Consider the following 57,671-nt stretch of genomic DNA (forward strand, 5'->3'; position numbering starts at 1 on the left):
CCTCACGCAGCGTGGCGCGCCAGAATCCGGCTCGCTGCTGGACTCCGCGCGACCTGCAACATCCCTTCCCGGCAACCAGCGCGCTCGTCGCGACCGCGATCTCCATCAACCACTTCGCTCAGCAACACTCGCGCTGTACCACGTCGAGCATACGGCCCGAGACTCCGGGACGCTCGGCTCTCCGGAACACCTCCACGCTCGCCGTACCACCAGCGCACGTGTCCTCGTGCAACTGGCGACATGGGTCGATGAGCAGCTTCCGCTCCATCCTCCCAAGAGCCCCCTCGGCGTGGCCCTTCGCTACACGAAGGGACAATGGAGTGCACTGACTCGCTTTCTGGAGGACCCCTCGCTGCCCCTCGACAACAACGCCGCCGAGCGGGCTCTGCGGGTCATGGCCCTGGGCAGGAAGAACTATCTCTTCGTCGGCAATGACAAGGCCGGTCAGACGCTCGCGGGGCTCGCCTCGCTGGTGGCGACCTGCGAGGCCAACGGCGTCAATCCCGAGGCGTACCTCGCCGACGTGCTGATGCGGCTTGGCAGTCACCCCGCGGCTCGTCTGGACGAACTGTTACCTCACCGCTGGCGACCGGCCTCCGCCTCCGCACTCGACTCCTCCTGAATCCACCCAAGCCTCGGTGACCAGCCACTCCGATGCGCGGCTACCTCGCTGCGCGAACGGATAGGTCCCCACGCTACACGCCGGTCGTCGGTCGGTTACCTTCGAGCAGCAGGCATCACCCGAGAAGTGGGCCAAATCGGATGGCACGACCTACGCCATACCTACGGCAGCCACCTCGCCATGAGAGGGGTGCCGCTGAAGGCGAGTCAGGAGCTGATGGGGCACGCGACCATCGAAATGACGATGCGCTTGCCCACCTGAGCCCCGATGCCAGGAGAGATGCGGTCAATCTGCTGGACCGGCCCATTGCGCTGGCGTGCGACATACCTGCAACACAGGGGGATGTCCTCGGTAACCACCTGTAAAGACTGAGCAAAGAAGTGCACGAGCCGGGAATCGAACCCGGACGACCCTTGCGGGTCAGCGGATTTTAAGTCCGCTGCGTCTGCCTGTTCCGCCACTCGTGCGCCAGCAATTCCAGCACTTTACCGCACGCCTCTCCTCTTTGCACCCGAGTGAAGGCGTCCAAGACCGCTTGCTACCCAAATTCCCTGACGAGGTGAAGCAGATCGTTTCCGAGTGGGCCGAAACCCAGGCTGGCGGTAGGCCATACCATGAGTGCGCGTATCGCTTCGTCAGCTCAATGAAGGTGTGTCGAAAGACATGCCATCCATTGCGGATATGCGGTTCCGTGCGACTGCTCACCGCTGTGAGGCAGCCAGCCCCCAGCAGGTGTGCGCGAGAGCGCCCACACGAAGGTGGCCTCCAGGCTCGAGGACACGCATCACGTCACGAACCCTGGGTCAGGACCGCCCGCCTTCCTTCTGCTTCTCACGCAGCTCTCGAAGCTCATGCATGACGCGTCTGCGATGGAAGACCTTGAGCTCCAGCAGACCTATCAACCAACTCGAGAGGGCGATGGATGGCGCGACGAGGGCGGCGAGCCGGGGGCTGCCCAGCGCGGCCTCACAGCCCACCGCCGCGGCAATCCAGATGGATGCGGCCGTCGTGATTCCAAAGATGGAGCTTCCCTTCTTGAGGACACTCGCCGCTCCCACGAACCCGATACCCGACGCCACGCCCTGGATGATGCGCAGCGTCTCGGCGGGCTCCGCCCCCACCAGGTTCGCCCCGGAGGTACAGAAGAGCGCGGCGCCGAGCGTCACCAGGTAGTGGGCCCGAACCCCGCCCGGTCGCTTGCGGTAGGGCAGGCCCAGGATGATGCCCGCGCCTCCCGCCACGAGCAGTCGGATGAGCAGCTCTCCATTTCCAAGCTCCGCTGCCATGTCAGGCTCCTTCTCCGCGAGCGCACGCCCAGGAGGGTCTCTCCCGCGGAGTGCTCGCCAGGAGCATTCCGCTCAGAAACCGATGGCCGGGAGCGGCGGCCAGGGCCCGCCCGCGAGCGCCCGCTCCAGGGCTTCCGTGTGCTCGCGAAGGGCTGAAGCTGATGCCGTGCCTGGCTGGGTCTGCTCCGAGACTGTCCGGATGGAGTGCAGCAGCTCGCGAGCCACGCGCCGGTCCTCCGCGGCTGTCGCGCGCTGTCCCACGGCTGCTGTCATTCGCAGGAGCCGGAGCACCACGGCGGGCTCGGTGGCGCCATAGCGGAGGATCTGGTCTGTCGCCAGCGTGAGGTAGTCGCCCAGCGAGGCCCCTCGCAGGAACACGCGCGGAGTTCCCGCGTCATCCGCCAGGACGCGAGGACCCAGTCTCATCGTGCTCAGCCCGCACAGCATGAAGGTCAGCTGGTCCACGGCCTCGACGGCCGTGTACGGGTCATTGATTCCCGGCGACAGCGCCTTGATGGCCACATCCACCAACTGACGCACGCCCAGGGCAATGTCCCGGTCCTCGTCCCGCCAACGGTCCATGCGGATGGCGCGGAGAATGAGCTCCTCGGCGGCCTCGCGCTGAGCGGATGGTCCAGAAGCTTCCGGCTCGGCCCAGCCCACCTCTTCTCCCTGAAGCACCGGCTCGCCAATGGCTCTCTCCAGGTGGATGGCGAGTCGCTTCTCCGTCGCCACGGACAGGAGCGCCCTCGCATCGATGGTGGCGATGAAGCCATCACTCCGGACGAGGATCGGCCACGCTTCCGCCAGGCGAGCACGCGCTGGCGGCGGCGCCTCCATGTCTTCCGAGCGGAATCTTTCGAGCATTCGCGCGACGCCCAGCGTGTCATGACGTACTCGCCTCACCAGGTTCTCCACGCGCATGAGCTGAAGCGTATTGAGCACCTGGAAGACGAGCGCGCCCTCGCAGGCGATGAGCAAAAGCATGGCCAGTGCGAGCGCCGGGCGCGGTAGGCTCTCGGAGCCGGAGACAAACCCAAACTCATGTGTCGCCACCAGACAGAAGACGCTCGTGGCGACGAAGACCGGGATGACCACGCGGATGCCCGCGCTATGCAGATACAGCCGCAGCAGGCGCGGCGAATACTGGCTCGCGGCGCTCTGCACCACGAGCATGGTCAGCGACAGAACGATGCTCAAGGAGGTCAGCGCGATACCCAGCGTGGCCGAGAGCATGCCCCGTGCCTCGCCGGCCGTCGCCTGCCAGGCCGCGCCACTCAGGCCCCTGACCACGGTGTGCGGCGCATCCACGAGGAAGACGCCCAGGCAGGCGCCTGCCACCGCCGCCGAGACGGGTGGAATCCACAGTTGATGGCGCATCCACCAGCGGATGGCCGGCTCCTCACGCGGGCCCGTCCGTCTGCCCCCGCCAGGTCGTGCCTCCGCTCGGGTCAGCGCTCGAACGCCCGCCATGTGTCCTTCCCCCTTGGGCCGGCGGTCCTGCCTGTGCTTCACCCCTCGGGCGCCAGCTCCCGCGGGTTGTCACGGCGGACGAGTGAGTGCTCCATCCTCTGGATGCCGCCAGGACGAAACCTCCCTTGACGAAGCTGGGGCCTTCCGCGCGAAGGAGCAATGACTGCCCGACCCGGACAGCAGGCGTTCGCACCGTCAGCCGTGTCATGTCCGCGCGGGTCCAGCGCGGCCTCGTCCGCCGCATGCGCCAGCGCGTTTGCCTTGGATGAACGAGGTGGACGGGAGCCGCTGTAGGTGCTGCTGCCCGTCCCGCCAGGTCCGCCACAGAAGGGCGAAGAAACGCGCGAGTGCCGTGGTGCGCGCTACGTCACTTCACGCGTGAGCCTGGAGTCCCACGGGCACCAGTGGCTGCCCGGCAGGAACGCGCCTCCCGCTTCATCCAGGTGGTCCTCCGCGTACAGCATGTTCGCGTCACAGACCTCGATGGCCATCGTGAAGAACGCGATGGTGGACGGGTCCAGATGGAACGAGAACTTCGGATTGTACGGCTGCGTCCTCTTGATGATTCGCCCATGCACGTGGATTTCGTTCGTCTCCTCGCCAGAGAGAATCCGCCGTGCATGGGTGTTCGTCTTGTCATCCGTCAGCTCGATGATGAACTCAGCTACAGGCGAGCCTGGCTGGGTGAATGCGAAGCGGACCGCGTTTGCCATTGTGGACTCCGGGGTTGGGAGTTGTGGCTTCTGGCGTTCGAATGGTGTGTCGTGGAAATGAATGACCCACTTGGGGTGGTCATCACCCAGGGGCGGCTCAGCCGGACCCCGTTGTGAAACCCACCTCCCAGCAGTCATGTGGGTCTGTCTTGAAGTCGTGGTGGCGCAGATGTGTAGGTCTGACGTGTATCATTCACACTCCGGCCTCTCGCTGACTCGTTGCGACTGGGGCAGACGCCTTGAGATACAGCCGCCTCATTGGGAGGCGTCGATGCCATTCAGACCGAATCTCGGAAACAGCCTGAGCAGACTTGGACAAGGGATGAAGCCCTTGTTGAAGCCGCCTGACCTGAAGCACCTCAAGACGAACGTGGGCCCACCGCCCGGGCAAAACAAGCCCGCCCCCAACGCGCGCCTGGAAGCATTCGCCCCGACGTCCAGGCCGCCATCCACCAGGCCCCTCACCACGGATACCAGGCCGAAGCCCACCACCTCCACGAAGCCTGACCCCAGGCCCGGACCGACAGCTTCACCTCTGCCCCGAAACCCAGCAATTCCCCTCCCATCAACCCCAGTGTCTCGGTCCCGACAAGAAGTCGCTCGTCGCGGACACGCCGTTTGGCCCGGTGACGTTGACGCCATTTCCGAACAATGACCGGGGATTCAAGGTCTCCACGCGCGCCGAGAACTTCAACAAGGTCCCGGTGGGGGACAAGTACACGGACCTGGTCCATGCGCTGCGTGAGAGCAAGGCCAGCGACGCGGCCATCGCCAAGGAGCTTCTGGACGGTATCGAGGGCAGCGCCCTTCCTCCGCCAGGAAGGCGGGCCATCTCCGAGGGCGCACCGACGAATGCCGCGGCCAAGCTCCTGGCCATCACCCACATCTCCGAGCCTCAGCGGTTCAACGGGGCCGACAAGGTGGCGCGCGGCGCACTCCATGCGGTGATGGATGGCTCGATGACGCTGGACCAGGCCTTCGGGAAGGAACGACCCGGCTTCCCCATGGCCGATAAAGCCGACTACATGCGCCGCGTCGTCAACCTCGAGAACAAGAATCTCCGAAATCGCCCGGAGCTGCCTCACGGGTTCGAGGACCTCGGCGGTGACATGACCGATAGCAGCGATGATGAAGCGTAGTCCGCTCACCATCGCGGGATGAGGCTCTGCGCTACCGGGCCTTCTTCTTCCCTCGGGGTGCCACCTCGTCGTGATACCCCGCGACGAGCATGCCGAGCGTCTTGGCCAGATGGACCACGGAATCCAACGGCACCCGGGTGTCCTTCATCCGGTTGTGCGCCGGGTCCAGGAACGCTCCCTGCGTCCCCGAGAAGTCCGTCCGCGTGAGCGTGCAGCCCCGGAAGGTGCTTCCAGTCAGTTCCGTTCCGGTGAAGTCCGAGTCGGTCAGGTCCAGGTCGAAGAAGTTCACCTCGCGCGCCACGCAGCGCAGGAACTCCATCTTCCTCAAGCTGAGTCCGACGAACGAGCAGTAGGACAGCCCTGAGTCCGCGAAGGAGAACTCCGGGTTCGACCCGATGTTGCTCCAGTCGATGCCAATCAACTTGCAACTCTCGAATCGCACGTCCCGCAGCGCGACCCGGCCGAGCTGCGCTCGGGTGATGTTGCTGCCACGGACGATGCATGCCTCCAGGATGGTGTCCTTCCAGCGGCTCTCTTGGAGCTGACAGTTCTCGAAGGTGCAGCGATAGAACTCCTTGTCGGCCAGGTCGGCGTTCTGGAGGTCGAGGCTCGTGAAGGTCTCGTTCTCGAAGTACGCCTCTCGCAGCAGGCGCTGCGTTCCCTCGGCTCCGGCTCCATCGTTCTCGCTCACGAAGCCAGTATCTCCATTTCCCCAAGGTCCATCGGCTGCGATGAAGGGAGGCGCCGTCGCGTCGCTTCTGGCGGCAATCAGGACTCTGAAGTTGCATCGCGGGGCCCAGGTGTGGGCAACGCGGGCCGCTTCGATGTGGCACGGAGGACGACACTCTTCTCGACATCGGGGTTGTCGGCGCCCCCGCTCTTGGGGAAGTCTCCTCTCCATGGAGAAACTCATCCCCGGCCTGCATCACTTCCAGACGGAGGTTTTTCGCTCCAAGCAGGAGCTCTACTCCCGACTCGCGGAGGCGCAGAGCCCCGAGGTGCTCTTCATCACCTGCTCGGATTCGCGCGTCCTCCCCAACGAGCTGACCAGCGCGGGGCCCGGCGAGCTGTTCATCATCCGCAACGCCGGCAACATCGTCCCTCCACACGGCACCCCCAACAACGGCGAGGGGGCCACCATCGAATACGCCGTGGCTGCGCTGGAAGTGCGCCACATCATCGTCTGCGGCCACACCCGCTGCGGCGCCATGCAGGGCCTCCTCCATCCCGAGCAGCTGTCCCGCCTCCCGGAGATGCGCGACTGGCTTCGCCACGCGGAGAACACCCGCCGCATCGTCCAGGAGAGCTACGGCCACCTGACGGGCCCCGCGCTCCAGGACGCCGCGGTGATGGAGAACGTCCTCGTGCAGGTCGAGCACCTGCGCTCGCTTCCCGTCGTCGCGGAGGGGCTCGCACGCCGCAAGCTCAACCTCTACGCGTGGGTGTACCAGCTCGAGGACGGCTCGGTGCACGCCTATGACCCGGACCTGGGACAGTACGCTCCCGTGGTCGCCGTGGACGGTGACTCCGCTCGTGCCCGCGGTCGCTTCGGCCTCCGTCAGGTGTTCTGAGCATGCGCTGGGCCGCGATGGCGGGTCTTTGCCTGACGCTGACGGCATCGGCGTCCGGACCCAATCCTCCGCGCCTGGAGGCTGTCGCCGCCACGGCTCGGCGGGAGGCCCTTGGTCGCGCGCTGTTCTTCGACTTGTCCTTGAGCGCCGATGGTCGGGTCGGCTGCATGACCTGCCACCTGCCGGAGCGCGTCTTCTCCGACAGGGATGCTCGCTCACTGGGCGCGCATCTCCGCGTGGGCACCCGGAATGCGCCCAGCCTGCTCGACGTGGCCGAGGCTCGGACGTTGTTCTGGGACGGTCGGCGCACCTCCCTGGAGGCGCTCATCCTCGACCCGCTCCTGCATCCCCAGGAGCACGCGCTGCCGTCCGCCGAGGAGCTGGTGGTTCGCGTGCGCAATCGCCATGCGGCGGCCCATGCGCTGGCCTTTCCCGACGAAGAGGTCTCCGCGCGGACCATCACCGGATCCATCGCCGCCTATGTGCGGACGCTCAAGTCCGGCGAGTCTGCGTTTGCTCGCTTCCATTTCGGCAAGGACTCCACCGCGCTCGACGAGGCCCAGCGCCGGGGACACACGCTCTTCATTGGCCGCGCCGGCTGCGCTCGCTGTCACACCGCGGGGCCCAAGGCGGCCCCCTTCACGGATGGGGCATTCCACGCGGGTGTGTTGCCGAAAAAGCTCCGCTCCAGGTTGCCCACCGTGGCCCGCGAGGTGGCGAAGCTGTCCGAGGCCGAGCGCTTCTCCGCCGTGGCCTCACGAGAGGAGGTGGCCGCGCTGGGGCGCTTCGTCGTGAGCCTGCGTCCGGAGGACATCGGGCGCTTCCGCACTCCCAGCCTGCGCAATGCGGCCCTCACGGCGCCCTACATGCACGATGGCAGTGTCCCCACATTGAGCGAAGCCGTGGCGCACGAACTGAACTCCCGCGTGAGCCGGCGGACTCCGTTCACCCCTCGAGATCATGCCGACCTGGTGGCCTTCGTCGAGGCGCTCACCAGCGCCTCGTTCTCCGAGCTGGGGCACACTGAAGTGATTCCGAACCTCAGCAGCGTGAGCCAGTAAGGACCTCCATGCCACGGCCTGAAGAGACCACGTTCCTGAATGTCGACCTGGACCTCAAGAGTTCGTTCGGCATGTCCAAGTTGCTGAGCGCGTTGGGCGACTCGGTTGCCCCGCTTCACGCAGAGGACGGGTTCGCGTGCCTGGAACTCGACGAGCAACCCGAGTCGCCCGAGGAGGCGGTGACGCGTCTGGCGACACTCATCACCCGCCTCCCCATGGATGCGCGCGAGGAGTGGGACCGGTGCTCGGAGCGGACGCTGGACATCGGCATCCAATCCGGTGCCACGCCGCATCAGGTGTGCTACCGGCTCCCCGTGGCGGCACTCGCACTGGCGGCGAGCATCAACGCGGAGGTCGTCATCACGGTCTACGCGTGCCCCGCGCCGTCGCCCTGACCTCCGTCACCCCGTGAGCGCCGCGCGCCGTCGGTGACGCAGGGCCACGATGACCATGCTGGCGAACGTCACCACCAGCACGGCGAGTTCCTCCAGGCTGTCGAGCGGAGCCTCGTTCTCGTTGATGAGCGCCAGACTCAACAGGCACAGCACCAGGTGGACGCTGAAGACCGGCAGTGACGCGCTCCCCAGGAGCACCAGCATCCTCGGCTTCAGCCAGTGATAGATGTGCGGTGAGCCCCGGTCCGCGAGCACCGCCAGCGCCAGGAAGTTCACCAGCCGCAGCGGCGCCAACGTCCACTTGTCCAGGAGCACCGGCTCGCTCGCGAGCCACACGAAGGGCTCCACCTCATACCGCGCCAGGAGGAACAGCACGCCCAACACCCACGCGCTCCCCAGTATCACGGAGGACGCGCGCTCCTCGGGCAGCTTCACACGGGTCCGCTGACTCCCAGTCCACACACCCAGTACCCAGAGGAACTGCCAGGCGAACAAGTCGAACGCACCGGACTGGTCGATTCTGACCGGCAGCCAGGTGAGGTCTCCCAACCACGTGTACAGGGCTCTCTTCAATCCGAGCTGCGCCCAGAACCACACCAGTCCACTCAGGCACAACACCTTCGTCCAGCCCGCCGTCCTCGCCGCGAGCAGGACGAACGGTGTCAGGAACAACAGCACGACATACAGCGGCAGGATGTCGAGCAACGGCGGGCAGTACAGCAGCAAGAGGCTGCTCAACAGCGCGGTGAGCGGCTCCTGATGGTAGAAGTCGAGCAGGTTGCGGATGGCGGGCCGGTTCGCCAGCCAGCCCACCGTGCCGATGACCGTGAAGGCGAAGAGCAACAGCCCGACATGGTGCGCGTAGACCTTCAGCGCCCGCCTTCGCAGGCTCGCCCACAGGCTCAATGGCGTTTCCCACGTCTTCCCATGCGAGACGCCCACCAGGAACGCCGACAGGAACACGAAGCCCTCGGCCGCCGAGACGAACCCGAACGGCTGGCTGCTGTACGCGTGCAGCCGGGTGGGCAGGTGCGTCAGCGTCATCAAGACGAGGAGCAACCCCCGCAGGGCATCCAGCTCGGGTCGGCGTGGCATGAAGACGTGGGGCGTCCGGGCGCGGAGGGCGGGCGCCCTCGGCCCGTCACGGCGCGCCCAGCTCCTGCTCCAGGTGCGCTCGCAGCGCGGCAGGCCGCCGCATCGCGGTGTCTCGCATGGCCTGGATGGCCTCCCTCCAGCGCTCCATCGAGGACGGGTTGCGCCACCGGCCGATGTGCTCGGGCATCTCGGGCGCGAGCCGCGCCTCCGCCGCGTCGAGCCACGCCACGACGCGCTCCGGTGCGAAGGTGTTCTCCAGGTGCCAGTGGAAGCGGGCGATGAACAGACCCTTGAAGTCCGGGGACTTCAACAGGCTTCGCAGCAACACCTCGAGGGGCTCACCGATGCCGTCGCCACGCAGGAGCCTGCCCAGTGAGTTGACGTCGGGCCCCTTCATGAAGGTCGCGTCCAGGTCATACAGCAACCAGCGCCAACGCCCATCACCCGGGCCCGGTGTGCCGTCGCCCGTGCGGTTGCGCCAGAACTTGATGTTGTTGTTCGGCCAGTCCTCGTTGTCGAAGTAGAGCTGCGCGATGTGGTAGTCGATGAAGTCCTCCACATCCATCCGCTCCAGCACGTGCGCGTAATGCTCGGGCACGGACAGGTCGTGCTCCCGCACATACGTCAGCAGCTCCTCGTACGGCAGGATGTCCTCCAACTCCCCCGTGTCGAGGCCGCCGGCATTCTCCAGGATGACGATGTCCTTGCGCTTCAGCCCGTGGTGGGCCGCCAGGTAGTACTCGTCGTACCGCTCGCGCAGTTCGTGCAATCCCCAGTACTCGCCATTGAGGAACACCACCGCGGGCCGACAGGCCTGGAGCGCCAGCGACGTGTCGCGCAAGAGTCCCTGGAGGACGCAGTCCCTCAACTTGGAGACCTGCTGGTCCTGTCCCGAGGTGCGCACCAGCAGGCGCTTGAACTCGCGCAACGAATGGCCCGGGAAGAGGTCGGCCTGGAACAGCTCCGGGCCATAATCTTCCTTCGCATACAATCGCAGACTCTTCTGCGGCAGCGCCGCGCTCCCCGAGCCGTGGATGCGCACCCCCGCGTTCTGCGCAAGCACGGGCGCGCCGGATGTCTCGAACCACTCGACATGGACCGGGCGCTCCCAATCCTTGCCATCCTGCATGTAATTGCCCGTCCCATAGCCCTCCGACCAGTCCGGAGTCTCTTCATGGACGCGGCCCGGCACATAGATGCCCTGGACGGAGTCGAAGAAGTTCGCCGCGTCCGTCACCAGGGACAGCACGGGCAGGGTGTAGGGCCGCTGGCCAATGAGATACGTCCGCGCCTGTCCCGCCCCCACGGGCAGCTCACCCTCGAACCGCTGGACGCGCACCACCGTGCCGAGTGTCACGGGAGACGTGGGAGGCTGCCAACGCCAGGACTCGGGCGCGTCCTCCGGATTGGTCCGGATGAGGCTCAGCGGGGCCGGCTGTCCGGCCCGGTTCAACAGCGCCAGCGGCGCGGTGTAGACAGGAGAGGAGGGGCCCGGAGTCGAGCCGTCCAGGGTGTAGCGCGTCGTCGTCTCAGGCGACGTGGGCAGCGTGAGGAGCGCCTCGGAGGCATACAGTCCCTCCGGCGCCGCGAAGCTCAACCGCTGGAAGTCGAGCCGGGTGCGATTCTCCGTCCCGGTGTCGTGATAGGCGATGATTTCCAGGGCCTGGCTCTCGTGAGTCGGCTGCCAGGGAATGCTCCACCGCCCATCGGGCTCCAGCACCGCCTCGCCGATGAGCACCGTGCCCTCATAGACAACCACCCGGACGATGCCCGCATCGACCCGGAAGCCACCACGCAGGACGTGTTGCTCATTGTCCATGGCGTCGATGGTGAGGTCCGCATCGGGCTTCTGCTCCACCCGCTCGCCGGCGTCCTCACTCGGAGTGTCCCGACACGCTCCCAACGACAGCAGGAGCAGGGCGAGCGCCCCGGGAAGCGTCAGCCTCCCTGGCGAGCCGTGGCCGCGCGGGCGCGCCAGGACCTGGCGCCCCGGAACTTCGGGAGCTGACGACGGAGTCATGTGGGGGGCACGCTGCTGGGGACCTGGGGGGTGACAAGAACCACGGGTCCAACAGCAATACTCGTGCCTCAAACTATCTCCCTGAATTCATGGAGTAGTGTCGGGAGGGCGTGGCAGTGTGCCACGCTGGGGATGGCGGATTGCCATGGCGGCTGCTCACTCGAGCGAGGGTGGGACTTGCGATGACGGAGCCAAGACCCCGGCACTGTGCGACGTGTGGGCGTGCCCTGAACCCCCGCGAGGTCTACTACCGCTTCAACCTGGTGCTGGAGGGCGAGCAGGACGTGCTCGACTCCGGTGACGAGGCTGAAGACGGGGACAGGGACGCACTCGCGGAGCTGGTCCAGCGGTTGGAGGATGGGCCAGAGGACGCCAGCGAGTTGGAAGACCAGGTCCACTGGGAACGTGCGGGCGTGGTGTGTTCGGCCTGTCGCATCGTGGTGGTGCGCATGCTCGACGAAGGCGCGGGGACGCCGCGGCCCCACTGACGTCCCGGGCACCGGGAGGCGTCTTCGCCACCTCAGATTTCTGAGCAGGTGGGGAGAAAACGGCGTGCGCTTGTCAGCGTTTCAGACGTCTCTCCGAGTGACGCGCTCCTGGCCCCTGCATTGCTTTTGGCACCGGGTTCACTCGATGGGAGCCTTTCATGGACTCGAATCAACTGCGGCAGCTCTTCGCGAAGGCCCTGCGAGCGTCGCTGGCCTCTCCATTGTTGTTGGCCGGCTGCGGTGGCCTGGACCTGAAGGGCTACTCGCCTCCCGTGTGTGAGGATGGTTGGAAGCTCGCGATGAGCGGCCTGTCCCCCGCGACGCAGCCGGACCTGGTGCAGCTCCGTCGGAGCCAGGACACCGGGGACCAGCGCGACCCGCGCTTCCATGAGGTGCTGTCGTCTTCGGGCACGGCTTGCGCGACGGCGTCCCAGCCCGCGACGTGTCAGGCGGAGCTCGACGCCCTGGCCCCCGAGGGCGGCTTTCGTTCCTCCTGTGACTTGTTCTGCGAGTCGTATTACCTGGCGACCACGGAGGGCGACACCGTGGCGGCGAAGGCCTCGCTGGAGGCACTCCTGAGCTTCCTGGGTGCCATCGACACGCCCCAGGAGGCCCTGCTGCGGGTCTTCGCGGACGGCTACACCGTGAGCTGCTCCCAGTTGGAGCGCGGCGCGGTGAAGGCGAACGGGGACGGCACCTTCAACGTCGTCGCGAGCAAGGGCTTCGCCTGCGGAGAGGGGACGAAGGAGACGCAATACCTCTTCCAGGTGTCGGCTACGGGCGAGGTGGTCGAGAAGGACAGTGAGGTCCTGAAGCGCGGCGACAAGGGCTGCTCCGTGGGGCGTCGGCCGGCGGGACTCCAGTCGGATGGCGTCGTCGAGTGCGCGGATACCGTGGGGCGGCACCTGGCGCTCGTCGCCCACCTGGAGGCGGTCTCCATCCAGGCGTTCCTTCGGCTGCGCGCGGAGCTGGCGCTTCATGGCGCTGACGTCGAGCTCCAGGATGCGGCGCTGCGCGGCGCGATGGACGAGGTGATGCACACGGAGGTGTCCGGGCGTCTGGCCCGGAAGTACGGCGCGACGCCGGAGCGGCCCCAGGTGGCTTCGCTTCCGCCCCGGCCGCTCGCGGAGGTGGTGTTGGACAACGCCGTGGAGGGGTGCGTGCGCGAGACGTATGGCGCGCTGGTGGCCCACCACCAGTCCCTGCACGCGGAGGACTCAGAGGTGCGCGAGGTGATGGCGCGCATCGCCGAGGACGAGACGCGGCACGCGGACCTGTCGTGGGCCGTCGACCGCTGGGCGAGCGCGCGGCTTGCCGAGAGCGAGCGGACGGCGGTGCGCGAGGCCCGGCTGCGGGCCGTGGAGACCCTGCGCGCGGAGGTGGCCGAGCCGACTGATGCCGCGCTCATCCGCGAGCTCGGTCTTCCCACGCCGGAGGTCGCCATGGCGATGGTGGACACGCTCTCGCGCGAGCTCTGGAACTGAGCCGGGAGTCATTCGCGTCAGGACGTGGGCGGGGTGCTCGCGAGCACCTCGCGAAGGCGCTCCTCCAGGAAGCGCCGCTCGGGCTCGGTGCGCACCAGCGCGAGGGCCCTGCGGTACGCCGCCTCTGCTTCGCGCCAGCGCCCCAGGCGGCGAAGCAGCTCCGCGCGGGCCGCCGGCAGCAGGTGATACGCGGTCAGCCTGCCAGAGGACTCCAGGTCGTCGACCAGCGCGAGTCCCTGCTCCGGGCCGCGCGCCATCGCCACCGCCGCCGCGCGATTGAGCTCCACCACCGGGCCCGGGGCCAGCTCGGTGAGCCGTCCATAGAGGGCGGCGATCTGCTCCCAGTCGGTCTCCGCCGCGTGCTTCGCCTGGGCATGGAGCGCCGCGATGGCCGCCTGGACGGTGTAGGGCCCGTGCGCGCCCAGCGCCAGCGCCGCGTCGAACTGCTCCAGGCCCTCCTTCATCTCCGAGGCATCCCACAAGCTCCGGTCCTGCCGGTCCAACAACACCAGCCCCCCGTCGTCGGCCACGCGCGCGCGGCGACGTGAGTGGTGAAGCAGCAGCAACGCCAGCAACGAGGCCACCTCGGGATGGCGCGGCAGCAGCGAGCGCGTCAGCCTCGCCAGCCGCAGTGCCTCCGCGCACAAATCCATGCGCAAGAGCTCCATGCCCTCCGTCGCGGAATGGCCCTCCGAGAAGAGCAGGTAGATGGCGTGCAGCACGCCCCGGGTGCGCTCGGCCAGCGCGTCCGGCTCCGGGATGACGTAGGGGATGCGCGCGTCGCGAATCTTGCGCTGCGCCCGCACCAACCGCTGCGCCATCGTCGCGGCGGGCACCAGGAACGCGCGCGCCACCTCCTCCGTCGTCAGGCCGCACAGCGTGCGCAGTGCCAGGGCCACCTGGATGTCCTCCGCCAGCGCCGGGTGACAGCAGGTGAAGAGCAGCCGGAGTGAGTCATCCGGATGCGCCTGCCAGTCCCTGCCGTCGAGCGTCGGGGCGAGCTCCTGCTCCACCCTCGCGATGACCTCCAGCGCGTCCACGCGTGCGCCGAGCCGGGCGCTTCTGCGCACCCGGTCCACCGCCTTGTTCTTCGCCGCGCGCAACAGCCACGCGCGCGGCTCCGTCGGAACACCCTCGCGCGGCCACTGGAGGAGCGCCGCCTCGAAGGCCTCCTGCACCACCTCCTCGGCCGAGCCGAAGTCTCCGCCCATGACGCGGATGACCGTGGCGACGATGCGGCCATAGTCGTCGCGCCAGGTCCGCTCGAGCAGGGACGGCAGGTCCGTCATGAAGGCTCCACCCAGGCCCCGACCTCCACGCCCGGGGCCCGGGCTTCGGGCCTCAGCCCATGGTGCCGGAGAAATCCACCACCGGGCGGATTTCCACGCAGCCCAGCCGCACGCTCGGAATGCGCGAGGCCAGCGCGATGGCTTCGTCGAGGTCCTTGGCCTCCACCAGGAAGAAGCCTCCGAGTTGCTCCCGCGTCTCCGCGAAGGGGCCGTCCGTCGTCAGCCGCTTGCCATCGCGCACGCGCACCGTCGTCGCCGTCTGCGTCGGCTGCAGCGCCTCACCCGAGACGAAGTTGCCGCTCTTCTGGATGGAGTCCGTGTAGGCGGAGTACTCACCCATGAGCTGCTCGGTCTCCGCCTTGGGCATCGTCTCCCAGGCCTTCTCGTTCTCGTAGATCATCAGCAGGTACTTCATGGGGTGGGTCCTCTCGATATGGGGGAGCGCAGTCTCCCGCCGAGGAGTCGATTGGGGATTCGGGAAATCGACAGCGGTTTTCGGGAGGATTTTCCGGACCGCGTCAGGAGGGCGTCCCCAAGGGGGAGAAGTGGCTGAAGGGGCCATGGCCGCGCCCCAGGGCGAGCGGGTGCTCCAGGGCGGAGGTGACGTGGGCCTTGGCGCGCCGGGTGGCCTCCCAGGGGCTCTGTCCCAGGGCGAGCCAGGCGGCGATGGCGGCGGACAGCGTGCAGCCGGTGCCGTGGGTGTTGTGCGTCTTCACCGCGCGCAGGAACAGCGTCTCCAGCCGCTCGCCGTCGAACCAGACGTCCAGCCCGCGAAGCTCGCCGGCCATGCCCCCGCCCTTGACGAGCACCGCGCGCGGGCCGAGTTGATGGATGCGCCGCGCGGCCTCCTCCATGTCCTCCAGCGTGTTCAGCTCCATCCCCGCGAGCAGCTCCGCTTCGTGCCGGTTGGGAGTGACGACGTCGGCGAGCGGGAGCAGGTGTTCCTTCAGGGCCCCGACGGCCGAGTCGTCGATGAGGCGCGCTCCGGCGCGGGACACCATGACGGGGTCCACCACCAGCGGGCCCAGCTTCAGGGCCTTCAGCCGCCACGCGACGACGGAGATGATGTCGGCGTTGACGAGCATGCCCGTCTTCACCGCGCCCACGCCCAGGTCCTCGGCGACGGCGTCCAACTGCGCGGCCACGGCGGCGGCGGGGAGGACGTCCACGCGGGTGACGCCCCGGGTGTTCTGCGCGGTGATGGCCGTGAGCGCGGTGGTGCCGTGCACGCGGTGGAAAGAGAAGGTGTTCAGGTCCGCCTGGATGCCGGCGCCACCACCGCTGTCGGAGCCGGCGATGGTGAGCGCCGTCGGCACGGGCTTGGGAGTCTCCATGGGCCGCATGCTGCGGCACCCGGAGCGTGGGAGCCACCCCAAATTCCGGGGGCGGGCCCGCCTCGTCGCGAGCCCGCACCCGGAGTCACCCCGACGTCAGATGGCGCTGCCCAGCGTCAGGAAGACGACCTCCGCCGCGCGCACCTGTCCCAGGCCGGTGAAGCTCGCCGTGTCGATGAGCAGCGTCCACTCGCCCAACAGGCTCCGGTCATGGAAGGAGTTGGTGGCTGGCGTGGAGCCACCCAGGGCGATGCTGCACGCGTCCACGAACGAGGCCGCCTGGAAGGGCGTGGCGCAGGCCGCGTTGGCGACGTCGCACGCCGGCAGGCCGGACCCGCAGGCGGAGAAGGACACGTAGTGGAGCACCTGCCGGGTCCCTCCAGAGGTGTAGTTGTCCCTGCTGAGCAGCTCGAACTCGGCGAAGTGGTTGCCGAGCTTGAAGCCATCCATCGTGTCGCGCACCAGCACGGCCGGCACGGTGGCCGTCGTGCCGCTGGTCGTCACCACGTTGACGCGCACGTTGCGCACGCGGTGGCCCTTGCGCAGGGCCAGGAGCGGTGAGGCCGCCAGGTCCGTCGCCGTCACCTGGAAGCGCGCGCCCCGGTACGTCGTCGCCCCGTTGACCAGCTCGCCCAGGGGCTTGAGTCGCTCCAACTCGTTGGCCGACAGCGCATGGAAGTCGCTCGCGGGCAGGCGTCGGTAGTACTGCGCCGGGCTCTGCACGGTGTGCGAGGCCAGGCTGTCCAGGCCCTCCACCAGCCGCGTCTTCATGTCCGGGTAGTTGCCCAGGTGGAAGTCGATGTTGTCGCGGAACGAGGCGGGAATGGCGCTGCCACCGGTGCTCGGGTCGAAGGGCAGGTACTGGTACTCCGCCACGCGGATGAGCTCCCAGTAGCGCATCGTGAGCTGGTCCAACGTGCGCAGCGCCCGTGCGTACACCTGCTGGCCGATGAGGAGCTGGTCGAACTTCCGCAGCTCCGTGCCGCTGCCGAAGTTGAGGATGTCGTTGAGCGCGTCGCGCGCCGCCACCGCGTTGCGCTGGCGCAGGAGCACCGTGTCGCGCTCCATCAGCGCCAGCTTGTAGTCCGCCTGGGCCTTGACGAGCTGGGCCTGGAGGTCCAGCAGGTCCAGGGTGATCTCCACCTGGGACTGGGCCAGAATCTCCTTCTTCACCTCGTCCGAGATGACACTGCGCGCCGGGCTCTTCTGGCTGCCGGAGACGACGTCCCAGAGCTGCGTGCCACCCGTCGTCAGCGTGTCCTTGAAGGGCTTCGTCTTCGCCGCCTCGGTGGCGCTGGTCTTCAGCGCCTCCCACACCAGGGATTGCACGGACGTGCTCGCGCTGCTCGTCGGCCCGGCGCCGGGCACGGGCGTGGCGCTGGTCTCCGACTTGAAGCTCTTCTTCACCTCACTCCACAGGCTCTCCGCGCTCTTCCCCGCCAGGGCGGTGGCGAACTGCCCCCCGTACGCGGCGGCCACCTTGCCGATGAGGTCCAGGACGAAGTCTCCGAAGTTCTTGTTGTTGGAGTTGTAGTGGTTGGTGATGCGGGTGTCCGTCGCCTGGATGCTCTCGGTGAGCTGGGTGATGGCGGCCTTGCGGTTGTTCATGGACGTCTGCAGGGCGGTCAGCGCCGCGTTCGCCGCGGTGATGCGCTGGTTGGCCACGGCCTCCTCTGCCTCCAGCGCGACGACGTCGGCGTTCATCGCGGCCTGGTTCTGCGTCATCCAGGCGGACAGCTGCATGCCATTGGAGAGCGCGAGCCACTGGTTCACCGAGCTGTCCAGCACGTCGTAGAGCGAGTCGAACTCCGCGCGGAGCTGCTCGTAGCGCAGGTGCGAGTTGAAGGGGGTCTCCCTGGCCAGGCCGTAGAAGTTGCGCTGGCCCTGGATGTAGCTCAGGCGGGTGACGTCGTGGGCCATCAGCGGGCACAGCGCGCCGTACAGGTACGCGGAGGAGAAGGGCGCCTGCGCGCCGAGCGGCTCGTCACACACCAGGCCCGCCTGGGCGAGGATGCCACCCATCTCCATGACGTTCTGCATGTAGATGAAGGCGGCCTTCCGCAGCTCACCGCGCTTGAAGTACGTGTTGCCGTTCGCCTGGGCCACGCGCCATGACTGGGGCGCGAGCAGCGCGCGGAGCATGTCCACGTCCCGGCGCGCCGAGCGGAGGATGCGCTGCGTGCCAGCGGTACCGGTGGCGCCAGCCGTGCCGGCGGTGGACTTGGTGCCGATGAAGCAGGTGCGCTGCTCCTCCCGGGGGGTGCAGAGGTAGGTCTCCCAGTGCTCACACGTGCCAGGAGGGGACTCCAGCACCGTCACCGTCACCGTCTTGGATGCGCGGTTGCCGCCCAGGCCCTTCTTGCCGCCCACGGGGGCCGCGGTGACGAGCTCCGCGCGCGTGTCCACGTAGCGTCCGTTGTAGGACTCGGACAGGGACACGGAATGCCACGTCTGCACCTTGTTCCTGCACGCCAGGTCGCCGATGAAGGGGCTGTTGCGGCAGGTGGTGTCGGCGCAGTCCTTGAACCCGTCGTTGTCGTTGTCCAGGCCGTCCGTGCACTGCGCATAGGTGTTCTCCTGCGCGCCGCAGACATTCCCCGTCAGGGGGCTGTTGCCGCACTGGAAGTCAGCGCAGTCCTTGAACCCGTCGCTGTCATTGTCCAGGCCGTCGCTGCACGTGGCCGCGGTGGCTTCCTGGAGGAAGGGATAGTCGTCGGGCTCGCACACCTTCACGTACGGGTTGTTCGCGCAGTTGGAGTCCTGGCAGTCCGTCTTGCCATCGCCATCGTTGTCGATGCCGTCCGAGCAGGCCTGCGGGGTGCGCTCGGTGCCACACGCGGAGAGCACGCGAGGGTTGAAGCGGCACTCGTAGTCGTCGCAGTCCTTGTGGCCGTCCAAATCGTTGTCGATGCCGTCCGCGCAGGCCGCGTCGCTCGCCTCCTCCAGGCCGTTGGTGAGGACCAGCGCCGGGCCCAGGTTGCAGTATGGGTTGCCGAAGCAGCCCGGGTCCGAGCAGTCGCCCAGGCCGTCATTGTCGTTGTCGATGAGGTCCCGACACTCCTCGTCGCCGCCTTCACCCGCCTCCCCGCACGTCGTCGAGTAGTTCTGGCAGGAGAAGTCGGCGCAGTCGGTGTACCCGTCGCCGTCGTTGTCCTTGTCATCGTCGCAGGCGTCCTCGGAGAACTCGCTGTTGGACGGGCGCGACTGCTGACAGAAGCCGCGCAGGCGGCACTTGGTGTCGGCACAGTCCACCGCGCCATCCCCGTCGTTGTCCTTGGCGTCGCTGCACGCCTCGGCGGAGGACTCCTTCTGGATGGGGCTCCACGTCGCGTCCGAGCACACGGTGACGTGGGGGTTCTTCGAGCAGGCGTAGTCCTGGCAGTCGGCGTAGCCGTTGTTGTCGTTGTCGATGCCGTCGCTGCACTGGGCGTTGTCCGCCTCCGTCAGCAGGTCGCACAGGGCGATGGCGGGGTTCCACCGGCAGCGCAGACTCTGGCATTGCAGGTCCTCGTCCATGAAGCACTGCTCGGGCGTCACGGGCGAGGCCTTGTTCGGTTCGTTGACCAGGCCGGGACCGCGCAGGGACGTGTAGCGGATGACGACGTCGCCCGAGCGTCCACCGTTGCCGCCGTTGCTGCCATTCTGGGGCGCCTTGATGACGGTGCCGGTGCAGTTGAGCTTGGGGTCGGGGCCGTTGTTGCCGGTGATGGTGTGGTTGATGGCGGTCGACGTGCCATCCGCGCCCAGCCAGCCGTCCTCGCCGCGCTCGGCCGTGGTGTTGACGCGCACGCCGTTGAGCTCGTTGGTGTAGAGCACGAAGCTGCCGCCGTTCTGTCCGCCGCGCCCGGGCGGCAACACCGCGTCGTCCGGATTCGGGTCGGCCTGGGCGGTGCGCACGCCGGGGACGGTGCGCAGGGGGAAGCCTCGGGACGTGTACGAACCGGAGGCGATGACGAGCGTCGCGCCGCCCGTGTCCACCGGGCCCGCCAGCTCCACGCTGGGGGCGACGATGACGATGGCCGCGTACTTGCGCTGCGTCGGGTCCTGCTCGGAGACCTCATACAGGTTGGCGCAGGCGTGGCTGAAGCTGCACGCGTTGCCAGGCAGTGTCTGCCAGGTGACGACCGGGTTCTGCAGGGCTTGGACGCCGTCCGCGTTGGGCAGCAGGGCCTGGTTGCCCTTGAGGAACACCGGATAGTCGCGGGCATACGACGTCAGCACGCGCACCTTCTCGGTGGGCTGGTGGCGGCCGGTGAGCACGCCCCGCAAGTCGTCGAAGCGGGGGCTGGGGAGCACCGCGAGCAATTCGCCCACCGTGGTGTCCATCGTCGCCGGGCCCGCGGGCAGGCCGCGCAGCTCCGAGAACTCCATGGGCGAGGAGAACGCCAGCGGCTGCGAGGTGGTGCCCGTCTCCAGCTCCTCCGCCGGAGGCCCGTCCTCTCCTGGCGGCAGATTGTCTCCACAGGCACTCAACACCAGCGCACAGGCCATTCCCCAGACTCGCCGCCGGCTTTGGCGGATGCTTCCCAAGAAGTTCATCGTGGTTGCTCCTTTGCTGGCGAGGTGAACGGCGACCCCCGGATTCCTTCTCTGGGAATTCATGGGACGCCGGAAATGGGAGCTGAAACGAGTTACCATCCCCGCCCCATGGCCCCTCGCCTTCGCCCCACTCGCGGCGTCCTGCTGTTGTTGTGTGCGTTCGTGCTGTTCCCGGCCCTGGCCGCCGAGGCCCGGACCGCCCTCTCGAGGGTGGACGGGCAATGGCAGCTCCAGGTGGAGGGGCGCCCCTATGTCGCCAAGGGCGTGACCTTCAGCGGCAGTGGCGGCTCGGCGGCGTATGAGCAGGACTGCGCGCGGCTGGCGGCCCTGGGTGTCAACACGCTGCGCACGTGGGGCGTGGGCGCGGAGACGACGCTGCTCCTGGACGCCGCGCACAAGCATGGCCTCAAGGTGCTCGTCGGGCTGTGGATGCGGCATGGCCAACCCGGCGCGGAGGATGACGACTCGTTCGACTACCTCACGGACGTGGCGGGCATGAAGAAGCAGCGCGCGGACACGCTGGAGAGCGTGAAGCGCCTCAAGGACCACCCGGCGGTGCTGGCCTGGGGCCTGGGCAACGAGGTCATCCTCAACAGCCCCAATGACGCGGCGAAGGAGGCCTACGCGCGCTTCCTGGAGAGCGTGGTCCAGGACATCAAGAAGGCGGATGCAAATCACCCGGTCATCTCCGTGGACGCTTGGGTGCTCGCGGTGAAGTGGTGGGAGAAGTTCGTCCCGTCGCTCGACGGGTATGGCCTCAATGTCTATGGCCGGGGCGTGCACGTGCTGCCGGACGCGCTGAAGAAGGAGGGCGGCACCAAGCCCTGGCTCATCACCGAGTTCGGCGCGCAGGGCGAGTGGGAGGCGCCCAAGGACGCGAACGGCATCGCCCGGGAGCCGGATGACCAGGAGAAGTACGCCGTCATCGTCGACGCGTGGAACAACGCGCTGGCGCCCCACGTGAAGGCGGGCAACTGCCTGGGCCTGTTCGTCTTCAACTACAGCGCGACGTTCGACCACACCAGCCTCTGGCTCGGCATGATGTCGGGCAAGTCGACGCGGCCCGCGTGGCACGCGGTGCGTGAGGCGTACACGGGCCAGAAGCCGGCGACGCCCCTGCCCGAGCTGAAGGGCCTCACCGTGGACGCCGTGAAGAAAGAGCCCACGGGGACCTGGGCCGACGTGCGTCTGGACGTGAAGAAGGCCGACGACGCGCCGCTGGAGGTCTCCTTCGCCTACAACTTCCGGGGCGCGGCCACCCGGTATGAGCGCGGCGAGGTCATCCGTCTGCGCGCCAGTCCCGGCGCGACGCCGGACTCGTGGCGCGTGAAGGTTCCCGCCACGGTGAAGGGCCCCATCAAGCTGTATGCGCTGGCCAAGGACGCCTCCGGCAACCTGCTGATGGCGACCAGCTCCCTGGTGCCGCCGAGCGCTCCGTGAGCCGTCTCCAGCCGCTGAAACACACTCCGGGAGTTGTCGACTGGACTCCTGGTTTGTGTTGTTGGTCGGTAATTACCGCTTTTTAAGATATCAAGAGGAAGACTCGGAGTCCGCGTAGTAGGGTCGGCGCGGCATGAGTCCCGAATCGTCTTCGCGTCCTACACCCCCGGACGGGCCCTCGCGCTTCAACCGTCGTCGAGCCATCGCCCTGCTGGGCGGTGGGCTCCTGTTGCTGACCGTGGTGGGGCTGGTGGCCTCTCGAGGGGGCGACGGGGGTGCCCACGTCGCGCCGGGGGAGCCTCGTTCCGCCTCCGGTGGTTCCGCTTCCGCTCGCGCGCAGGGACGGGCCGGCGCTGCTCCGGCCGCTGAAGCAGGGGAGGCCGTGGCGGGGGCGCCCCGGTACGACGCCACCACGTGTTGGCGCGACCTGGAGCGCTTCAACGAGGGCGTGAGTATCGACACGTTCCGTGAGTGGGCCGCGCCGCTGCTGGCTTCCAGGGACCCGCTGGTCCGCATGTATTTGAAGGAGCGGCTGACGGAGCTCATCGGCAACGACGCGGGCCGGGCGAGCCAGGTGCTGGAGTGGACGCGCGACGCGGGGCCGAAGGAGTTCAAGGTCTTCGCGATGGCGCTGAAGGACTCGGAGGCCGTCCACCTGCCAGAGGTCTCCCGGAAGATGCTGGAGCTGGGGATGGACGTGGCGCTGGAGCCGGAGCGGCGCGCCGGGGTGCTGTCCTCACTGGACACCCAGAAGCAGTTGTCGCCCGACGCGCTCGGGAAGCTGGCGGACTTCGCCAAGGACCCGGCCTCGGGTGAAGCGGGCTGGGCCGCGGCGCGAACCATCGCCCGGGTGATGAAGAACGACCATGAGCGGTCGGCGAACGCGGCGCCCTACCTGGACAAGCTCTTGAGCATCGGCACGCAGTCGCTCGACGAGCACGTGCGGTACATGGCGCTGTCGACGCCCATGGAGACCGCGCCCGTGTTGGACGCGAGTGCCACCGACGGCTTCGCGAAGGTCCTCACCACCGAGGGCAGCCCCGACGGACGCGGCGCCGCCGCGCACAACCTGTCGCTGTCCGCGGACCGGGCGAAGGTGCTGGAGACCTTCGCGCGCGCCTTCGAGCCGGAGCAGGACGTGTGCGTGCGCTGGTCGCTGTTCCGCTTCTCCGCGCGCGCCGCGGGCAAGGACGCGCTGCCTGTCATGGCGAACATGGCGCTCGTCGACCCGCGCTTCCAACCGACGTACCAGGACTTCGAGCGCATCTACGCCAGTGGTGTCCTGGACTTCGAGCGTGTGTGGCTCGCGCTCGCGGACCAGGACCCCTACGGCTGCCTCCACCGCGACTGAGCTCTCCATGACGCGCACCTTCCTGCTGGCCCGGGCCCTGTGCCTGCTGACGTTGTCATCTCTCGCGCACGCGACGGAGACGCCGCCGCCTCCCCCCGCGCTCCAACCCGAGACGTGCTCCGTCGAGGGCTTGATGGACTCCATCCGGCGCGGGCTCCAGTCGAAGTCTCCGGCCTACCGCCGCTATCTGCGAGAGCTGTTGAAGGAGTCCGCTGTCACGCTGCCGGAGGAGCAGCTCCGCGCGGCCTTCGAGCGCGAGACGGAGCCCGTCATGGTGGAGCACCTGGCGGCGGCGCTGGTCGCGAAGACGGAGCGGGGTGAGAGCCCGGCCACGCTCCAGCTCGTGGGGAAGCGTGCCTCCACGGACGCGGACCCGGCCGTGCGCGCGGCCTCGACGCGGGCTCTGCGCCGCACGAGCGCGGAGGAGCACACGGGCGATTTGTACTCGCGGCTGGTGCGCGACGCCTCACCCGAGGTGCGGATGGAGGCAGCCACCAACCTCATCGAGGACAACCAGTTCGTCTACGCCGGACTGCACGGGCCCGTGTCGGACATGGCGGTGGCGGCGGCCGTGGCGTCGAGTGATTCGAAGGTGACGGCGCGAATCCTGGACAACATCTCCACGGCGGCCATCAGCAAGGAGTCGGCGGAGCAGCTCCACACGCTCCTGGGCGGAGATGATGCCCAGGTGCGCGCGGCGGCGGCGAAGGCGCTGGGCGGCGTGCCCGCGCCGGAGATGTCCCGCGCGCGGCAGACGCTGGTGGCGCTGTATCGCGGCGAGTCGGACGTGGGCGTGCGCACGGCCATCCTCCAGAGCCTCGCGCGGCTGGGCTTCGCCAGCGCGGTGCCGGAGCTGACGGCCTTGAGGAATGTCGACCCGCGCCTCGCGCCGGAGGTCGACGCGTGGGTTCGGGCATTGAGTACAGGTCTTCAGGAGTGGAGCCTGATCCTGAGGGAGAAGCAGCGGTTGCAGCAGGCTCGATGAGCAGCAGTCCTTCTGGGGGCCGCACAGTCGGCCCGAAAGGAACAACGATGCGTAGCTCCAAGTCGCGCCTCGCGGCGCTGACGGCCCTGGTAGCACTCCCCACCGCGGCGCTCGCGTACACCGCCGTCGCGCCGTACCCCAGCACCGTGACGGCCACCACCTACTACTCCAGCGGCACGTACCACGGCGCCGTGGACGTCGCGAACTCGCGCTGCAACTACTGGGGCGCCGAGACGGGCGTCTCCGCCAGCGTCCGTTGGAACGTGACGGTCCGCACCTCCGGCGTCGTCTGCAACGGCAATGGCAGCGGCAACCAGAACGAGGCGAAGCTCGACCTCGGCAGCGGCTGGTCCTTCCGTCAGTGGCATTGGATCAAGACCAGCGATTCGTATGACCGCACGTGCAATCGCTGCCAGGTCGGCAACCTGGGTGGCACGGGCAACGCCACCGGTCCCCACTCCCACTTCCAGAAGGACCAGTACGGGACGAAGAACACGTCCTGGTACTCGTCCTACACCTCGAAGGGCGAGGCCTTGGACCGTGCCGAGCTGATGGGCTACATCTGACGGCCCACGGGCTGGCGTCACGCTGCTTGAGCAGGCGTCGTCGGCCCGCACCGGCCAGGGAGGCAGGGGCCCTGTGTCCCGCCTCCCTGGCTCGGTGACTCGAAGGCCCTGCGTCAACTTGACGCGCTCGCGACGAGGGGACTCCCGGGGTAAGAAGAGGCGTGTTCCGCCCGCTCACCGACTCGCAGGCGGCCCCGCGCGGCCAGCGCTCCGCCTTCCATCGCTCCACCCAGGACGTGGTGGACCTCTTGTCGTCCAGCGCGATTGCCCTCGGCTGGCTGGTGCGCCTGCGCTGGCACGCCGTCGGGGGCTCGGCGCTGACGGTATTCGTCGCCGTGCGCGGGCTGGGGTTCGACCTCCCCGTATTGCCGTTGCTCGCGGTGGTGGCGACGACAGGGGTGTCCAACCTGCTCCTCACCCTGTGGCTCCGCCGCGCGCCGGTGGTGAAGGCCCATCACCTGGGCGGGGTGCTCGCGTTCGACACGATGCTGCTGACGGCGCTGCTCGCGCTGTCCGGAGGGCCCGACAACCCGTTCGCGATGCTGTACCTGGTGCACGTGACGCTGGCGGCGCTGGTGCTGGGGCCTCGCTGGACGGTGGGCCTGTCGCTGCTGTCCATCCTGGGGCCCGCGCTCCTGCTCCACGTCCATGTCCCGCTGCGGGAGCTGGCGCACGTGTCGGGCTCGGCGCCGAGTGGCTCGCGACATGTGCTGGGCATGTGGGTGGCCTTCATGCTGACGGTGATGCTCATCGCGCTGATGGTGGCGCGGGTGTCCGCGGCGCTGAGGGACAGGCAGGAGGCCCTGGTGCGCGCCCAGTTGCTCGCGGCGCGCGCTGAGAAGCTGGCGTCGTTGAGCACGCTGGCTGCGGGCGCGGCGCACGAGCTGGGAACGCCGCTGGGGACCATCGCGATTGCAGCCAATGAATTGGAGGCCCTCATCCTGGAGGAGCCGCACGAGGCGCTCGAGGATGCGCGCCTCATCCGGGACCAGGTGGAGCGGTGTCGGGACATCCTGGAGCGGATGAGCGCGCGGGCGGGGCAGACCTACGGCGAGGTGCCGGAGCAGACGACGACGGGGGTGGTGCTGGAGCGGCTTCGCGAGCAGTTGTCGACGGGGGAGCTGGCGCGCCTGCGCTTCGAGGAGAGCCCGGACCTGTCGCTCTGCTTCCCCATGCGTGGGTTGGTCCAGGTGCTGGCGAACCTGGTGCGCAACGGCCTGCATGCGAGCGACGCGTCCCAGGCTCCCGTCACGGTGCGAGTGAGTGGCGACGCGGGGCGGACGACCTTCGTGGTGGAGGACCAGGGCACGGGCATCCCTCGCGAGGTGCTGGAGCGCCTGGGGGAGCCGTTCTTCACCACCAAGCCCCCAGGGCAGGGGATGGGGCTGGGCTTGTTCCTGGGGCAGACCTTCGCCGAGCTGTGCGGCGGGCGACTGGAGCTGTCGTCGGAAGAAGGCAGGGGCACGCGCGCCACGCTGGAGCTGCCGTGTCGGAGGGAGCCCATCCATGTCGCCGCCTGAGGTGTCGCCGGTGGTGCTCGTCATCGACGACGACGAGCCCTATCGCGAGCGACTGGTGAAGGCCTTCGGCCGCAAGGGCTTCGCGGCGCATGGCGCGGGCAGCGCGAAGGAGGCGCTGGAGCGCGCGCGGGTGTTGCGCCCGGGGTATGCGGTCATCGACCTGCGCCTGCCGGACGGCTCGGGGTTGGACCTGGTCCGCGAGCTGAAGGCGTTGGATTCGCGCACGACGATGGTGGTCCTCACCGGTTACGGAAGCATCGCCACCGCGGTGGAGGCCGTGCGCCGGGGCGCCACGCACTACCTCGCCAAGCCGGTGGACGTGGACGACATCCTGCTGGCCTTCGCGGGCGCCACGCTGCCGGCGGGCGAGGCCGTGGCGCTGGAGCATCAGGTGCCATCCCTGGCGCGCGCGGAGTGGGAGCACATCCAGCGCGTCCTCGCGGACTGCGGCGGCAACATCTCCCAGGCCGCCCGCCTGCTGCGAATCCAACGCAGGAGCCTCCAGCGAAAGCTGTCCAAGCACCCCGTGCGGCAGTGATTGACGTGGGGTGCGTCACCAAGACGCACGAGGCGGCGCTCGCGGTCCATTAGGGTGACAGACGTCCGAAGCGCTGGAGAGGTGAGTGCGATGGCGTATCCGGTGGTGCTCTTCCTCCATTCGTGGCTGCGCTGGGCGGTGGTGGTGCTCGTCCTGCTCGCGCTGGGAAGGGCGCTTCGCGGCTGGCTCGGTGGAAGGGGCTGGACTCCCGCGGACCGTCGGCTCCAGGTGCTCGTGGTCTCCGCCTTCGACTCCCAGATGTTGCTGGGGCTGATTCTCTACTTCGGCCTGAGTCCCTTCACGCCTCCCGCGCTGGAGGGCGGCCTGCGCGCGAGCCTGGGCGTCCCCGCGCTGCGCTTCTTCAGTGTCGAGCATCCGACGTTGATGCTGCTGGCGCTCACCGCCGTGCACGTGTCGTCCGCGCTGAGTCAGCGCGCGGAGGCGCCCGTGGCCCGTCACCGCCTGTGGGCCCTGGGCCTGCTGCTCGCGACGCTGCTCGTCTCCTTCGCGATTCCCTGGGCCGGACTGTCCCACGGCCGTCCCCTGTTCCGAGGCTTCTGAGGTCCGCGTCCATGTACGACTTCCTCTGGCTGCTGATGATGGTTCCCACCGCCTCCAGCAAGCCGCGCGCGGCGAGGACTCCCGTGCCCCCTCTGTCGGAAGTGCCCCGGCAGGGCCCGCGTCGCGAGCCGCCCGCGCCTCCCGTGCGTCGCTCGCGGCGCATGCGAGTGCCCGCTCGGCGCCCGCGAGACTCCGCTCCTCGGTGAAGCGCGAAACAGGGGCGTGACTCCCACCTTCCGTCCGGTGGTGCGCGGCCCTGGAACATTCAGCTTGTGGTGATGGCCGACATGCCGGAACCTCGCCGCGATGATGCGTGCTCTTCCGGTCATGGCGTCCGTCGTCTTGCTCGCGGGTGCCGGAGGGTGTCGGCGCCAGCCCGACTCCGATGCGACGCGATGGGAGTCGTTACCTCCGGTGGACGCGCGGGACTTGCGTCCGCTCGACGTGTTCCAGCGCATCGAGGACCCGGCGCAGCGCTCACGCGCGCTGTTCCTGGAGACCAGTCGCGTCTATCTCCATCCGCGCTGCTCGAACTGTCACCCGGACGGCGACAGCCCCTATCAGGACTCGGGCGAGACGCTCCACAACCCTCCGGTGACGCGAGGCCCCGAGGACAAGGGCGTCGTGGGCATGGAGTGCGCGGGGTGTCACCAGGAGAAGAACCTGGAGCTGGCGCGGGTACCGGGAGCGCCCAACTGGCACGTGGCCCCGCGCTCCATGTCGTGGGTGGGCAAGAGCCCCCGGGAGCTGTGCGAGCAGCTCAAGGACTCCAAGCGGAACGGAGGCAAGACGTTGGAGCAACTGGTCGAGCACAACGCGCATGACGAGCTGGTGGCGTGGGGCTGGGCGCCGGGTTCGGGCAGGCAGCCGGCGCCGGGGACGCAGGCGCAGTTCGGAGCGCTCGTCGCGGCCTGGGTCGCCACGGGTGCGCAGTGTCCCAGCGAGGAGGCGCGGCCATGAGCATCCGAGTGCGAGTCAACGGCGTCGAGCAGGAGCTGGACGTCGACCCCGAGATGCCGTTGTTGTGGGCGCTGCGAGACGTGCTCGGCCTCACCGGGACGAAGTACGGCTGCGGTCAGGCGCTGTGCGGCGCGTGCAGCGTGCACCTGGATGGGCAGGTGGTGCGCGCGTGCGTGACGCCCATCCGTCGCGCGGACGGGCGCGAGGTCACCACCATCGAGGGGCTGTCGCCCGATGGGGGCCATCCGCTCCAGCGCGCCTGGGTGGAGCTGGGCGTGCCGCAGTGTGGGTTCTGCCAGTCCGGGCAGCTCATGTGCGCGGCGGCGCTGCTGGCGAAGAAGCCACAGCCCACGGACGCGGACATCGACCAGTCGCTCGCGGGCAACCTCTGCCGTTGTGGGACGTACACGCGCATCCGCGCGGCCGTGAAGAAGGCCGCGGGCGTGCCTGACTCGAAGTAGCGAGGATGCGATGAGCCAGCAGCCCGTGGTGTTCACCCGGCGTTCCTTTCTCGAAGGGCTCAACCTCTCCGTGGGCGGCCTGGCCCTGGGGCTGGTGCCCACGGTGTCGGCCGAGGCCGCGGCGCCGGGCGTGAAGTCGGCGCCGGAGCTGCGGCCCAACGTCTTCGTGCACGTGGCGGCGGATGGGCTTGTCACCATCGTCTGTCACCGCTCGGAGATGGGGCAGGGCATCCGCAGCTCCATGCCCGTGGTCGTCGCTGATGAGCTGGGCGCGGACATGGCGCGCGTGAAGGTCGTCCAGGCGGTGGGAGACGCCGTCTACGGGGACCAGAACACCGACGGCTCCAGCAGCATCCGAGGCGTCTTCCAGGACCTGCGCCGCACGGGCGCCACGGCGCGCACCATGCTGGTGGCCGCGGCGGCGAAGCGCTGGAAGGTGAAGCCAGAGGCGTGCGAAGCGCGTGAGCACGCCGTGTACCTCCGGGACGGGCAGCGCTCGCTCGGCTTCGGTGAGCTGGTGGCGGACGCGGTGAAGCTGCCCGTTCCCAAGGCGGAGGCCGTCCAGCTCCGGCCGCTCTCGGAGCTTCGGCGCGTGGGCTCGGAGCTGCCGCTGTTGGATGGGCCGGCGTACGTCACGGGCAAGGCCGTGTTCGGCGCGGACGTGAAGCTGCCGGGGATGCTCATCGCCGTGGTGGCGCGTCCGCCCGTGGTCGGCGGGAAGGTGGCGCGCTTCGATGCGACGCGCGCGCTCGCGATTCCGGGAGTGAAGCAGGTGCTGGAGCTGCCCCCGCCCCATCGTCCCTACCTGTTCCAGGGCTGGGGTGGCGTGGCGGTGCTGGCGGAGAACACCTGGGCGGCGATGCGTGGGCGCCAGGCGCTGGACATCACCTGGGAGAACGGGCCCAACGAGTCCTACGACTCGGAGAAGTACCGCGTGGCGCTGTTGGAGTCAGTGCGAGCGCCGGGCAAGCCGGCCCGGTCCGTGGGTGACGTGGACAAGGCGCTGGCGAGCGCGGCGCGCGTGGTGGAGGCGGAGTACTACGCGCCGCACCTGTCCCATGCGCCCATGGAGCCTCCCGTGGCCCTGGCGCGCGTGGCGGGGGGCGTGTGTGAGGTGTGGGCGGCCACGCAGCACCCGCAGGCGGCGCGCACGGAGGCGGCGAAGACGGCGGGGCTTCCGGAGGACAAGGTGACAGTGAATGTCACGCTCCTCGGTGGTGGCTTCGGGCGCAAGTCGAAGGCGGACTTCGTCGCGGAGGCGGTGTTCCTCGCGAAGACGGCGGGGGTGCCGGTGCGCGTGCAGTGGACGCGCGAGGACGACATCCGTCACGACTACTACCATTCGGCCAGTGCGCAGAAGCTCAGCGCGGGGCTGGATGCGCAAGGCAAGCCGACGGCGTGGCTGCACCGCACGTCCTTTCCCGCCATCCGGTCCACGTTCTCCGAGGACGTGACGGGGCCGGTGGCGAGAGATTTGAATCAAGGCGTGCTGGACCTGGCGCTCGACATCCCCAATGTCCGGGCGGAGATGGGTGAGGCGCTCGCGAAGGTGCGCATCGGCTGGCTGCGGTCCGTGAACAACATCTTCCATGCGTACGCGGTGGGCTCGTTCATGGACGAGCTGGCGCATGCGCGTGGAGTGGACCCGCGTGACAACCTGTTGGAAGTGATTGGCCCCGCGCGGAAGGTGTCCGTGGCGGAGCTGGGGGTCACGACGCTGCCGAACTATGGCGCGCCGGTGGAGGCGCACCCGGTGGATGCGGGGCGGCTGCGCCGGGTCATCGAGCGTGTCACGGAGATGTCGGGCTGGAACGAGCGTGCGAAGAACGGGCGCACGCTGGGCCTGGCGGCGCACCGCAGCTTCCTCAGTTACGTGGGAGTGGTGGTGTCGATGACGAAGGACGCGGTGGGCAAGGCGCGGGTGGACGAGGCATGGGTGGTGGTGGATGCGGGGCTCGTCGTCAATCCGGACCGGGTCCGCTCGCAGATGGAGGGCTCGGTCATCTTCGGGATGAGCCTGGCGATGTATGGCTCCATCACGATGAAGGAAGGCGCGACGGAGCAGTCGAACTTCCGGGACTACCGGCTGGTGCGCATCGCCGATGCGCCTCGGGCCATCCATGTCGACATCGTGCGCAGCGAAGAGGCGCCCGGTGGAGTAGGGGAGCCTGGTGTGCCGCCCGTGGCGCCCGCCATCGTCAATGCCATCTTCGCGCTCACGGGGATTCGGGTCCGCGAGCTGCCCATCATCCGGACGGTGCCTGTGTAGAGTTGGGGTGATGCTGGCCGCGCTATGGGTTTGGGCGCGCGGCTGGCCGCGTCAATGCGTGGACTTGGGGTGGGGATGCTGGCCCCTCCGTGAAGGTGCCGTCCGAGCCGAGTGTCTTCACGGTGCGTGTGGTTTGATAGGCATCGAAGTGGCGTTCACGCTTTGAAGTCTGTCTCTCCGCGCAGGACGAGGAACTGAGAGTCCATGAAGAAGACAAGCAGACTGACGCTGTCCATGTTGGGGGCGGGGATGGTGGTTGTCGCCCTGGGGGGCGTGGGCTGGCATCGCGCGGAGGCCGCTGAGTCGACCTTCGTCGATTCCACGCTGGCACCCGCGCCGTTCTCGTGTCCCACCGTGCGCACCACCAGTGACCGTGTGGATGGGACCACGGACTACAAGGTGAAGATTCTCTACGTGGTGCCCTCGGATGGCGTGGACCGTGCGCTCGACACGACTGGGGCCCTCTGTCGCTCGGCGAGAGATTTGATGTACGCGGCGAGGCCCGGAACGTCGGATCCGGGCTGGGATATCTATTCGGGAGCGGTGGTGCTCGACTCAGGCCGAGACCAGTACTGCGGCCACTCGGGAAGTCAGCTCGACCTGGACCAGAGTGCCTTCCTGTCGCCACTCCCTCCCGGCGCGCTGGCTCCACCGGGGTGGTGAGCCGGCTTCGCTAGGGTCGGTGTTCGATGTGCAGGGGGCCCTGGAAGGACGCAGGCGGAGTCAACTCCTGCTCGAGCGCGAGAGGGAAGGCTCCGGATTCTCGGACCGGAGGGAAGCCCTGGAACCCATTGCATGAGCCATCCTCCTGCCAGGCGGAGCGGAACTCGTGCCTGGCCCACGGCGCATCATCCGAGCGGACCCGGTACTTGCCCAGCACGAGAAATGGAATGCGCGGGATGATGGGGAGCGCCATGAACGGCGCTCCCGTGCAATCCGCCGTCTCGAAATAGACACTGCTCGTCAGGTCGGTACGCGTGGTGAATACCCCCGGGTGGGAGAGTTCGTGGGTGGGCTTGCCCGTCTCCAGGTTGAACCTCCATGTATTCCCTTGCGAATCGACGATGTACGGCGCGCAGACAGGGAAGGCCACGGCCCCCGCCGCATCCACGAAGTACAAATCGCCACACCTGTCGATATCCGCCGGGTCACCCTGTTCCGCCGGGGGCCCTTCTGTTCCGGGATCACACCCCGCTACCGCGAACATCACCGCGCACAACCCTCCGCGCATCATCACGGTTCCACGCATGCTGGATTCTCGAGGACAACCATCGGTGTTGAACTCACGGGCACCGGTTCGCTCTTCATGGAGCAACGCGGAGACGCCGTGCCGGCCGACGTGTCTCGAATGCAATCACCGTGCTGACACGTACCGTGGATGAGGGGCCACGGGCGGGGACGCCGCGAGGTCTCTTTTTGTGCGCCACGGGATGCACGGTGTGCAGCCGCCTGCTCGACTCCCGCGCCCGTCCGCTCGTCAGTGAATGGACGGCGGCGTCACCGGCTCTGGCCCCGTGAGAGGCAATTCGACGACGAACGTGGCGCCGTGCCCGCGCTGGCTCTCCGCGCGGATGGTGCCCTGGTGGGCCTCGACGACCCTGCGACTGATGAAGAGGCCCAATCCCAGCCCTCCATAGTTTCGCGAGGACACCGCCCGGCCGAACTTCTCGAAGATGCGGCCCAGGTCCTCGTGGGCGATGCCGATGCCCTCGTCCCGCACGGTCAGCCGCCCGCGGCCGTCCCGCTCCTCCACCCGGATGCGCACGGGCTTCCCAGGTCCATACTTGATGGCATTGGACACCAACCCCCTCACCACCTGCTCCAGCCTTCGCGCATCCCACCAGCCCATCACCGGCACCGAGGCCTGGACCTCCAGCACACAGTCCGCCTGCGCCGCCTGCGAGCGAAGCTGGTCCGCCACCTCGCGAGCCACGGCCGCCAGGTCCACCCGCCCCAACTGGAGGGGCAGGGGCGCGCCCGTGAGCTGCGTGACGTCCAGCAGGTCATTGATGAGCGCGGCGAGCTTGCGCACCTGCAGCGACGTGCTCTCCGAAGCACGCAGCACGCTCTCCCGCAGGTGCTCGTCCGACGTGGGCGCCGCGGCCTCTCTCGCGAGTCCCTGGAGCTTGATTTGGAGCGGCGTGAGCGGCGTCTTCAGCTCATGCGACGCCACCGTGAGGAACTCGTCGCGCAGCCGCACCGCCTCCTGGAGCCGCACTTCGATATCCTTCAACTGCGTCACGTCCTGGAGCGCCAGCACCACGGTGGCCGGATGTCCATGCATCGCGGGCAGTTGCTCCGAGTCCACCAGGAACTCGCGCACCACCCCCGGGTCCATCCGCAACGTCAGCGGCGTCCGCCGCAACGTCTCTCCCCGCGCGGCTCGTGCCCCCGGAGTCTCCTCGTTGGGAATCGCGACCCCTTGAGGGTCGATGACGTGGAAGAAGCTGTCGTATCGCTCCACCGGGACTCCCAGCGGGAATTGCCCGCCGAAGAGCTGCTGCGACGCCTGGTTGGCGAAGAGCACCTTGCCACTGTGCGGCTCCATCAACATCAGGGCGATGGGGCTCAAGTCCAGCACCGACTCCAACCACTTCTGCTGGCTTCCCAGGTGCGCGGCCAGCTCCTCCGCCTGGTGCCGGGCCAGGACCTGCTGTGTCACATCCAGCGCGAAGGACATCACCGAGTCCACCTGCCCACGCGCGTCGCGCAGGGGTTGGTAGATGATGTTGAAATAGCGCTGCTCCAGGGGCTCACCCTGGATGCCCAGGAGCAGCGGCATCTCCGTGAGCCGCCGAGGCTTGCCTGTCTGATAGACCTCGTCGAGCGCCTCGGAATAGACCCGCCCCTTCTCGTTCCCCACCGAGAGCGCGCGCAGTGACAGACCCACCAAATCCCTGTCGTGGGACATCCGCTTGTAGACGGGATTGACGATGCTGAAGACCTGCTCGGGCCCGGACAGGATGGCGATGGAGGCCGGGGCATTCATCAGGATGTCGTAGAGCCGCGCCCGCTGCGCCTCCACCTCCGCCTCCGTCCGCTTCCTGTCCGTGATGTCATTGACCAGCACGACACATCCCTGGATGCGGCCCTGGGCGTCCGTGCTCGGGACATAGGTGGACTGGACATGGAGCCGGCGGCCGTCATTCAGGGCGAGCGCCGTCTCATAGCTGACGCGCTCTCCCGCCAGCGCCTTGCGCACCCAGTCCTTGAAGAGCGGATAGAGCATCTCCCCGCCGACCTCCCGGACGGTCCGGCCCACCACGTCACTCGGGCGCTGGCCGAACCAGGTCTCGAAGGCGCGGTTGCAGAAGAGATAGCGCTCCTCCGGGTCCAGGTAGGCCACCAGCGCGGGGAGTGCGTCGGTGATGGTGCGCAACTGGTGCTCCTGCTGACGCGCCTGCTCCCGGCTCTGCTCCAGGGCCTCCTGCGCCTGCGCCTGCTCCGTCACGTCCCGCTGCGTCCCCCAGACTCGAAGGAGCCAACCGTCCTCCACCACGCCAAAGAGGTTGGCCAGCCGCACCCTCGCGGCGCCGTCAGGGTCCACCAGCCGCGTCTCCAAATCCTGCACTCGGAAGCCGGCCCTGACGAAGCCTCGGATGGAAGTCCCGTCGATGTCGCCGATTCGCGTGACGAGCTGGCGCAGGGTGCACCCCACCATGTGGCGGGCGGACTCGAAGCCGCTCATCCGGGCCATGACGTCATTGGCCTCCGCGATGTGCCCCGTGTCGGCCATGGCCTGGACGATTTCGTCCTCCGTCGCGCGCAGGTCGAGCGGTGGGTCCATCTCCAGACGCCAGATGCCCTCCGTGCTCTGGGCGACGAAGGTCCGGTAGCGCTCGTCGCTCGCGGCGAGTGCCCTCGTCGTGTGGCGCAGCTCCTGCTCCGCCTGCTTGCGCTCGCTGACGTCCTCCGCGGTGGACATCCACTCGCGCACCAGTCCGTCCTCCTCGAACACCGGCACGCCGCGCACGATGACGTCGCGCCAGGTGCCGTCGTGGAACTGCAACCGAAGCTCCCCCCGGTACGGCTCCCGCGTCTCCAGCGCGGAGGCCCACTCCTTCAAGAAGCGTCCCCGGTCCGTGGGGTGGATGGCATCCAGCCAGCCCAGGCCCAGGTGGGCTCCGAGCGACTGGCCCGTGAAGGTCATCCAGCGGGACGCGGGCTCGGTGATTCCGCCCCGCGCATCGGTGGTCCACACCGTCTGCGCGGTGGCCTCCACGAGCGAGCGGTAGCGCTGCTCGTTCAGCCGGATGGCCTGGTTCGCGCGCTTCTGGTCCGTCGTCTCCACCACCGTGATGCCCACGCCCTGCAGCGCGCCGCCCGCATCCCGCACGGGGTAGTAATTGATGAGGAAGTCGCGCAGGACGCCGGCCTGCTTGGCGGTGGTGCCGACAATCTCCAGGTTGCGCACCGGCTGCCCGCGGTCGATGACCTGTCGGTAGTGCGGCTCGATGATGGGCCACAGGTCCGGCACGACGTCGCGGACCTTGCGGCCCAGGTGGGCCTCGCGTGGCAGGCCGTTCATCTCCGCGAGCGCGTCGTTGATGTGGATGAAGCGCAGCTCCAGGTCCACGAAGGCCAGGCCCACGGGCGCCCCCGCGACCATCGTCTCCAGGAAGAAGCGCGACTGCTCCGGGGAGATGCCCTCGATGGATTCTCTCTCCGTCTCGCTGGCGCCTGGTCCCCGCACGGTGCCCCCGGCCGTTCTCACCCTCGACGAGCCGACAGGGTGGGGGTGCCTGCTCGCTGTTCCGGGAGCACGGCATCCACACATGAGGCTGTGCATCCACGGGACGCCAGGGGAGCCGCGCGTCCGCCAGGAATCGAGCAGGCGGAAGGCTGGCCCCGCCCCGAAAGCGAGGCGGAAGCGAAGGGCTGGCGCTCGACGGGCCGCCAGCCCGGGCGCTTCAGATTTCGTGGGCCGTCTGCTCGTACACGAGCACCTTGTACGACTGGGGCAGGAGGACGACGTACAGCCAGCGCCAGTTGTCTCCGTTGGGGCCCGTGGAGAACGTGCGGTAGTAGCGCTTCACCTGCACCGTCTCCGTGCCGTTGCTGTACGTCTCCAGCATGACGGGCAGCAGCGGCTTGAACTGCAGGAACATGGCGTTGCTCATCTCCGTCAGCGTCAACACCACCGGCGCCGGGTCGCCGCGGTAGCCGCTGTAGCGGCTCTGGGCGAGCACCGCCGCGGCGGCCTGGTTGAGCGTGGCCTCACCCGCGTACGGCCACTGGTAGTCGAGCCGACGCACGTACGACACCATGTCCTCGCGCACGGTGTTGGCCGTGTCGAGCGCGTACTGGAGCCGCTCGGTGAGCGGCTGCTCCACGTACGTGAGCGTGGCGCCCGCGGGCGCCGGCTGCGGGTTGGGCAGGCAGGTGCCGCCGATGCACGTCGCCTGGAGCCGGAACTGCTTGTCCACCGCGTTCACGAAGCCCACCACCACCAGGTACTCGCCCGTCTTCGGAATCGTCACCAGGCCCAGCTTGCTCAGCGTGCCGTAGCCGGCGTCGTCATCCTGCGCGTGCAGGGTGGAGCCGTAGCTGCCGTTGGCGTCCTTCGGGCCGTAGAGGAACAGCCCGGTGTCCAGGTACATGGAGCTGCCCAGGTGCGTCACCTCCAACGCCAGCTGCGCGCCCGCGTTCGCCTGGAGCGTGTAGCCGAAGTATCCCGGGAAGGTGGTCGGATAGCCCGCCACCGCGCCGCCAATGGTCAGCGGTCCCTTGAGCGTGGTGCTGTCCGCGATGTTGCCGCTGGGAGGAATCGGCGGCGCGGAGATGAGCGCCTGGGCGCCTTCCTCCAGCGTCCCGTCTTCGAGCATGGCCTCGGGCGCGCCACCACAGGCGCTCAGGAAAGCCACCGGCAACATCCACAGCCAGGCTTGCTTCAGGTTTCGGCGCATCGTCTCGGCCCCGTGTCAGTGAGGACGGAGGCGCGGGTTGCTTCGCTCTTCCGGCGACCGCCCTGGGTGTTCGCGCCCGTCTGCCACCCTTGAAACTGAAACTCAAGCAATCAAAGTGAAACGAAGTTTGTGCTGGTAGTCGGATGTGCCGAGAAAGCCTTGGCACTCCGCGCCTTGAATGAAACCCGTGAGGCTGGGAAAGCTGGGGGCATGACGCCATTCCCCAGGTCGTGGAGTTGGAGCGCCGCATTGCTGTCGCTGGTCCTCGTGTCACCCGCGCGAGGGGAGGCCCCGGAGCCCGGGGTGCGCGAGCGCGAGGCGATGGTGTTGACGGGGGCCGTGCTGGGGCCCACGCCGATGGTGGAGGACCTGCGCTCGCTGGTGGACGAGGTGGGTGGGCGCGCGACGGGCTCGGAGTCCAACCGTCGCGCGGTGAAGTGGGCGCTGGAGCGTTTCCGCGCGGCGGGTGTGCCCGCGACGGCGGAGTCCTTCCGGATGCCCGCGCTGTGGTTGGAGCAGTCCGCGAGCGCGACGGTGCAGGGACAGGGCGTGGGCTTCGCGCCCCGCGTGGCGGCGATGCCCTTCTCCGCCGCGACGCCGAAGGGCGGCCTCACCGCGCCGCTGCTGGATGTCGGCCGGGGCACCGAGGCGGACTTCACGCGCGTGGGCTCGAAGGCGAAGGGCGCGTTCGTCCTGGTGGAGACGGAGGAGCTGCGGGACGTGGACGGCCTCTTCCGCGAGTACGCGGAGGCGGTGGGAGTCGAGGCGCGCGCGGCGAGCGCTGGCGCGGTGGGCGTCGTCTACATGGGCAGTCGCCCGGGCAATCAGCTCTACCGTCACAACGTGTCGACGGGGCCGAAGAACACCCGGCCCATGCTGGTGATGGAGCGCGATGGCGCCAGTCGCGCGCAGCGACTGTTGCGAGCGGGCACCGCGCTCACGCTGAAGGCCGCGCTGGAGCTGAAGACAGGCGGGCCCTACGAGGCGCAGAACGTCATCGGGGAGCTGCGCGGCACCACGCGGCCGGAGGAGGTCGTCGTGCTGGGTGCGCACCTGGACAGTTGGGATTTGGGCGGCGGCGCGCTCGACAACGGGGCCAACGTGGCGATGCTCATCGACCTGGCGCGGCAGATGAAGCGGCTGGGGCTCAAGCCCGCGCGCACCCTCCGCTTCGCCCTGTGGAATGGCGAGGAGCAGGGCATGTACGGCTCGGCGGGTTACGTGCGCTCGCACGTGGCGGAGCTGGATGGGCATGCCATGGCGCTGTCCGTGGACATCGGCTGTGGTCGCATCAACGGCTTCTTCACCAATGGCCGGCCGCCGCTGGTGCCACTGGTGGAGCGCGCGCTCGTCCCGGTGGCGGGCCTGGGGCCCTTCACGCAGGTGGACGTGCCGGTGGTGGGCACCGACAACCTGGACTTCATGCTGAGCGGCGTGGCCAACCTCATCGCCAACCAGGAGTCCGCCACTTACGGGCCCAACTACCACGCGCGCTCGGACGAGTTCGCCCAGTGCGACACGCGCACGCTGCGCGCCAATGCCGCGGTGGTGGGCGCGCTGGCATGGGGCTTCGCCAACATGGACGAGCGACTGGCGCGACAGGGCCGAGCGGAGGTGGAGGCGCTCATGAAGGCCACCGACCTGACCGAGCAGATGAAGTCCTTCAACGTCTGGGACGAGTGGGCGGCGGGAACCCGCGGCCGCCCCGCCGAGCGTCAGGTGTCCCCCACGCCGCGCTGAGCGTGGACGACAGGCTCAGCGGAGCTTGTGCTTCGCGAGCCAATCGTTGATGAGGGGGAGCGTCTTCTCCGAGGGGTCGTCCTTCATGGCCATGTTCCGCGCCTCGGCGACGAGCTTCAGGGCGCGAGCGCGGTCCTTGCCGGACTCCCACAGCGCCTGGGCGAGCAGGAACTTCACCTCGGTGCGCTGGCCGGGCCCCGGCGTCGCCTTGTCCCAGCCGGCGACGACCCGCTCCAGGGGCACGAGCGCCTCCGCGGGCCGGTCCAGCTTGAGGAAGGCGGTGCCCAGGTCCCGCAGGCTGAGGGTCCACTGCCCGGAGCTGTCATCCGGTTGCAGGAGCATGATGTCCACGGCCCGCTGGCAATAGTGCGCCATGTCCGCGTAGCGCTCCTTGAGGAGCATGATCTTCCCGACGAGGCGCAGCGGGCTCACCAGCGACGGGTCCATCGGGCCGCGCGACTTGTCGCGAAGGGCGATGGTCCGCAGGAAGTGCTCCAGGGACGGGTCGAAGAGGCTCTTGTGGAAGTAGAGGACGCCCAGGTTGGCGTGGATGACGGACGCGCCATAGCTCTCCGCCCCGTCCGTCTTCGCGACGATGCTCAAGGCGCGCTCGTAGAGGGGGAGGGCCTCGTCCATGCGCGATTGGACGACGAACGTGGAGGCCAGGTCGTTGAGCGCGTCGTAGACGCGAGGGTGGTCCGGGCCGAGCGTGCGCTCGAAGACGCCGAGGGCCTCGCGGGCAATCAACTCCGCCAGCTTCAGGTCATCCTGATCTCGGAGCACGGGGACCACGGCCAGTCGCACCCGGGCGACCTCGGGGTGCTCGTCGCCCAGGGCCTGCCGGGTGATGGTGGCGGCGCGCTCCAGGTGGGCCCGGGCCTCGGCGAGTCGGGGGTGGACCCACTGCGTGGCCCCCAGCTCCAGGAGCACATCCGCCACCTCCAGGCTGTCCGGACCGAAGGTGCTCTCCGCGATGAGCAGGGCCTGCTCCTGCAACGCCACCGCCTCCTCGAAGCGTCGCTGCTTGCGCAGGACGGTTCCGGAGTAGGTGAGGAGGTTGACGCGGGTCAGCTCGTTGCCACCGCCCAGTCGTTCGATGGCGGCGGCGGCGCGGTCCTTCCAGCGTGAGGCCAGCTCGTACTCGTCCAGACCGATGCAGGACACGCGGACCAGCAGCGTCCAGGCGCGCGCGGCCACGGCGTCCTGGCGCGTGGCCTCCGCCGCGTTCAGCGCCTCGAAGAGCGACGCCTCCGCGCCCCGCCAGTCTCCGGCCCCTTCGCGCAGCTCACCGAGCAGCAGGGAGATTTCAGCGCTGTCGTGACGGTTCGCCGCCCGCTTCGCCGCGAGCGCCGTCGGCTCCACCAGCGCGACACCTTCCGCGTAGCGCCCGGTGGCCAGGAGCGCTCGGCCTCGTGCGAGCGTCGCGCGCAGCGCCGCGTGGCGCTCGCGTGCTTCAGGGCCCTCGGGCAGCGTGGCCCCGCCGGGAGCCAGCGCCTCCGAGCAGCCGGACAATGGTGGCAGGCCCTTCACCGCGCGATGCGACTCGTCCACCGTCCTGGCGTCCGCCTGGGACAGCAGGCGCGTGAGGGCGGAGACATCCGCCAGCCGGTTGTCGAGGCAGCGCATGCGCCACGCCATCACCTCTTCGGGCTGCTCGCCCCGGACGCGGGTGGCCTCGCAGGCGGTGGTGCGCGTCGTCGTCCAGGCGGCGGTGTACGCGTCCAGCTCCCGGCGCACGCGCTCCCAGGCGGCGGAGGCATAGGGGCGGCCGGTGGCGGTGAACGCGGCCTGGATGGCGGCGGCCTGCTCGGCGCCCCAGACGGTGGTCATCTCGTGCGGTGCGCTCGCGCAGGCGCGGGCGCCGCTGGTGTGCACCGCGTGGGTGACTCCCACCGCGGCGGCCAGCACCGCCACCGCGCCGGTGAGCTGGAGCCCTCGCTTCCATCGCGCGGCCGGGTCCTTCTGGAGCGCGTCGAGCAGGGCCAAGAGGTGGGGGAAGCGGTCCTCCGCGCGCCGGGAGAGTCCGCGCAGCAGCACGCGGCGCAGCCACGGAGGAACACGCGTGCCGGCGGGTGGAGGACGCATCTGTCCCGAGGACACCTGCGCGGCCAGCTCCGCCAGGGTGGTGCCCTCGAAGGGGCGCGCGCCATAGAGGGCTTCGTGGAGGGCCACGCAGAAGGAGAACTGGTCTCCGGAGGCGCCGGCGCGAGTCTCTCCGAGCAACTGCTCCGGTGCCATGTAGGCCGGCGTGCCGCCCGTCAGTGAGCGCTCCACCACCTGGGTGTCCGTGCGCGCGGGCAGCGAGCTCTCGCGCGTGGTGGAGGTGCCCAGGCGCGCGAGTCCGAAGTCGGTGACGTGGACGTTGTCGTCGCCGCCGATGAGGAGGTTGGCGGGCTTGAAGTCGCCGTGCACCACGCCCGCGGCGTGTGCGGCCGCGAGGCCTCGGCCCGCGTCCAGGAAGAGGTCCAACACCTGGCGCCAGGGGCGGGGCGCGGCCTGGAGCCACTCGCCCAGCGTCTGGGCCTCCACCCGCTCCATGGCGAGGAACACGTGCTGGCCGAAGGTGCCCACGTCATAGACGGCCACCACGTTCGGGTGGGAGACACGGGCCATGGCCTGCGCCTCGCGCAGCAGGTGGGCGCGCTCCTTCTCCACGTCCAGGCCCAGGGCGCCGGTGCGCAGCAGCTTGAGCGCGACGCGGCGGTCCAGCTCCGGGTCATAGGCGCCGTACACGACGCCCATCGCCCCGGCGCCCAGCAGCTCCAGGACGAGATAGCGCCCCACCGCCGTGCCCTTCTCCAACGCCGAGTCGTCACGGCGGAGGGTGGCCGGCGGCTGGGGCTCGGTGGGCGTCGCGGTGCTGGTGATGTCCGGAGACTGCGCGCGCAGTCCCTCGGCGACGAGCGTGCGACAGGCGGCGCACGTGTCGAGGTGGGAGTCGACCTCGGCGGTCTCCTCGGGCGACAGCTCGCCCAACAGCAGCTTCATGAAGACGGTCTCGTCGACGCAGCGCATGAAGGGGAGGGGTCCGGCACCAGGTGGGGAGTGGGCGTCGGCGACGATAGCAGAGTGTCTCCGGGCGACAGGAGATGCGTGTCACGCTGGAGCCTCGTCACCTCCCGGTGACAGCGCGGCGCGGCCCATCGCGGAGGGCGAACGGGCAGGCGGGCACGGGCTCCACGACGTGAGCAGCCGTACTGCTTCCGAGCGCCGGTCGCGGATCCGCCTCCTCCCTTCGACGAATTGGCGAGCCGACGCGTGCGTTCGCTGTCCCGTCATGGCAGCGTCATCGGCGGGAGGGTTCCCCATGCGAGTCGCCATCCTGGATGACTACCTGGACGTCGCGAGAATCTCCGCGGATTGGTCGCTTCTTCCCTCCAGCTTCGAGCCGCGCTTCTTCCAGGCGCTGCTCGCCGGAGAGGACGCCGTTGCGCAGTCGCTCCAGGAGTTCGAGGTCATCGTCGCGATGCGCGAGCGCACGGCCTTCCCCGCGTCGCTCCTCGTGCGGCTGCCTCGACTGCGCCTGCTGGTGACGACGGGCATGCGCAACGCGGCCATCGACCTGGACGCCTGCCGACGCCAGGGCATCATCGTGTGTGGCACGGGTGCGGTGGGTGCCCCCGCCGCCGAGCTGACGTGGGCGTTGATTCTCGCGCTGCTCAAGCGCATCCCCGCCGAGGACCAGTCGCTGCGCTCCGGGGGCTGGCAGACGGGGCTGACGGAGACGGTGTCCGGCAAGCGCCTGGGCGTCGTGGGGCTCGGCAAGCTGGGGACGCAGGTGGCGAAGGTGGGACTCGCCTTCGGCATGGATGTGGTGGCCTGGAGTCCTCGCCTGACCGCCGAGCGTGCCGAGGCCGCCGGAGTACACCTCGTCGACAAGGCCACGCTCTTCGCCTCGTCGGATGTCGTCACACTGCACCTCGTGTTGGGAGAGCGGACACAGGGCGTGGTGGGCGCGTCGGAGCTGGGGGCGATGAAGCGCTCGGCCTACCTCGTCAACACCTCGCGCGGCGGGCTCCTGGACGAGGAGGTCCTGGTCTCCGCCCTCCGCGAGCGACGCATCGCCGGCGCGGGGTTGGATGTCTTCTCCGTCGAGCCGCTGCCGCGCGAGCACCCGTTGAGGTCCCTCCCCAACACGGTGCTCACGCCGCATCTCGGTTACGTCACGCGGGAGAACCAAACCGTCTATTACCGCGACGCGGTGGAGGACATCCTGGCGTGGAGCCAGGGCCGTCCCGTGAGACTGCTTGGTGCGTGAATCACGTCCGGGCCTCCAGCTCCAGCTGCCCCTGTGTGCCCACGCGCAACATCACCTGGCGGTGCGGAGTCCCCGCATGCGTCGCGAGCCACTGCGCCAGCGGGACGATGGCGTGCTGCTCCACCGCGCGCTTCAGCGGGCGCGCACCGTAGCGCGCGTCGAAGCCGGCCTTCGCGAGGAAGTCCACCACGTCCTCGCCGAAGCTCACCTTCACCCCGCGCCGTGAGAGCCCCTCGCGGCCCAGCGCCGCTTCCAGGGTGCGTCGCGCGAGCGTCCTGATGACGTCCGGCGCGAGGGCGCGGTAGGGCACCACCTGGTCCAGCCGGTTGAGCAGCTCCGGCCGGAAGAAGGCCGTGGCCGCGCCCAGGTAGTGCGCTTCCATGTCCCGAGGCGTGTCCCCGCCAAAGCCCAGCGAGCGTGACGCGGACTCCGCGCCCAGGTTGCTGGTGAGCAGCACCACCGTGTTCCGGAAGCTGACGGTGCGGCCCGTGCCGTCCGTCAGCCGTCCTTCACCGAGGACCTGGAGCAGCAGGTCATGCACGCCCGCGTCCGCCTTCTCCACCTCGTCCAGCAGCACCACGCCGAAGGGCTGCTCCCGCACGCGTCGCGCGAGCCCACCCTGCTGACCACCTCCTTCGCCCACCAGCCGCCCAGCGCTGCCGGGCGCGGCGTACTCCGCCATGTCGAAGCGGGCCAGACGGGCGACGTCGCCGAAGAGGTACTCCGCCAGCGCGAGCGCCGACTCCGTCTTGCCCACGCCCGTGGGCCCCAGGAGCAGGAATGCCCCCAGTGGCCGTGAAGGGTCCGCGAGTCCCGTCTTCAGGGTGACGACGAGGTTGCGCAAGAGCAGCGTGGCCTCGTCCTGGCCGACGATGCGCTCCCGGAAGCGGCGCAGCAGCGCGTCCGGGTCCAGGCGAATCGAGGAGTCCACCAGCTCCCTCGGGTAGCCGGTGCGCGTGCAGAACGCGGAGGTCACCGCGCCCGCGTCCACTTCCGTCCCCGTCTCGGCCTGCGCCGTCGCGGCGCGGAGCAGCGACACCGCGCCACCCGGAGGAGGGCCTTCACCGAAGCGCTCCGTCAGCTCCGCCGCGCGCTCCAGGGAGGCGGGGGTGAAGCGCACCTTGCGAGCCTTCGCGACGCGCTGGGAGGCCTGCTGCACCGCGGACCGCGCCTTCTCGGGCACCAGCGGCTCCACGACGACATGCCGCAGTGCCTGGAGGAAGGCGCCATGGGTTCGCTCCGCGCGAGCGACGTCCTCTGGCGTGGCCTCCAGCACCAGCGCGACTTCGCCCCCTTCCAGCGCGGGCAGCAGGTGCCGCGCGACGTCCAGGCCCGTGTCGCCGCCGCCCAGGGAGAGCAGCTCGGAGAGGCTGTCCAGGTGGAGCACCGCGCGCCGCACCCGCAGCTCGTTCACCATCAACTGCACGCGCTTCTGCCACTGCCCCAGATAGCGCATGCCGGCCATGATGCGGCCGCCCGAGGTGCTGAAGACCTCCAGCCCCTGGAGCGAACTCCCCGACGCGGAGGACTCCGCCCGGTGCACCAGCTCGTGCACCAGAGACGTCTTGCCCACGGAGGGCGGACCCACGAGCAGCACGCTCGCGCGCGCCCGCGCCGTGACGGCCTCCGCCAGCAGGCCGACCTCCGCGTCACGCTCCCATGCACGCTCCAAGAGTCCCGCACGGGCCTCTTCGTTGAGGCAGCGACTCGCCTCGGCGAGACCGGGAGGAGGGGGAGGGCGGCGCACCGGCCCTCGGGGCTCCTCGATGACACGCGCGCGGGTCGCCTCACGGGACTTCATCGTCACGGAGAGGGTCTCGACGGTCTCCTCGCCCAGGTAGGCCAGCGAGTGCAGGCGCTCCAGCGGCGCCATGTAGAGCTCGTGGCGGACCAGTTCCTCCACGTAGGCCTCCAGGTCCGTGAGGTCCTGCAGCGAGCCCTCCACGTCCACGCGAGGAATCCAGACGTGCACGGGCCCCTTCGCCGCGCCCTTCTTGCTGGTCCGCTCCGTCTTCCCACGTCCCCCGCGCGTCACCACGGTGAGCTTGAGGGGCACGGGCAACAGCCGCCCGTGCTGCACCGCGCGCACGGTGAGGTTCATCTTCTTCGTGCGCAGGTCCGGCCAGTGCGTCTGTGCATCCTTCAGCTCTCCTCGCTTGAGCAGCCGTCCCAGGACCTCCGCCACGTCCAGTCGCGCGGTCGTCAGGTCCTTGGCGAACGAGGCCAGATGCGGGTGGGTCAACACGTGCGCGGCCACTCCCACGCCAGGGTAGTTCCGCACGAACAGATGGAAGTTCTTGTCCATGTCAGTTCCCTCCTCGCGCCGGTTCGCGCAGCACCCGCGCCGCCCAGGCCACGGACTCGGAAGGGGGCCTCCCGCTCGCCAGATGAAGGATGTTCTCCAGCCCGCCCTCCACGACGACGTGGCCCTGGGGCGACTCGGGCGCCTGGCCCGCGCGACGCGCCTCCCGCTCCGCCAGCTTCACCGCGTCGCGCGTCGCCACCGTGCGGGACACGTCCGTCATCAAGTCCGGTGCCTCCGCGAGCAACTCCACGCGGACCAACGCGGGCCGCGTGTCCAGGTGCACCAGCGCGTAGCCCTCCAGCCGCGCGAGCACCTCCGACAAGCCGAACGCCGAGAGGCTCACCACCTGTCGTCGCACCCGCACTCCCGCGGGGCGCGTCGTGCCCGGCGCGGCCCACGCGATGCCGCCGTCCGGCTCCACGCGCTCCTCGTGGATGGCCACGCGTCCCAGTCCCTGGGGAATCGCCTTCACCACGGCCTCCAATGCGGCGACAGGCGAGTCCGCGAGCCCTTCCACCAGCAGCGCGCGCACCTCCATCCCGCGGTCCCGGGTGGCGAGCTGATGCGCGAGCCACTCCACCTCGTCGCGCAGGCTCACCACCTTGGGACGACAGCGACGCAGTCGTTCCTCGGGGGACACCGGCAACGGCGCCGAGCCATAGACGGTCCGGGGGCGCAGTCCGCCCCGTCCCCGGTTGCGCCTCCAGTTGTCCTGGTACCCGACGCGCTCCTCCTTGCCCGCGGGCTCCTCCGTCTCCATGAAGTCGCGGTCCGCCAGCTCGTTCTCGCGGATGTCCAGGGCCTCCGCCGCCAGGCGCTCCAATCGCTCGCGAAGCTCCACCGCCTCGGGGCCACCGCGCGGAGTCTCGCCTTCGGAGGGGCGCGGCTCGGCCGCCGCCAGTGCCTCCAGCCGCGCGGTCACCTCCTCCAGCATCCGAGCCACGCCGGGGAGTGTCCACGCGGTGGGGTCCTGTTCACGCGTCCACGCGGGCTCTCGCATGAGCAGCTCCACCGACAGCCCCATGTCCTCGCCCCGGCGGAACAGCTCCACGCGGGCCAGGTCCTCGCCGCCGCGCCGCACCAGGTGATGGGCCAGGGGCACGGTGAGGCGTCGCTCCAGCGCGCGCTTCAGGGGACGTGCGCCGTAGCGCGGGTCGTACGCCTGCTCCACCAGCAGGTCGAGCAACGCGGACTCCACCTCCACCAGCACGTTGCCCCGGCGGATGCCCCGCCGCGACAGGAGCGACTCCAGGGCGTGCTCCACGACGACGCGCAGCGCGGCGGGCGTGAGCGAGCGGAAGGGCACCACGCGGTCCAGGCGGTTGAAGAACTCCGGACGGAAGAAGGCCCGCACCGAGGAGAGGTAGTGCGCCTCCGCGCCTTCGGGAGCGCGGTGGAAGCCCGTGCGGGCGGCGGCCTCGCGCACGCCCAGGTTGGACGTGAGCACCACCACCGCCTGCCGCGCGTCCACGGTGCGGCCCGCGCCGTCCGTCAGTCGCCCCTCGCCGAGGAACTGGAGGAGCGCGTCGAAGATGCGCGGGTGCGCCTTCTCCACCTCGTCGAACAGCACCACGCAGAACGGCTGGGTGCGCAGCGCCGTCGTCAGCTCGCCATCCGGCGCGCCGGGCAGACCCAAGAGGCGGGTGATGCTGGAGGCGGAGACGAACTCCGACATGTCGAAGCGGACCATCCGCTCCTCGCTGCCGAAGAGGGTGCGCGCCAGCGCCTTGGCCGTCTCCGTCTTGCCCACGCCGGTGGGCCCCACGAAGAGGTAGGTGGCCAGCGGTTTGTCCGGAGGCTGCAGCGAGCGCTGGAGCGTGAGGATGGCGTCCACCACGGCGGCGACGGCCTCCGGCTGTCCGGCCACCTGCGCGGTCAGCTCGCGCTCCAGCACCTCCCGGGGCTTCGGCGGCGCGCTGCCCAGCACGAAGTCCGGCAGGCCCGTCTGCGCGCGCATCGCGGCGGTGACGTCCTCCTCCGTGAAGCGGCGCACGTTCTGGTCCACCGTGCCCGGCCTCGCGAGCACCCGGCGCAAGAGCCGCACCGCCTTGCCCGGGAAGGACTCGTGCGCGACGAAGCGCTCCTGAAGGTCCAGCAGGGTCTCCAGCGCCAGGGGGGACAGGCGCACCGCGGGCCCGCCTTCGCCCGAGCCCTCCAGCTCCCGCAGCGTCCCCAGCAGGGCCGGCAGCGTCGTGCGCGGCTCCAGCGCGGGTACGTGCACCACGCGGAACAGCGAGGCGAGCGTGGGCGCCTCCTCGCGCACCCGCTCGAAGCGCTCGGGCGTGGACTCGGCCAGCACGGTCAGCTCGCCGCGCGCCATGTGGGGCTCCAGGAACTGCGCGACGTTGGTGCGCTCGCTGGAGGTGCGGCCCGCGTAGACGAGCGAGGCCAGGTCGTCCACGTAGAGCAGGTCGCCCACCTCCACCAGCTCCTTCACCACGCCCCGCGCGCGAGCCTCCCACTGGCCCACGTACATCATCCCCGCGATGAACTGATTGCCGTCCACGCGCCACACGTCCCGGCGCTGTCCCGCGGCGTCCTGGCGCGCGGTGAGCCGGCGCACCACCTCGTGCACCAGCGCCGTCTTGCCGGAGCCGGGAGGGCCCACCAGGACGATGGCCGCGCCCTCGCGGCCTTCCAGTGCGTCCACCACCTCGCGCACCAGCGCCTCGCGGCCGTAGCAGTGCTCCAGTCCGTCATCTCGCGCGGCGTGGCTCAGGTTGCGCGCCACCTCCCGCAGCTCGGTGAGCGTGAGGCGTCGGCGGTTGCGGCGGGCCTCGCGCTGCTCCGGCGTCTCCGGCGGGGGGCTCTTCGTCTCCTTCCCCGTGGTGCGGCGGCGCCTGGGTGGCTTGGGCGGCTTGGGCGGCGTCCGGGGGAGGATGGAGGGCGGATAGGCATCCACCTCCAGCAGCTCCAGTCGCTCGCGGCCCTGCGCCCAGAAGCCCTCCAGGTTCGTCAGCCCGTGCTCCAGGCACCACGCTCCCAGCCTGCGCCCGAGCGCGAGGGGCAGGGCCTCCGTGTCGGGAATCGCGAAGCGGGCCTCCGCGAGCCGCGTGGGCGTCACCACCCAGAAGTCATCCCGAGGCCACTTCTCCAGCAGCACGGCCATGCGGCCCTTGAGCACGACGCGCAGGCCCTTCTCGCGGTCTCTCACGTCGATGTCTACCTTCACGTGCTTGAGCGCCAGGTGGGGCGGCAGCTGGTAGCTGGCCACGCGCGACGGGTGCTCCTTCTCGAAGCGCTCCATGACGGCGAGCGCCAGGTCGTCCCTCAATGAGGACAGGCTGGGACCCACGCGGTGGATTCGAGGCCAGAAGGCGGGGACCCACGCCTCGACGAGACGGCCGCCCAGGGGCGCGACGACCAGGGGGAGTTTGAGTTCCATGGTCAGTCCTCCTCCGTCTCGCCGAACACACGCCAGTTCATCCAGGGCTCCAACAAGGAATCCAACTCCAGGCCTCCGCCGCCGTAGCGCACGCGGGTTCCGGTGCGCATGTCCTCCACCGAGCCGCCCGCGGTGTCCGTCGAGCCCGGACGGATTCGCCGGACCTCGGTCTTCGGCAGCTGCGCCTCCAGCTTCTCCCACTCGGGCAGCACGTCCCGGCTGCGAGGATTGGCGGTGAAGAGCGCGCGCACCAGCGCCGCCTGACTGCCCTCCACGAAGCGGTGTACGCCGTGCTCGGCGGAGAGCAGCAACGGGCGCGTCTCGCCGGAGATCTGAATGGCATATGCCAAGGGCGTGGGCTGGAGGTCCAGCAGCTCATCCACCCTCGGGTAGACCCAATCCGGCGGAGGGGGAATGCGTGGCGCCTTCGCTCCGTCCGCGGGCTTGGGCGTCCAGAGCAGGGCGCGCTGGAAGGCGAGCGAGTAGCGGTTGCACCAGCGCTCATAGATTTTCGCCAGGAAACAGAGCTGCGGCCACGCGCCACGGCCAGGCACCAGTATCAGGGTGGCGCCTCGCGAGTAGTGGTAGAGGCTGGAGTAGAGCCGCTCCCTCAAGGGCTGGAACGTGGAACGCAGCGTGGCCACGTCGCGCGCGAGCGACTCCGCCTGACCCACCGCGCGTGACAGGTGGGCCTCGAAGAGCAGGTCTTCGATGGCCTCCGTCTGCTGCGAGCACTCACGGAAGGCCTTGTCCAGCTCGCGGGCGTCTCCGGCCTTCCTCGCGGCCTCCTTCGCCAGCGAGCGCTCCTCCCAGTACGAGGCCTGTCGGGACACCTTGTCGAAGACCGCCAGCTCCCGCCGCAACGCAATCATGGGAGGCGAGCGGCTCCAGCGCTGCACCTCCGCGCGCAGCGTGGCGGCGTCCTCCAGGACCTGTTCGATGGCCTGCCGTCCCACGCCCTCCGCCGCGCCGCCCACCGCCTCCGCGCGCAACGCAAGCCCGCCGTCTCCAGCCTCCGCGTGCAGCACGACGGGCCCCGTCTTTGGATGTGCCGCGAGCCATGCCGCCACCGGCACCACCAGCTCCCTCTCCAGCGCGCGCTTCAGGGGCCGCGCGCCGTAGCGCGGGTCGAAGCCGCGCGCCGACAGCCAGTCCAGCGCGGACTCGGAGACGACGAGGCTGGCGTCATGGCGAGACAGCCCGGCTCGCTTCCGGATGGCGTCCACCTCGCGCACCACCAGCTTGCGCAGCAGCTCCTCGGAGAGCGGCGAGAAGACGACGGTGTCGTCGAGGCGATTGAACAGCTCCGGACGGAAGAATCTCTGCACCTCCGCCAGGTAGTGCGTGCGCAGCGCGGCGACGTCGGGCACGCCGCCCAGCGAGTCGAAGCCCACGCGCGCGCGCCACGTGTCCGCGCCCAGGTTGCTGGTGAGCACGAGCACGGCGTTGCGGAAGTCGGTGAAGCGGCCGGACGCGTCGGTGAGGCGCCCCTCGCCGAGCACGCCCAGGAGCGCGTCGTGCACGGCGGGGTGGGCCTTCTCGATTTCGTCCAGCAGCACCACGCAGAAGGGCTGGCGGCGCACGGCCGCGGAGAGGTAGCCCGGCGTCGCGCCGTCGCCCAAGAGGCGCAGCAGCGCGTCCGGCCCCGCGTACTCGCCCATGTCCAGGCGCACCATGCGCTCGCGCGAGCCGAAGAGCAGCTCCGCCAGGGCCTTGGACAGCTCCGTCTTGCCCACGCCGGTGGGGCCCACGAAGAGCAGCACACCCAGCGGCCTGCGCGTGTCGGCGAGCCCCGCCTTGAGGACGGACACCACGGAGGAGACGCGCTCCACCGCGGCCTGCTGTCCCAGCACGCGCGTGGTGAGGAACGCACGGACCTGGGCCGGCTCCAGTGGCATGTCGTCGCGCAGCAGCGCCTCGGGGATGCCGGACTCGGACGCGAACTGGCGCACGGCGTCCAGCCGGATGACCCGGGGCTGGGCCGCGTGGGCGCACGTCGCAATCAGCCTGCGGAGGAAGGCCACCGCGTTTCCCACCTGCGCGCCATAGGGCAGGAAGCGACGACACAGGAAGCGGCACTCCTCCAGCGCCTCGGGCAGCACCTCCAGGGGCGTGGTGCTCGGAGTGTCCTGGGCCACGCGCGTCAGGATGCGGGCGAGCGCCTCCGGTGTCGGCTCCTCCACGCGGACGACGGAGAACAAGCGGGCGAAGCTGGCGTTGCGGCGCTCCACCTGGGCCCAGGCCTCGGGAGTGGCCTCGGCCACCACGGACACCTCGCGGGTGACGAGCAGCGGCAGGAGGAGCTGGGCCACGTTCTGGTCGCTGTGCGCGCTCTTGCCCGCGTCGAGCAGGTCGATGGCGTGGCCCAGCGAGAGGATGGCGCGGGACTCATTCGCCTCGCGGAAGGACTTCAGCACCTGCTGCTGCCAGTCGCCCCACATGCCCTCGCCGGCGATGAGGCGACTGCCGTCGACGAAGAAGAAGGGACGGGCCTTCTCGGCGGGAGTGGCGGTGGAGGCCTGGAGCGCCTCCGCGAGCGCATGGAGGACCGCGGACTTGCCCACGCCCGAGGGGCCCACCAGCACCACGGCCTCCGCGTCCTTCGCGGCCAGCCGGGCTCGCAGCAGCGTCACCAGGGCATCCTGCTCATAGGCGGGGTCGAGCTGTCCCTCGGTCGCCAGCCGATGCCAGGGCACCGCGATGCGGTCCAGCGTGGGCGTGGGCGGCGGCTTCTCCGGCTTCGCCCCTGGCTCGCGACGGCGGGAGCGCTTTCGGGGCTCCCACGTGTCTTCGTCGAGCGCGTCCTCGTCTTCCTCATCGATGCTTATCGAGAGGCCCGAGGTGGGGGGCGGCTCTTCGGGCGCCGCGTCCGGTGGGCGGGGAGGCGGGCGGATATCCAGGTGGAGCTGGCGAGGGGTGAGGGCCGACAGTCGCGTCGGCGTGGCCTCCACCTCCAGGTCAATCAGGGCCTCGCCACCGTCCGCGCGCAGGGAGAGGAGCCGCGCATCGGGGAGTCCTTCCAACTGTTCGCGCAGTCGCTCGGCGGCATCCTCGGGCACCTTCTTGCCCTGGAACCACAGGTGCGTCTCCAGCCGGGGCGCATGCAGTCCGAGATAGGACTGGTGCGTGGGCGCGACGGCGGAGGCGAAGGTGAGGGGCGCGAGGGTGTTCTCTTCGGTGCCCCAGACGGGAATCGCGTCCAGCTCCAGCGTGTGCAGCGTGCCTCCCGTCGCGGCGATGAACTCAGGTACGCGACGCGGATGGATGCGGGTGAGCTGGTCATCCAGCGCGAGCGTCAACTCCTCGGTGGCCTTCTCCAAGGTGTCCGCGTGCACCGCGAGATGAGGCAGGGACAGGGGTGTGAGCGTCACTCGACCGCTGGCGTGACGCTGCACCCAGCACTGGAAGCGAAAGTTCATGGAGTGTGCTCAGGCTAACATGGGGCGGCGCAGGGACGACGAGTGCCGAGCGTGGCTGACGCGCTCCGTCGCGTGCATTGTTCCCCACGCGCTGGACAGTCGGGGAGGTTCGGCGGGATCCTCACTCCATCGAGAGGTGCGAGATGGAAGACGCCTGTTCGAGGTTGGTCGAATCCGTCAGGAACGCCATCCTCGGGGACGGGCGGCTGCTCCAGGGGCCCTACGGGCCGCGCCGGCTCACCTACGCGGACCATGCCGCCTCCGGGCGCTCGCTGGGCTTCATCGAGGACTTCATCCGCGAGCACGTCCTCCCGCTCTACGCCAACACGCATACGGAGACGTCGGGCACGGGCGCCCAGACGACGCGCTATCGCGAGGACGCGCGGGAGCTCATCCACCGCGCGGTGGGAGGCGGGCCCGACGACGTCGTCCTCTTCTGCGGCTCCGGTGCGACGGCCGCCATCTGCAAGCTCATCGACATCCTCAACCTGCGCATCCCCGCGGACCTGGATGCGAGGTTCGACTTGAGCTCGCGCATTCCGCTCGAGCAGCGCCCCGTCGTCTTCGTGGGCCCCTACGAGCACCACAGCAATGACCTGCCCTGGCGCGAGTCCATCGCGGAGGTCATCACCATCGACGAGGACGCTGACGGGCGCATCGACCCGGCCCACCTGGAGCGCGAGCTGGTGCGCTATCAGGACCGGCCGCTGCGCATCGGCAGCTTCTCGGCGGCGAGCAACGTGACGGGCATCCTCAGCGACCAGGAGGAGATCGGCGCGCTCCTGCGTCGGCATGGAGCGCTCTGCTTCTGGGACTTCGCGGCGGCGGGGCCGTATGTCCACGTCGACATGAACGGGCGGGAGGAGGGCCCCGCGAGGGCGTGCGTGCGCAAGGACGCCGCGTTCCTGTCGCCACACAAGTTCATCGGCGGGCCGGGCACGACGGGGGTGCTCGTCGTCAAGCGGTGGCTGCTGGGCAATCGCATCCCGACCGTGCCCGGCGGAGGCACCGTGTCGTACGTGAGTGGCCGCGCGCACGTGTATCAGCTCGACCCCGTGCATCGCGAGGAAGGGGGCACGCCCGCCATCGTCGAATCGATTCGCGCGGGCCTGGTCTTCCAGCTCCGCGAGGCGGTGGGCGTGGAGGCCATCGACGCGCGGGAGCAGGACTTCTCCCAGCGGGCCCTCGCGCGCTGGGGCGCCAATCCCAACCTGCGCATTCTCGGCAACCCGCTGCTCCGGCGTCTGCCCATCTTCAGCTTCCTGGTTCGATACGGGGACGCGTACCTCCACCACAACTTCGTGGTGGCCCTGCTCAACGACTTGTTCGGCATCCAGGCGCGCGGAGGATGCTCCTGCGCGGGGCCCTATGGCCACCGGTTGCTGGGCATCGACTCCGTCACCAGCCACCGCTTCCAGGACGTCATCCTGCGAGGCACGGATGGCGTGAAGCCCGGCTGGGTGAGGCTGGGCTTCAACTACTTCCTCTCCGAGACGACCTTCGGCTTCCTGCTGGATGCCGTGGACTTCGTCGCCCAGGAGGGCTGGAAGCTCCTGCCGCACTACGTGCTCGAGCCCTCCACCGGACAGTGGCGCCACCGCGACCACGCGCGGAGACTGGGACGGCTGAGCGACGTCACCTACGCGAGCGGCGAGTGCGCCTTCCCGTCTCCGGGGCCCTCCGCGCCGGAGCGGGAGCTGGAGGACTACCTCGCGCGGGCCCATCGCGTCGTCGAGCAGGCGCTCCACGAGGTGGGCGACAGGACGGTGGAGGACGCTCCGCTCACACCAGAGGCGGAGCGCCTTCGCTGGTTCCCGCTGCCCTCCGAGGTGCTGGAGGTGCTCCAGCGCGAGCACGCCGGCACGACGTCAGAGGCCCCCTTCCGACTCCAGGGGGCCCCATGAGTCACCTCAGGGGTTGAGCTTCCAGGGCACCGTCACGGCGGGCTGGAAGCAGTGCACGTTGGCCTGGCTGCCCGCGCCCAGTTCCTGCACCACGCCCGCGCCATACCCTTGCGTCTGGCACCACCGGCTGACCTCCAGCTTGGAGTCGGTGGAGCTGAAGTTGCCCGCGCCCGACGCGGGGCCGAGCAGGTCCTTGCCCACGTCCTGGATGAGCCCGGAGTTGAAGCAGCCCACCCAGGGGCGCGACGTCACCTCGAATATCTGCCCCGTGCTCCACCCCAGGCTGTTGCACCAGCGGTGCACGGCGGCGGAGCAGTCGAAGCTCTGCGCGACGCGCTCGTCCACGCAGCCGGCGTGCTTGCGCGCCAGCTCCTCGAAGGTGACGCCCAGGCTCTCATGCTGGATGGGGGCACACGCCACCGTCACGTCCGTCGTCGTGGCGCCGGCCAGCGCGCCCAGCAGGGAGATGGGCGGACGGTTTCCGATGAGCTGCTGAATCGTCTGGTAGGTGTTGGTGGTGGTGGCCAGCGCGTCGTGGGCGCCACGTTGCGCGCAGACGCGGTGCATGGCGGACGAACATGCCAGCGTGCCCAGGGCCGCGTGGGTGTTGCAGGCGGGCTGCTGCTGGCTCATCCCGAACTGGCCCGCGGAGGGAGTCTCCTGGATGGCCTCGTCGCGACAGTCCGCGCCGTGTGAGGACATGCAGACGGAGCGGGCGGAGCGCGCATGGGAGAAGAAGCGCACTTCGTCGATGGCACCTCGGAAGGAGCCCTCGCCATTGGTGGGGCAGGCCTGCGTGTTCAGCACGTTGCCCGCGCCAATGGCGAGCGCGCCGGTGGCCAGCCTGAACGTGCCCGTGGCGACGGGCAGCGCGCGCCCGGTGGGCACGCCGTTGACGTACTCACCGAAGACGCCGGTGACGCCGTCCCAGGTGTAGGCCAGATGGGTCCACGCGCCGAGGGGCAGCGCGGGGCTCCGGCCCAGGCGCACGCGCGTGCCGTTGATGACGAAGGACATCTGCACCGTGTTGTCGGACTCGTAGATGAGGTCCAGCGCGTTGCCCTTCTGGAGCAGGTACCGGTAGGGGTTCCCCGTGGTGCAGCCGGTGTGGATGCCCGTGTCCGGGCGGACCGCGAGCTGCACGGTGAAGCCCCGCGCGAAGCCTCCCACGCCGGGCCGGGTGCCAGAGGCGTCCGTCAGGTTCACCGTGAGCGCCCCGCCGCCAGGGACGACGAGCGCCTTGCCCTTGCCGTGCGGTTCCCACAGCGAGCCGGACGTCGGCTGCGTCACCGCGTTGCCCGCGGAGATGGAGGCGGTGCCCACCAGCGTGCCCGTGTGGAAGTTCCCGGACAGGTCCGGGGTGCGCGTCAGGTCATACGCGCCCGCGCGTGTCACCAACTCGTTCATCGGCAGGGAGAGCACGTGGAAGGGGTCCACCAACTCGCCGATGTCCACCTCGTTGTAGTCCCCCGTGTTGCTGCCGAAGAGCGCGAGCACGTCATGTGTCTTGGTGACGGGCAGGTAGTGGCTCTCATTGCTGGAGCCCGGCGGGAAGTTCTGCTCCGGCGCGCGCTCCTGCTCCAGGTTCCACATGGGGCCCGAATAGAAGAGGTGGGCGATGTCGCTGCGGTCCGTGTTGATGGCGCCATCGATGTGGTACGCCGTCCAACCCGTCTCCGCGCCGATGAGGCTGACGGCCTCTCGTCGCGCTCCGTCCGTGTAGATGACGCCGGTGTATGTGACGTTGCGCCCCTCGTGGTCCACCCAGGCGTAGGCGGCTCGGATGAGCGGCCCGGACGTCGTCTCACCGAAGAGCTCGCCGGTGGAGGCCTTCAGCTTCTGCCACGAGAGCGGGTAGCGCTTCACGCCCGCGGTGGTGTCGCTGTACATCATGGAGAGCGGGCGCGGATTGCTCCACCCCGTGGCCGCGCAGGGCGTGGCGTTGTACGAGTACATCAGGTGGTCGATGCCGCCGTCGTTGGCGGGGCTGCCCTGATAGATGAGCAGCCGGCCGTCGGAGGTCATCGTCGGCTCGATGCCCCGGATGCTCGCGCCGGTGACGGTGGTCAGATATTCCAGGTTGCCGGTGGTGAACGAGGAGATGTCCGCCTGCGGCGTGAAGGGCTGCGACACCCGGATGTCCACCGGACGCCGGCGGAAGCGGTTGGGCCCGTTGAACATCTGCGAGTCGAAGAGGAAGGGCTGGTACACCGTCAGCCCTCCCGACAGGACATAGGGCTGGGCCGGGTTGGTGAAGCAGAACGCCAGCGCGTTCTCTCCGTTCGTCACCTGGGTGCTGCGTCCAGCAGAGAAGGCCGCGGAGAAGCTCGGCTTGCCTTGAGCGTCGTACGTCACCGCCTCCGGTCGGAACACTCGCGCCAGCCAGGTCGTCGTCGTCGTGGCGTGGTCCTCCCGGATGTTGCCCACGAAGATGCGCCCGTCGATGGTGGAGGAATGCCCGTTCGCACCGAAGGGCGTGGAGATTCGCGTGTTCACCAGGGAGGGGCGCTCAGCTGCGAGGGCCTCCGGTGCAATCAGCAGCGCGGCGAGCAGCGGCGCGAGTCGTGGAACCCGCGTCGAATTGCGTCGAGTGGACATGAGGGCCTCCTGGCATGGAGTTCTGACTATACTTGAATTACTGGGTGGGATATGGATTGCACCAGGGTGGCTGCGTGCGCGGCATTTCCGTGGACGGAGGACGTCGCCGACACCGCTGGAAGGGGAGGGAGTCGGTGGGTTGGTCAGGCGGGGGTGCGTTGACAAGGTCGATGGTGCCGGGCATCGTGGTGAGACTTCATGGCCCGGCTGCTCACCCACGCTTGTTGCTGCTGTCACGCACCTGCGGTGGGCGCCTGTCGACCCTTGGCCTGATAACCCTGGGTTGAGCTGGTTCGAAGAGCCCACCATCCGCGAGGAGGTGGGCTTTCGGCTTTCTGGCTCCCGAGTCCACCGTCCATCGCGTTCCTCTCGCAGTCGAGGTCACGCATGGCAGTTTTCACACCACACCGACTCTCCATCCTCGCCGCGGGCCTGGCCTGGCTGCTCGCGCCGCACGCGGTGGCACAGACGCCGGCACCCGAAGCGCCTCCCGCCGCGCCGTCACCGACGCCGGGGGGCGTCGCCGTCAAGGCCACCCCCGAGGGCATCTCCGTCTCGTCCGCCGACAAGGCGTTCCTGCTGAAGCTGCGGGGCTACATCCAGATGGATGGCCGCTTCTTCGAGAGCAAGGCGGACCGGCCGGGCTCCACCACGCTGCTCATCCGGCGCGCGCGTCCACTTCTGGAGGGGACGCTCTTCAACCTGTTCGACTTCCGGCTGCTGGCGGACTTCGCGGCCAACGCGCCGCTGCTCTGGGATGCGTACCTGGAGTACCGCCCCAGCAAGGCGGTGCGCGTGCGGGTGGGCAAGTTCCGTCCTCCGGTGGGGCTGGAGCGCAACCAGTCCGGCATCAACACGCTCTTCGTCGAGCGCGCGCTGCCCACGGACCTGGTGCCCAACCGGGACGTGGGGGTGATGGTTCACGGCGACCTGTATGACGGCACTCTGAGCTACGCGCTGGGGGCCTTCAACGGCACGGCGGATGGCGCCAGCGCG

41 protein-coding genes, 1 tRNA gene and 1 pseudogene (1 of these 43 running past the window's edge) are annotated in these 57,671 nt (G+C 69.3%); 24 read left to right on the top strand and 19 right to left on the bottom strand.

Translation table 11 applies throughout. The features are described from left to right. The coding region (locus tag G4D83_RS42525) for an IS66 family transposase (protein ID WP_163870677.1) at positions 1–622 on the top strand (622 nt) is incomplete at its 5' end. A gap of 99 nt (positions 623–721) precedes the next feature. Further along, positions 722–987 (top strand): annotated as a pseudogene (locus tag G4D83_RS42530) (tyrosine-type recombinase/integrase); the annotation flags it as partial. A gap of 16 nt (positions 988–1,003) precedes the next feature. Here the strand turns inward: G4D83_RS42530 and G4D83_RS42535 are convergent. The 4 genes from G4D83_RS42535 to G4D83_RS42550 all read right to left on the bottom strand — a co-directional run bounded on the left by G4D83_RS42535 (position 1,004) and on the right by G4D83_RS42550 (position 4,094). Continuing rightward, positions 1,004–1,089 (bottom strand) — tRNA-Leu (locus G4D83_RS42535). A 336-nt stretch (positions 1,090–1,425) separates the two neighbouring features. After that, positions 1,426–1,908 carry an MgtC/SapB family protein gene (locus G4D83_RS42540; protein ID WP_163870678.1) on the bottom strand — a complete coding sequence of 161 codons (483 nt, stop codon included), beginning with the start codon at positions 1,906–1,908 and terminating at the stop codon, positions 1,426–1,428. Between the two features lie 72 nt (positions 1,909–1,980). Beyond that, a complete protein-coding gene (locus G4D83_RS42545) occupies positions 1,981–3,381 on the bottom strand; it encodes a DUF2254 domain-containing protein (RefSeq protein ID WP_163870679.1) in 1,401 nt (466 codons plus the stop codon). Between the two features lie 362 nt (positions 3,382–3,743). After that, positions 3,744–4,094 (bottom strand): BP74-related protein, encoded by a 351-nt coding sequence (locus tag G4D83_RS42550; protein WP_163870680.1) that lies wholly within the window; start codon positions 4,092–4,094, stop codon positions 3,744–3,746. Between the two features lie 632 nt (positions 4,095–4,726). On the opposite strand from G4D83_RS42550, the gene G4D83_RS42555 reads away from it, so the two are divergent. After that, positions 4,727–5,233, top strand: coding sequence for a hypothetical protein (locus tag G4D83_RS42555; RefSeq protein WP_163870681.1), 507 nt, complete (start codon positions 4,727–4,729; stop codon positions 5,231–5,233). Between the two features lie 31 nt (positions 5,234–5,264). Here G4D83_RS42555 and G4D83_RS42560 read toward each other — a convergent pair whose 3' ends face one another. Then, positions 5,265–5,924 (bottom strand): pentapeptide repeat-containing protein, encoded by a 660-nt coding sequence (locus G4D83_RS42560; protein ID WP_240357130.1) that lies wholly within the window; start codon positions 5,922–5,924, stop codon positions 5,265–5,267. 208 nt (positions 5,925–6,132) lie between these two features. Here G4D83_RS42560 and G4D83_RS42565 point away from each other — a divergent pair, with 208 nt between their 5' ends. Genes G4D83_RS42565 through G4D83_RS42575 form a run of 3 tightly spaced genes read left to right on the top strand, consistent with a single transcriptional unit; the run spans position 6,133 to position 8,260 of the window. Next, positions 6,133–6,804, top strand: coding sequence for a carbonic anhydrase (locus G4D83_RS42565; protein WP_163870683.1), 672 nt, complete (start codon positions 6,133–6,135; stop codon positions 6,802–6,804). 2 nt (positions 6,805–6,806) lie between these two features. Continuing rightward, positions 6,807–7,865, top strand: a complete 1,059-nt coding sequence (locus G4D83_RS42570; protein ID WP_163870684.1) for a cytochrome-c peroxidase — start codon at positions 6,807–6,809, stop codon at positions 7,863–7,865. Positions 7,866–7,873: 8 nt separating this feature from the next. Next, entirely contained in the window at positions 7,874–8,260 is a 387-nt protein-coding gene (locus G4D83_RS42575) for a hypothetical protein (protein WP_163870685.1), read from the top strand. 6 nt (positions 8,261–8,266) lie between these two features. Here the strand turns inward: G4D83_RS42575 and opgC are convergent, their stop codons facing one another. Next, positions 8,267–9,355 carry an OpgC domain-containing protein gene (gene opgC, locus G4D83_RS42580; protein WP_163870686.1) on the bottom strand — a complete coding sequence of 363 codons (1,089 nt, stop codon included), beginning with the start codon at positions 9,353–9,355 and terminating at the stop codon, positions 8,267–8,269. 46 nt (positions 9,356–9,401) lie between these two features. Next, positions 9,402–11,375 carry a CotH kinase family protein gene (locus tag G4D83_RS42585; RefSeq protein ID WP_163870687.1) on the bottom strand — a complete coding sequence of 658 codons (1,974 nt, stop codon included), beginning with the start codon at positions 11,373–11,375 and terminating at the stop codon, positions 9,402–9,404. 182 nt (positions 11,376–11,557) lie between these two features. Between G4D83_RS42585 and G4D83_RS42590 the strand changes: the two genes are divergently transcribed. Next, positions 11,558–11,863, top strand: a complete 306-nt coding sequence (locus G4D83_RS42590; protein ID WP_163870688.1) for a hypothetical protein — start codon at positions 11,558–11,560, stop codon at positions 11,861–11,863. A gap of 158 nt (positions 11,864–12,021) precedes the next feature. Continuing rightward, a complete protein-coding gene (locus G4D83_RS42595) occupies positions 12,022–13,347 on the top strand; it encodes a ferritin-like domain-containing protein (RefSeq protein ID WP_163870689.1) in 1,326 nt (441 codons plus the stop codon). Positions 13,348–13,364: 17 nt separating this feature from the next. Here G4D83_RS42595 and G4D83_RS42600 read toward each other — a convergent pair whose 3' ends face one another. From G4D83_RS42600 to G4D83_RS42615, 4 genes are all read right to left on the bottom strand, one after another. After that, complete coding sequence (locus tag G4D83_RS42600) at positions 13,365–14,636, bottom strand: RNA polymerase sigma factor (RefSeq protein WP_163870690.1); 1,272 nt, start codon at positions 14,634–14,636, stop codon at positions 13,365–13,367. 52 nt (positions 14,637–14,688) lie between these two features. After that, on the bottom strand, positions 14,689–15,051 hold the full coding sequence (locus G4D83_RS42605; RefSeq protein ID WP_163870691.1) for a YciI family protein: 363 nt from the start codon (positions 15,049–15,051) through the stop codon (positions 14,689–14,691). Between the two features lie 103 nt (positions 15,052–15,154). Beyond that, entirely contained in the window at positions 15,155–15,979 is an 825-nt protein-coding gene (thiD, locus tag G4D83_RS42610; protein WP_163870692.1) for a bifunctional hydroxymethylpyrimidine kinase/phosphomethylpyrimidine kinase, read from the bottom strand. An 87-nt stretch (positions 15,980–16,066) separates the two neighbouring features. Further along, the gene (locus G4D83_RS42615) at positions 16,067–20,509 is read right to left on the bottom strand and encodes a hypothetical protein (protein ID WP_163870693.1); all 4,443 of its coding nucleotides are present in this window, start codon (positions 20,507–20,509) and stop codon (positions 16,067–16,069) included. Between the two features lie 108 nt (positions 20,510–20,617). Between G4D83_RS42615 and G4D83_RS42620 the strand changes: the two genes are divergently transcribed. The 12 genes from G4D83_RS42620 (at position 20,618) to G4D83_RS42675 (ending at position 31,823) form a co-directional block, all read left to right on the top strand. After that, complete coding sequence (locus G4D83_RS42620; protein ID WP_163870694.1) at positions 20,618–21,949, top strand: glycoside hydrolase family 2 TIM barrel-domain containing protein; 1,332 nt, start codon at positions 20,618–20,620, stop codon at positions 21,947–21,949. A gap of 133 nt (positions 21,950–22,082) precedes the next feature. Continuing rightward, positions 22,083–23,300: a hypothetical protein gene (locus G4D83_RS42625; RefSeq protein WP_163870695.1), complete on the top strand. Its 1,218-nt coding sequence runs from the start codon at positions 22,083–22,085 to the stop codon at positions 23,298–23,300. A gap of 7 nt (positions 23,301–23,307) precedes the next feature. Continuing rightward, complete coding sequence (locus tag G4D83_RS42630; RefSeq protein WP_163870696.1) at positions 23,308–24,285, top strand: HEAT repeat domain-containing protein; 978 nt, start codon at positions 23,308–23,310, stop codon at positions 24,283–24,285. A gap of 47 nt (positions 24,286–24,332) precedes the next feature. Then, complete coding sequence (locus tag G4D83_RS42635; protein WP_163870697.1) at positions 24,333–24,851, top strand: hypothetical protein; 519 nt, start codon at positions 24,333–24,335, stop codon at positions 24,849–24,851. A 161-nt stretch (positions 24,852–25,012) separates the two neighbouring features. Further along, positions 25,013–26,371: an ATP-binding protein gene (locus G4D83_RS42640; RefSeq protein WP_163870698.1), complete on the top strand. Its 1,359-nt coding sequence runs from the start codon at positions 25,013–25,015 to the stop codon at positions 26,369–26,371. Continuing rightward, complete coding sequence (locus tag G4D83_RS42645; protein WP_163870699.1) at positions 26,358–26,909, top strand: response regulator transcription factor; 552 nt, start codon at positions 26,358–26,360, stop codon at positions 26,907–26,909. Before G4D83_RS42640 ends, G4D83_RS42645 begins: the two co-directional genes overlap by 14 nt. Positions 26,910–26,999: 90 nt before the next feature. Continuing rightward, positions 27,000–27,470 carry a hypothetical protein gene (locus G4D83_RS42650; RefSeq protein ID WP_163870700.1) on the top strand — a complete coding sequence of 157 codons (471 nt, stop codon included), beginning with the start codon at positions 27,000–27,002 and terminating at the stop codon, positions 27,468–27,470. Between the two features lie 11 nt (positions 27,471–27,481). Then, a complete protein-coding gene (locus G4D83_RS42655) occupies positions 27,482–27,676 on the top strand; it encodes a hypothetical protein (protein ID WP_163870701.1) in 195 nt (64 codons plus the stop codon). A 100-nt stretch (positions 27,677–27,776) separates the two neighbouring features. Then, positions 27,777–28,430 carry an Isoquinoline 1-oxidoreductase subunit gene (locus tag G4D83_RS42660; RefSeq protein ID WP_163870702.1) on the top strand — a complete coding sequence of 218 codons (654 nt, stop codon included), beginning with the start codon at positions 27,777–27,779 and terminating at the stop codon, positions 28,428–28,430. Then, positions 28,427–28,891 carry a (2Fe-2S)-binding protein gene (locus G4D83_RS42665; protein WP_141642356.1) on the top strand — a complete coding sequence of 155 codons (465 nt, stop codon included), beginning with the start codon at positions 28,427–28,429 and terminating at the stop codon, positions 28,889–28,891. The genes G4D83_RS42660 and G4D83_RS42665 overlap by 4 nt, the downstream gene beginning before the upstream one ends. Positions 28,892–28,901: 10 nt before the next feature. After that, a complete protein-coding gene (locus G4D83_RS42670; protein WP_163870703.1) occupies positions 28,902–31,160 on the top strand; it encodes a xanthine dehydrogenase family protein molybdopterin-binding subunit in 2,259 nt (752 codons plus the stop codon). 204 nt (positions 31,161–31,364) lie between these two features. Then, positions 31,365–31,823 carry a hypothetical protein gene (locus G4D83_RS42675; protein WP_163870704.1) on the top strand — a complete coding sequence of 153 codons (459 nt, stop codon included), beginning with the start codon at positions 31,365–31,367 and terminating at the stop codon, positions 31,821–31,823. Positions 31,824–31,833: 10 nt separating this feature from the next. On the opposite strand, the gene G4D83_RS42680 is transcribed toward G4D83_RS42675, so the two are convergent. The 3 genes from G4D83_RS42680 to G4D83_RS42690 all read right to left on the bottom strand — a co-directional run bounded on the left by G4D83_RS42680 (position 31,834) and on the right by G4D83_RS42690 (position 37,066). Beyond that, positions 31,834–32,409, bottom strand: a complete 576-nt coding sequence (locus tag G4D83_RS42680) for a hypothetical protein (protein WP_163870705.1) — start codon at positions 32,407–32,409, stop codon at positions 31,834–31,836. A 228-nt stretch (positions 32,410–32,637) separates the two neighbouring features. Next, a complete protein-coding gene (locus G4D83_RS42685; protein WP_163870706.1) occupies positions 32,638–35,853 on the bottom strand; it encodes a PAS domain-containing sensor histidine kinase in 3,216 nt (1,071 codons plus the stop codon). Between the two features lie 217 nt (positions 35,854–36,070). After that, positions 36,071–37,066, bottom strand: a complete 996-nt coding sequence (locus G4D83_RS42690; RefSeq protein ID WP_163870707.1) for a hypothetical protein — start codon at positions 37,064–37,066, stop codon at positions 36,071–36,073. Positions 37,067–37,276: 210 nt separating this feature from the next. Here G4D83_RS42690 and G4D83_RS42695 point away from each other — a divergent pair, with 210 nt between their 5' ends. Next, complete coding sequence (locus G4D83_RS42695; RefSeq protein WP_163870708.1) at positions 37,277–38,806, top strand: M28 family peptidase; 1,530 nt, start codon at positions 37,277–37,279, stop codon at positions 38,804–38,806. A 15-nt stretch (positions 38,807–38,821) separates the two neighbouring features. On the opposite strand, the gene G4D83_RS42700 is transcribed toward G4D83_RS42695, so the two are convergent. Further along, the gene (locus tag G4D83_RS42700; protein WP_275902420.1) at positions 38,822–41,794 is read right to left on the bottom strand and encodes a tetratricopeptide repeat protein; all 2,973 of its coding nucleotides are present in this window, start codon (positions 41,792–41,794) and stop codon (positions 38,822–38,824) included. A gap of 319 nt (positions 41,795–42,113) precedes the next feature. On the opposite strand from G4D83_RS42700, the gene G4D83_RS42705 reads away from it, so the two are divergent. Further along, complete coding sequence (locus G4D83_RS42705) at positions 42,114–43,064, top strand: D-2-hydroxyacid dehydrogenase family protein (RefSeq protein ID WP_163870710.1); 951 nt, start codon at positions 42,114–42,116, stop codon at positions 43,062–43,064. Position 43,065: 1 nt separating this feature from the next. Here the strand turns inward: G4D83_RS42705 and G4D83_RS42710 are convergent, their stop codons facing one another. From G4D83_RS42710 to G4D83_RS42720, 3 genes are read right to left on the bottom strand one after another with little or no spacing between them, the layout of a single operon-like run. Then, positions 43,066–45,369 carry an AAA family ATPase gene (locus tag G4D83_RS42710; RefSeq protein ID WP_163870711.1) on the bottom strand — a complete coding sequence of 768 codons (2,304 nt, stop codon included), beginning with the start codon at positions 45,367–45,369 and terminating at the stop codon, positions 43,066–43,068. Position 45,370: 1 nt separating this feature from the next. Next, the gene (locus G4D83_RS42715) at positions 45,371–48,754 is read right to left on the bottom strand and encodes an AAA family ATPase (RefSeq protein WP_163870712.1); all 3,384 of its coding nucleotides are present in this window, start codon (positions 48,752–48,754) and stop codon (positions 45,371–45,373) included. A 2-nt stretch (positions 48,755–48,756) separates the two neighbouring features. Next, positions 48,757–52,173, bottom strand: a complete 3,417-nt coding sequence (locus G4D83_RS42720; protein WP_163870713.1) for an AAA family ATPase — start codon at positions 52,171–52,173, stop codon at positions 48,757–48,759. Positions 52,174–52,316: 143 nt separating this feature from the next. Here G4D83_RS42720 and G4D83_RS42725 point away from each other — a divergent pair, with 143 nt between their 5' ends. Beyond that, positions 52,317–54,077: an aminotransferase class V-fold PLP-dependent enzyme gene (locus G4D83_RS42725; RefSeq protein WP_163870714.1), complete on the top strand. Its 1,761-nt coding sequence runs from the start codon at positions 52,317–52,319 to the stop codon at positions 54,075–54,077. Between the two features lie 6 nt (positions 54,078–54,083). On the opposite strand, the gene G4D83_RS42730 is transcribed toward G4D83_RS42725, so the two are convergent. After that, positions 54,084–56,675 (bottom strand): LamG domain-containing protein, encoded by a 2,592-nt coding sequence (locus G4D83_RS42730; RefSeq protein WP_163870715.1) that lies wholly within the window; start codon positions 56,673–56,675, stop codon positions 54,084–54,086. Between the two features lie 387 nt (positions 56,676–57,062). On the opposite strand from G4D83_RS42730, the gene G4D83_RS42735 reads away from it, so the two are divergent. Continuing rightward, positions 57,063–57,671: the 5' end (the start) of an OprO/OprP family phosphate-selective porin gene (locus G4D83_RS42735; protein ID WP_163870716.1), read on the top strand. Its footprint extends 702 nt past the window's final position; 609 of the gene's 1,311 nt are visible here — the first part of the coding sequence; its start codon is at positions 57,063–57,065; the stop codon falls past the right edge of the window.

Source organism: Myxococcus eversor (assembly GCF_010894455.1).
GTDB classification, from domain to species: Bacteria; Myxococcota; Myxococcia; order Myxococcales; family Myxococcaceae; genus Myxococcus; species Myxococcus eversor.

Bases quoted from the DNA above. Each gene is read 5' to 3' on its own strand.
- G4D83_RS42655 (WP_163870701.1), top strand. From the start codon at position 27,482: ATGTACGACTTCCTCTGGCTGCTGATGATGGTTCCCACCGCCTCCAGC.
- G4D83_RS42715 (WP_163870712.1), bottom strand. From the start codon at position 48,754: ATGGAACTCAAACTCCCCCTGGTCGTCGCGCCCCTGGGCGGCCGTCTC.
- G4D83_RS42620 (WP_163870694.1), top strand. From the start codon at position 20,618: ATGGCCCCTCGCCTTCGCCCCACTCGCGGCGTCCTGCTGTTGTTGTGT.
- G4D83_RS42730 (WP_163870715.1), bottom strand. From the start codon at position 56,675: ATGTCCACTCGACGCAATTCGACGCGGGTTCCACGACTCGCGCCGCTG.
- G4D83_RS42670 (WP_163870703.1), top strand. From the start codon at position 28,902: ATGAGCCAGCAGCCCGTGGTGTTCACCCGGCGTTCCTTTCTCGAAGGG.
- G4D83_RS42615 (WP_163870693.1), bottom strand. From the start codon at position 20,509: ATGAACTTCTTGGGAAGCATCCGCCAAAGCCGGCGGCGAGTCTGGGGA.
- G4D83_RS42575 (WP_163870685.1), top strand. From the start codon at position 7,874: ATGCCACGGCCTGAAGAGACCACGTTCCTGAATGTCGACCTGGACCTC.
- G4D83_RS42690 (WP_163870707.1), bottom strand. From the start codon at position 37,066: ATGCGCCGAAACCTGAAGCAAGCCTGGCTGTGGATGTTGCCGGTGGCT.
- opgC (WP_163870686.1), bottom strand. From the start codon at position 9,355: ATGCCACGCCGACCCGAGCTGGATGCCCTGCGGGGGTTGCTCCTCGTC.
- G4D83_RS42675 (WP_163870704.1), top strand. From the start codon at position 31,365: ATGAAGAAGACAAGCAGACTGACGCTGTCCATGTTGGGGGCGGGGATG.
- G4D83_RS42600 (WP_163870690.1), bottom strand. From the start codon at position 14,636: ATGACGGACCTGCCGTCCCTGCTCGAGCGGACCTGGCGCGACGACTAT.
- G4D83_RS42660 (WP_163870702.1), top strand. From the start codon at position 27,777: ATGATGCGTGCTCTTCCGGTCATGGCGTCCGTCGTCTTGCTCGCGGGT.
- G4D83_RS42590 (WP_163870688.1), top strand. From the start codon at position 11,558: ATGACGGAGCCAAGACCCCGGCACTGTGCGACGTGTGGGCGTGCCCTG.
- G4D83_RS42570 (WP_163870684.1), top strand. From the start codon at position 6,807: ATGCGCTGGGCCGCGATGGCGGGTCTTTGCCTGACGCTGACGGCATCG.
- G4D83_RS42545 (WP_163870679.1), bottom strand. From the start codon at position 3,381: ATGGCGGGCGTTCGAGCGCTGACCCGAGCGGAGGCACGACCTGGCGGG.
- G4D83_RS42605 (WP_163870691.1), bottom strand. From the start codon at position 15,051: ATGAAGTACCTGCTGATGATCTACGAGAACGAGAAGGCCTGGGAGACG.
- G4D83_RS42695 (WP_163870708.1), top strand. From the start codon at position 37,277: ATGACGCCATTCCCCAGGTCGTGGAGTTGGAGCGCCGCATTGCTGTCG.
- G4D83_RS42680 (WP_163870705.1), bottom strand. From the start codon at position 32,409: ATGCGTGGAACCGTGATGATGCGCGGAGGGTTGTGCGCGGTGATGTTC.
- G4D83_RS42700 (WP_275902420.1), bottom strand. From the start codon at position 41,794: ATGAAGCTGCTGTTGGGCGAGCTGTCGCCCGAGGAGACCGCCGAGGTC.
- G4D83_RS42585 (WP_163870687.1), bottom strand. From the start codon at position 11,375: ATGACTCCGTCGTCAGCTCCCGAAGTTCCGGGGCGCCAGGTCCTGGCG.
- G4D83_RS42630 (WP_163870696.1), top strand. From the start codon at position 23,308: ATGACGCGCACCTTCCTGCTGGCCCGGGCCCTGTGCCTGCTGACGTTG.
- G4D83_RS42625 (WP_163870695.1), top strand. From the start codon at position 22,083: ATGAGTCCCGAATCGTCTTCGCGTCCTACACCCCCGGACGGGCCCTCG.
- G4D83_RS42720 (WP_163870713.1), bottom strand. From the start codon at position 52,173: ATGAACTTTCGCTTCCAGTGCTGGGTGCAGCGTCACGCCAGCGGTCGA.
- G4D83_RS42565 (WP_163870683.1), top strand. From the start codon at position 6,133: ATGGAGAAACTCATCCCCGGCCTGCATCACTTCCAGACGGAGGTTTTT.
- G4D83_RS42550 (WP_163870680.1), bottom strand. From the start codon at position 4,094: ATGGCAAACGCGGTCCGCTTCGCATTCACCCAGCCAGGCTCGCCTGTA.
- G4D83_RS42645 (WP_163870699.1), top strand. From the start codon at position 26,358: ATGTCGCCGCCTGAGGTGTCGCCGGTGGTGCTCGTCATCGACGACGAC.
- G4D83_RS42665 (WP_141642356.1), top strand. From the start codon at position 28,427: ATGAGCATCCGAGTGCGAGTCAACGGCGTCGAGCAGGAGCTGGACGTC.
- G4D83_RS42650 (WP_163870700.1), top strand. From the start codon at position 27,000: ATGGCGTATCCGGTGGTGCTCTTCCTCCATTCGTGGCTGCGCTGGGCG.
- G4D83_RS42540 (WP_163870678.1), bottom strand. From the start codon at position 1,908: ATGGCAGCGGAGCTTGGAAATGGAGAGCTGCTCATCCGACTGCTCGTG.
- G4D83_RS42705 (WP_163870710.1), top strand. From the start codon at position 42,114: ATGCGAGTCGCCATCCTGGATGACTACCTGGACGTCGCGAGAATCTCC.
- G4D83_RS42725 (WP_163870714.1), top strand. From the start codon at position 52,317: ATGGAAGACGCCTGTTCGAGGTTGGTCGAATCCGTCAGGAACGCCATC.
- thiD (WP_163870692.1), bottom strand. From the start codon at position 15,979: ATGCGGCCCATGGAGACTCCCAAGCCCGTGCCGACGGCGCTCACCATC.
- G4D83_RS42595 (WP_163870689.1), top strand. From the start codon at position 12,022: ATGGACTCGAATCAACTGCGGCAGCTCTTCGCGAAGGCCCTGCGAGCG.
- G4D83_RS42710 (WP_163870711.1), bottom strand. From the start codon at position 45,369: ATGGACAAGAACTTCCATCTGTTCGTGCGGAACTACCCTGGCGTGGGA.
- G4D83_RS42635 (WP_163870697.1), top strand. From the start codon at position 24,333: ATGCGTAGCTCCAAGTCGCGCCTCGCGGCGCTGACGGCCCTGGTAGCA.